Source organism: Microcoleus sp. Pol7_B2, from assembly GCF_036701035.1.
In the GTDB taxonomy this organism is placed as follows: Bacteria; Cyanobacteriota; Cyanobacteriia; order Cyanobacteriales; family Microcoleaceae; genus Microcoleus.
This window is the reverse complement of the sequence record NZ_JAUBQB010000054.1, coordinates 1-48,246: the sequence shown is the minus strand read 5'-3', so window position 1 is coordinate 48,246 and position 48,246 is coordinate 1. Positions and strand designations below refer to the sequence as shown.

Genomic DNA, 48,246 nt, shown 5'->3' with positions numbered 1-48,246 from the left:
GAACAAAAGTTAGCGCCGGCGGCAGCTTTGAGGGCGGCGCAGATGGAAATGATGCACCAAGAAAAATGGAAATCTCCTTATTATTGGGCGGCTTTTACCCTTCAGGGCGAGTGGAAATGATAGAGCGGACATAATATCACTTCTTCCTGCCTTTACACTAAGCGAGCTAGTGATTAAAATTGATAAAAATACAAAAGGGGTGGCTATGTTCGATCGCACTCAATGGTTTTTGGCTGGTATGTCGATCGCCCTTTCGGTTCAGCTAAGTCAGCCAGTGGCAGCAGCCGTGCCCGTTGGTAAGGTCGTACAAACAGCACAAACTAACAGTAGCGAGGCTGCCCAAAAAGTATATGAAGAAGCAGAGAAACTCTACGAACAAGGAACAGCGGAAGCCTTAAGAGGTTCGATAGCCAAATATGAAGAAGCATTAAAACTGTATCGATCGGCGGGCGATCGCGAGAAAGAAGCTGTCACCCTTAACAGCATCGGTTTAGTTTACTCAGAATTGGGAGAGCAACAGAAAGCGCTACAGTATTTGAACCAGTCGCTTCCCCTGAGTCAAGCAGTCGGCGATCGCTCGCAAGCAGCTATTACCCTCAGCAACATCGGCTTAGTTTACTCAAAATTGGGACAGCCACAAAAAGCGCTAGAGTATTTCAACCAATCCCTGCCCCTGGGGAGAGCCGTTGGCGATCGCAGCGGGGAAGCTACCACCCTCAGCAACATCGGCAAAGTCTACTCGGATTTGGGAGAAAAACAGACAGCTTTAGAATATTACAACCAATCCCTTCCCCCCACTCGCGCCTCGGGCGATCGCCACGGGGAAGCTATTACTCTCAACAACATCGGCAAAGTTTACTTGGATTTGGGAGAACCACAAAAAGCTTTAGAATATTACAACCGATCGCTTCCCTTGAGTCGGGAAATTGGCGCTCGCTCGCTTGAAGCTACCACCCTCAACAACATCGGGGCTGTCTGCTTAGCTTTGGGAGAGTCACAAAAAGCTTTAGACTATTACAACCAATCCCTTCCCTTAAGTCGCGTAGTCGGCGATCGTAGCGGGGAAGCTGTCACCCTCAGCAACATCGGCACAGTCTACTCAAATTTGGGAGAGAAACAGAAAGCTTTAGAATATTACAACCAATCCCTTCCCCTAAGTCATGCCTCCGGCGATCGATCGGCGCAAGCTAATATCCTCAACAGCATCGGGGCTGTCTACTCAGAATTGGGAGAGCAAGAGAAAGCTTTGGAATATTACCATCAATCCCTCCATCTAAGTCGGGAAATCGGCGATCGCAGCGCGGGATCTCTCACCTTCAACAACATTGGCAGAATCTACGACGATTCGGGAGACAAACAAAATGCTTTAGAGTATTACAACCAATCCCTTCGCCTGAGTCGGGAAGTGGGCGATCGCAGCAGGGAAGCTACCATCCTCAAAAACATTGGCTTAGTTTACTTAAAGTCGGAAGAGAAACAAAAAGCGCTACAGTATTTTAGCCAATCCCTGGTTCTGAGTAGGGCTGTCAGCAACCCCGAAATAGAAGCTGTCAACCTTTTCGGCATGGCTGCAGTCAAGCGCGAGCAAAACAATCTTACCGAAGCCCTCAACGACATTGAATCCTCTCTCAAAATCATCGAAAACCTCCGCACCAAAATAGCTAGTCCAGAACTCCGCAGCTCATACTTTGCGACAGTACAGGACTACTACGAATTCTACATCGATTTGTTAATGCAACTGCATAAAACTAATCCTAAATCCGGTTATGATACAAAAGCCTTAGAAGCCAGCGAACGTTCGAGGGCCCGCAGCCTCCTCGAACTCCTCTTTGAAAGTAATGCCAACATCCGGGAAGGCATTTCCCCCGATTTATTGCAACAAGAAAAGAGCCTGCAACAGCAACTCAATGCCATTGAAAAGCAGCGCATCGAAGCAGTCCGCCTTCCTAACCCCAACGCAACTAAAATCGCTGAAATCGACTCGGGCCGCCTCGCACTTTTGGAACAATATCAGCAACTCCAAACAAAGATTCGTACCGCCAGCCCCCGCTACGCTGCCCTCACCCACCCCCAACCTTTAACACTGACAGAAATTCAGAAACAGATTCTCGATGAAAACACTATTTTATTGCAGTATTCCCTCGGCACAAACCGCAGTTATTTGTGGGTGGTTAGCCAAAAGCAACTCACCAGCTATGAATTGCCAAAACGCGCAGATATTGAAACAGCAGCCGGGAAGTTTCGAGACGCAATAACTAGACCAATCCACAGAGAAATTCCCCAACAAGTTGCCGAAGCAAGTGCCAATCTGAGTCAATTAATTTTCCAGCCCGCAGCAGCCCTATTAGGCAATAAACGCTTATTAATTGTTCCAGACGGCGTGCTGCACTATACCCCTTTTTCGGCTTTAACTCTTGACCCAACCAGGGGACAAAATACCAATGTTCCTTTAATTGCCGAGCATCAAATTATTACCCTGCCTTCCGCCTCAAGTCTCGCCATTCTCAGGCAAAATTACCCCGATAGAAAACCGCCCGGCCAAACTTTAGCAATTTTAGCAGATCCTGTTTTCAGTCCAGACGATGAAAGAATCAAAGGAAAAATCACCCCAGCAACAACAGAAAAATTAGAAGCAAATAACCTCGGTTTAAATCGCTCGCTTCGTGCTTCCGAGATAGAATGGCCACCAAAACGCCTCGCATTTAGCCGCCAAGAAGCTCAAACAATATCTAGCTTATTCCCCTCAGCTTCTAGCCGTCAAATATTTGATTTTGATGCCAGTCGCACAACTGCTACCGACGGCAGTTTAGCTAATTATCAAATCGTGCACTTAGCCACCCACGGCATGGCCAACAACAAAAATCCCGAACTGTCAGGAATTGTGATGTCTATGGTAGATGACAAAGGCAATCTTGTCAATGGTTTCTTGCGACTCACGGATATTTTCAACTTGAAACTGGCGGCAAATTTAGTGGTTTTAAGTGCTTGTCAGACGGGAATGGGACAAAATGTTAAAGGCGAAGGAATGGTGGGATTAACTAGGGGTTTTATGTATGCGGGGGCGCAGCGGGTGGCAGTGAGTTTGTGGAGTGTGGATGATGAAGGAACTGCGGTGTTAATGCAAAAGTTTTATCAAAAAATGGTGCAACAAAAGGTAGCGCCGGCGGCAGCTTTGAGGGCGGCGCAGATGGAAATGATGCAGCAAGAAAAATGGAAGTCTCCCTATTATTGGGCTGCTTTTACCCTTCAGGGCGAGTGGAAATGATATAGCGGACATAATATCACTTCTTCCTGTCTTTACACTAAGCGAGCTAGTGAGTAAAATTGACAAAAATACAAAAAGGGTGGTTATGTTCGATCGCACTCAATGGTTTTTGGCTGGTATGTCGATCGCACTTTCGGTTCAGCTAAGTCAGCCAATTGCAGCAGCCGTGCCCGTTGGCAAAGTCGTACAAATAGCACAAACTAACAGTAACGAGGCTGCTGAAAAAGCATTAAACGAAGGACTACAACTCTACCAGCAAGGAACGGCCCAAGCTTTAAGAGGTGCGATCGTCAAATTTGAACAAGCATTAAAGCTGTATCGAGAAGCGGGCGATCACACTCGTGAAGCTCGCGCCCTCAACAACATCGGCCTAGTCTACTCAGATTTGGGAGAAAAACAGAAAGCGCTAGAGTATTACAGCCAGTCGCTTCCCCTGAGACGGGCAGTAGGCGATCGCCGTGGGGAAGCTACCACCCTCAGCAACATCGGCACTGTCTACTCCGAGTTAGGAGAAAAACAGAAAGCGCTAGAGTATTACAGCCAGTCCCTTCCCCTGTATCGAGCAGTAGGCGATCGTGGCGGGGAAGCTCTCACCCTCAACAACATCGGCAATGTCTACTCAGAATTGGGAGAAAAACAGAAAGCGCTAGAGTATTACAGCCAGTCGCTTGCCCTGGATCGGGCAATCGCCGATCGCAGTGGGGAAGCGAAGACCCTCAACAACATCGGCAGTGTCTATTCAGATTTAGGAGAAAAACAGAAAGCGCTAGAGTATTACAGCCAGTCGCTTGCCCTATTTCGGGCAATCGGCGATCGCCGTGGGGAAGCGAACACCCTCACCAACATCGGCTTAGTCTACTCAGATTTGGGAGAAAAACAGAAAGCGCTAGAGTATTACAGCCAGTCGCTTCCCGGGAGACGGGTAACCGGCGATCGCCGTGGGGAAGCTATCACCCTCACCAACATCGGCAGTGTCTACTCAGATTTGGGAGAAAAACAGAAAGCGCTAGAGTATTACAGCCAGTCGCTTCCCCTGAGTCGGGCAGTAGGCGATCGCGGCGGGGAAGCTGGCACCCTCAACAACATCGGCAATGTCTACGATGATTTGGGAGAAAAACAGAAAGCGCTAGAGTATTACAGCCAGTCGCTTCCCCTGAGTCGGGCCCTCGGCAATCGTGGCGGGGAAGCGAACACCCTCAACAACATCGGCGGTGTCTACTCCCAATTGGGAGAAAAACAGAAAGCGCTAGAGTATTACAGCCAGTCGCTTCCCCTGAGTCGGGCAGTAGGCAATCGTGGCGGGGAAGCTACCACCCTCACCCGCATCGGCCTAGTCTACTCAGATTTGGGAGAAAAACAGAAAGCGCTAGAGTATTACAGCCAGTCGCTTGCCCTGAGACGGGCAGTAAGCGATCGTGGCGGGGAAGCTGCCACCCTCCACAACATCGGCCTAGTCTACGATGATTTGGGAGAAAAACAGAAAGCGCTAGAGTATTACAGCCAGTCGCTTCCCCTGAGTCGGGCCCTCGGCAATCGTGGCGGGGAAGCTGCCACCCTCACCCGCATCGGCAGTGTCTACTCAGAATTGGGAGAAAAACAGAAAGCGCTAGAGTATTACAGCCAGTCGCTTCCCCTGAGACGGGCAGTAGGCGATCGCGGCGGCGAAGCGAACACCCTTTACAGCATAGCTTATGTCAAACGCGACCAAAACAATCTTCCCGAAGCCCTCAAAAATATTGAAGATTCTCTCAAAATCATCGAAAACCTCCGCACCAAAATTGCCAGCCCAGAACTTCGCACCTCATACTTTGCCACAGTACAAAACTACTACGAATTCTACATCGATTTGTTAATGCAACTGCATAAAACTAATCCTAAATCCGGTTACGATACAAAAGCCTTAGAAGCCAGCGAACGTTCGAGGGCCCGCAGTCTCCTCGAACTCCTCCTTGAAAGTAACGCCAACATTCGCGAAGGTATTTCCCCCGATTTACTGCAACAAGAAAAGAGCTTGCAACAGCAACTCGATGCCATTGAAAAGCAGCGCATCGAAACAATCAGCACCCCCAATCCCAACGCAACTAAAATCGCTGAGATCGACAAACAGCGCCTCGCACTTTTGCAACAATATCAGCAAATTCAAACCAAGATTCGTACCGCCAGCCCCCGCTACGCTGCCCTTACCCAACCCGAACCTTTAAGGTTGCCAGAAATTCAGAAACAGATTCTCGATGAAAACACGATTTTATTGCAGTATTCCCTCGGCAAATACCGCAGTTATTTGTGGGTTGTCACATCAACCGGACTAACCAGCTATGAATTGCCAAAACGCGCAGATATTGAAACAGCAGCCCGCAATTTCCGAGAGGCAGTAACTAGCCCAATCCAAAGAGATATTCCCCAACAAGTTGCCGAAGCGAATGCCAATCTGGGTCAATTAATTTTACAGCCCGCAGCAGCCCAATTAGGAAACAAACGCTTATTAATTGTTCCCGACGGCGTGCTGCACTATACCCCTTTTTCGGCTTTAACTATTCCCCCAACTCGGGGACAAAATACCAATGTTCCCTTAATTATCGAACATGAAATTATTACCCTGCCTTCGGCCTCAAGTCTCGCCATTCTCAGGCAAAATTACGCAGATAGAAAACCGCCGGGCCGAAATTTAGCAATTTTAGCAGATCCTGTTTTCAGTGCAGATGATGAAAGAATTAAAGGAAAAATCACCCAAGAAACAACCGAAAAATTAGAAGCGAACAACCTCGGTTTAAATCAATCGCTTCGTGCTTCTAATCGGCAATGGCCACCGGAACGCCTCGCATTTAGCCGCCAAGAAGCCCAAACAATATCCAGCTTATTTCCCTCAGCTTCTAGCAGTCAAAAGATTGATTTTGATGCCAATCGCACTACTGCCACCGACGGCAGTTTAGCTAATTATCAAATCGTTCATTTCGCCACCCACGGCCTTGCCAACAGCAAAAATCCCGAACTGTCAGGAATTCTGATGTCGATGGTAGATGACCAAGGTAATCTTGTCAATGGCTTTTTGCGGCTCACGGATATTTTCAACTTGAAACTGGCGGCAAATTTAGTGGTTTTAAGTGCTTGTCAATCGGGAATGGGACAGAATGTTAAAGGCGAAGGAATGGTGGGATTAACAAGGGGTTTTATGTATGCGGGCGCGCAGCGGGTGGCGGTGAGTTTGTGGAGTGTGGATGATGAAGGAACTGCTGTGTTAATGCAAAAGTTTTATCAGAAAATGGTGCAACAAAAGTTAGCGCCGGCGGCAGCTTTGAGGGCGGCGCAGATGGAAATGATGCAGCAAGAAAAATGGAAATCTCCCTATTATTGGGCTGCTTTTACCTTGCAAGGGGAGTGGAAATAATATACAGCACTTTTGCTGGTAAGTAAGTACATAGCCCTTGTAGGGACACGGCAATGCCCATTGGTGTCAAGTTAACGTTAAATCGGTAGTCCGACCGTCCCATAGTCCGACAATCCGATAGTCCGACAATCCGATAGTCCGACAGGGAATGAATTCCCTGTCTAATAGCTAAAGTCCTCTGAAGAGGACTAATGAGTTTAAAAATTCGGTGTTGCTGGGCGTTGCTGAATACAGGTAGGAATTCAGATTTCCCAATTGCTATAAAACAAGTATGGTCAGTTTTGTAACATCAAGCGAAAAGTTGATTCCTACCGTAAATCAGCAATGTCAAAAATTCATCTTCTCAGTCCTCTTCAGAGGACTTGAGCTATTAGACAGGGGTTTCAACCCCTGGCGGACTGGCGGACTAACGAGTGGGCGGGCTGACAGCTTAAGTTGACACCAATGGCCGAAGAGCCCGCCCATAAAAGGGTTTATCGCCCGCTAGCTAAAGCCTCCCGCAATTTGCGGCCCCGCGATTTATCCCGAAGTTCGGGAGTCGCCATCCGCAACACAAAATCCAGCAACCAAGGCGCAATTCGGTGACACCAAACTGCTAGATGACTTTGCCATCCTACCAAGATTTCCGGTGCATCTTTCTGCAATCCCGCGACAAGTGCTAGGGCAACTTTTTCGGGAGTTGTGGGCACTACCCAGCGAAATTGCTCCAAGTCTCGCACCATGTCGGTATCTGTTAGAGATGGCAGCAAAGCTGTGACTCGAACATTGTACTGAGTTAACTCGCTGCGTAAAGCTTGGGTGAATCCCAAAATCGCAAATTTGGTAGCAGAATAAGTTGCCATGGTGGGAGCGGCAATTTTTCCCATTAAGCTCGAAACATTGACGATTGTTCCTTCTTTTTGAGTCGCCATTCGCCTCGCTATCAAGCGGGTAATTGTGTAGGTTCCGAGCAGATTTAAGGCGATCTCTTCCTCGATTAATGGGAGTGGCGAACGCAAGAATGATGCTTGGTGCGCGACGCCTGCACAGTTGACTAGCAGGTGAATCGGGCCGCTATCTCGCCAAGCTTGGGCGATCGCAATATTCACCGCAACTGACTGAGTTAAATCCAAAGCTAACGGCACTACTTCTGTGCCAAAAAGATCGATTTCCTCTGCCAGTTCAATTAATTGCCTGCGGTTGCGCGCCACAATCAACAAACGTTTGACTCCTTGTCTCGCTAATTCCAGGGCGATCGATCGCCCAATTCCGCGCGAAGCCCCTGTAACAAGAGCTGTTTTTCCTTGAAGTTGCATAGATTAAACCTTTTGGTTGATGCTCACCGCGGCACGGAGTTATGAGTTGTGAGTTGTGAATTATTAGTTATGAGTTGAATGTTTTGGCGGTAACAACTCATAATTCATAATTTTGGGAAAGGCTATCTTGTTTCGATAGACCTCATTTACTTGTGGGGTTAACTCAAAACCAAAAACTGTTGAATCGCTAACGTGCGCGTGAGTTGAACTAAACTTTTGGTTTGCCAGAAATCAGTCCAATATCTGGTCTTTTAACCTCATTCCAGCAGACCAAGCTGAGATGAGAAAACCGAGTCGGAAATCATGGTCAAGCGAGCTTTATTACCGCTGTTTCTTCAGTTCGCGGAGGCGGAGTTTGCCTGTGTAGCCGCGAATAAACTCGCCTGGGATTGGTGATCCGCGAATTTGTGATTTACCGGGGTTGGAGAACCCCTCTTTCTTCACTCCGTGGAGGCGGATTTTGCCTGGGTAGCTGCGAATAAATTGGCCGGGAATATTCGCCCGGATTCGTTATTCGCCAGGGCTTAATTACCCTTCTTTTTGTAGTCCGCAGAGGCAGACGATATCCTGTGCAACCGCGACTTAAAATCGCCGGGGATTCGTGCGAATTGGCACAGGATAATTGAGCAATGCAGATTATCAATTCCACACCTCCTAGATATGAGAATTTCCTATCTACACACACCTTAACAACTTGACAGAGAAGCGGCAACAATTTTTAATAAATCTTCCGCAACACTTCTTTACAATTTTCTCATACTGCCGATTTCCAAGTGCCGTGAAAGCCCAAAGGTATGACACCGGGCAATTCTAGCGTGCAAACAGGTTCGCGGGAAAGTCCGTCGCTGTCAAATATCCAGACTTCGCTGCTGTCAGAATTGCCGTCATAAATAACTGTTACTATCCAACCTTTCTCCGACGAAATATCTGGAACGTAGATGGGCTCTGCGGGATAGCGATTTTCGCCCAAGTCGGCAATTGTGAGATTGCGGGTTTGCGTGTCCAAACGGGCGATCGCACCATAACGTTCCGGTACAATATCAACGTCAGGCCGATACATTGCCAGATAAATATATCGCGAGTCTTGCCCTATTTCTGAAGCAGGTACCGTCGGAAATTCGCAAGCTTGATCCAGCAATTCTTCGGCTGCTGTCACTTTGCCAGTTTGAGGATTGAGATGCACCCGCCACAGGGAACCCTCCGCATCGGTGAGAGTTTCGCCCGCCGCTACTTCTTTCAGCCGCTGATTAGTTTGAAAGTCAGCGAAGCGCACAAAATCAACCGCTACCGAACCATCTTCCTTGACAAAACCGTTAGCAAAATGCCACTGAAACCAAGAATCGGTTTCGCCGCGACTAACTAAAGATAGAGTTTCCGAGTCAATAACTAATATCTGCGTTCCTAACTCTGGTTTCCATTCAAAAGACTCGCTGTAACTGCTAATTCCAGCCAACACTGGTAAAGCTTTTAGTCGCATCGGTGGCACAAAAAATATGAGATACTTTCCCGCCAAGACAAAATCGTGGATCATGGGAATTCCATCTAAAGCAACACTTGCTTTTTGCACGATTTTGCCTGTAGGATCGCTTTTATACAGATTCAACTTTGTAGTCGCACCCTGTGCAATCCCAAAGTTAAAAATATTCCCAGTAATCGGGTCACGCTTGCAGTGAGCGGAATAAGCAGATCCACTCTCTAAACTGCCTAAATCGTCCGTTCCGCGAGTTTCCAAGGTTTGCAAATCGAGGCTGTGAGGCAAGCCGGCTTCCCACAAAGCTAAAAGGCGATCGGGCAAAGCTAAAACTGAAGTATTGGCAACATTTTTAACAGATTTAGTCCACCGCAACCACAGAGGCACCGGTGCTGTCATGCCATAATTACTGTAGAGAAATTTATCAGCTTTTTCCTCAGCTTGATATCCCGCTGTCTTCACGTAGCGATAGACAGCCGCAGCACCGGCATCGGTAAAATGTACTGCCAAAATTGCACCGTCGCCATCAAACCAGTGTCCCGCATTCATGCCGCCGCGTTCCAAACGTGCGGGCCCGTTGCGGTAGAGACTGCCGCGCAATCCTGCAGGAATTTTACCGCTTTTAACGGATAACTGAGTCAGCGGAAATTCCGCAGCCGGACGGGCTAAAGCTTGAGCCCAAGATTTTTTAGCTGAGATTTTAGTGTCTGTTTTCATTTGAAACTGGCAATTTTAAACTGATATTGCAGAAATTTTCCTTTACAATTATAGCAAAAATTACCTAACAGCTATGACTCTCCGCCGCCGTGCTCTGCTGACAACTTTTGGGCTGACTGCTATTGGTACTCAGCTTGTGCCGTTAGCGAAGCCCTCGAATCGGATCGCCCAAACCAACCTATCTCCCAAAAGTGCGATCGTGAAGCCGCGCCGCCTGCAAGTTGGCGATACTGTAGCTTTAATCAATCCTGCCGCTTTCAACTACAAAAAAGAAATCGAGGATTTTTTTAAAGTTATGGAAAAGCTGGGTTTAAAAGTTAAATTGGGAGAGCATTTTTACGACCGCTACGGCTATTTAGCGGGCAAGGATGCCGATCGCGCGGCCGATGTCAACGCAGCCTTTGCCGATGACTCAGTGCGAGCTATTTTTACCGGGATGGGCGGCTGGGGCTGTGCTCGGATATTGCCGCTCCTGGACTACAATGTTATCGGCAACAACCCCAAAATTATTATGGGATTCAGCGATATTACTGCGCTGTTATTGGCGATTTATGCTAAAACTAATAGAGTTACTTTTCACGGCCCTTTAGGTGCGTCAACTTGGAGTCCCTTTACAGTAAATTACGTCAAAAAAGTTTTGTTTGACGGAGGTTCTGTGACGATGCAAAACTCCAAAAGCGTGCAAGTTCAAACAATCGGGCGGGGCACAGCTAGGGGCACACTAATCGGCGGCAATTTATCAGTAATAGCAGCAATGGTGGGTTCTGCATATTTACCGCAGTGGGAAAACAGTATTTTGTTTGTTGAGGAAGTTGGCGAAGAAGTTTACCGCATCGATAGAATGTTGACGCAGCTTAAATTAGCGGGCATTCTCGATAAAATATCAGGTTTTATTTTCGGACAGTGTACAAAGTGCGAAGCTGAAAAACCGCAAGAGTCCCTAACCTTGCCTCAAGTCTTGTCCGACCACATTCGCCCTTTGAAGATTCCCGCGTGGTACGGTTCAATGGTGGGACACATCCGGGAACAGTTCACTTTGCCGATCGGTCAAGAAGTCGAAATCGACGCTGACTCTGGTACAATCAGATTATTAGAATCCGCTGTCAGCTAAATCTTAAACTATTCTCGATATTCGCTCGGCTGTTCCTCTGGTTCTGCATTACCGCGCAGAGCCTGGTAATGACAAAATTAAACATACAATTAGGACGATCGTGAAAAACCGACAATTCCTCAAACATCTAGCAGCAATTATCTTAGCAATAATTTGCATATTGCCGCTCAATGCGTGTGCAGCCGTAAGTAAAACCGCCGATGGCGACCCAATTTATCAGCAGCGGACAGTCCACAATCCTGACGGAACCGGCAAATTTTACATGGGTCGAGAAATTGCTCAAGTCATGGGATATCAAGGTGCTGGTTGGCTCGAAAGACCGTCTCGCGGCATGGAAGAAAAATCAGCTAGATTAGTCAACAATCTCGATTTAAAACCAACCGATATTGTAGCCGACATTGGAGCAGGAACGGGATATTTTAGCTTTCGCATCGCTCCCTTAGTTCCAGAAGGAAAGGTTTTGGCTGTTGACGTGCAGCCGGAAATGATTGATTTTATTAAATTGAATAAACAAGAAAAAAATATTGCTAACGTTGAGCCAGTTTTGGGCAGTATCGACAATCCAAATTTGCCGGAAAATAGCGTAGATTTAGTTGTGATGGTCGATGCTTATCACGAATTTGCATATCCTAGAGAAATGATGCAAGGAATTGTGAAAGCACTCAAACCGGGAGGCCGCACGGTATCGATCGAGTATCGGGGCGAAAATCCGCTGATTCCCATTAAAGGTTTGCACAAAATGACGCAGAAGCAGGTTAAAAAAGAAATGGCAGCCGTCGGTTTAGTATGGAAAGAGACAAAAGATATGTTACCTCAGCAGCATTTGATGGTCTTTGAGAAACCATCTCAAATTTAGCAGGCAAACAGAGCGATTATATAGCATTTTTAAGCATTTTTGTCAATGTACAAAAGACGTATTTTTTAGGTGATCGGGCGATCGGTCAAACATACTAAGCCTTAAGTAACCCTTAAGATAGACATTTTACTAAAAATACCATTTACAATTAAAAATTGATAACCCAGAGGCGCTTCCTTCATTTTTCAAGCGAAGAAGTGTCGCTATTAAGAAGTACCAGCGTGAACATTCCAAGTTCCATCCTCACCATGCTCGCCGGCATCGGAGTGACTCTGATCAGTCTCTGGTACGGGCAGAATCACGGTTTACTGCCGATCGCCGCCTCTGATGAAGCATCCGACATAGACGCACTTTTCAATACAATGATGACCATTTCCACTGGACTATTTATCATGGTCCAGGGAATTCTCATCGTTGCTGCAATTAAATATCGCCGTCGTCAAGGAGACAACACAGACGGGCCGCCTTGGCATGACAACTTTCCCTTAGAAATTCTTTGGACAGCCGTGCCGGCGGTGATTATTTTAGGAATCGGAGTCTACAGTTTTGAGATTTACAACTCAATGGGAGGCCTCGATCCGATGGGCAATCACGACCACGGCACCATGCAAGCGCACTCTAAAATGCGGGGAAGTGCGATCGCAGCCACACTCTCAGATACACCCCAAAACGCCCCTCAAATTCCATCTCAAAAACTCGTTGCTTTAGGCGTAGGCGCTTCCCCAGAAAATGAAGACAAACCAGCAGACTTAGTTGTAAATGTCACAGGTTTGCAGTACGCCTGGATTTTTAGCTATCCAGAAAGCGGCGTTAGTTCTGGCGAACTGCATATGCCAGTCAACCGCGACGTACAGCTAAATATCTCAGCTCAAGACGTGCTGCACGCATTTTGGCTGCCGGAATTTCGCCTCAAACAAGATGCAATTCCCGGCCGGCCGAGCGAACTGAGATTTACACCAACTAAAACCGGCGAATACCGGGTTGTTTGTGCTGAATTGTGCGGCGCTTATCACGGAGCGATGAAAGCTGTAGCAGTCGTTCACACGCCAGAAGAATTCGACACTTGGCTGCAAAGCCAGCAAGTTGCTAGCAGTCAAAACTTAGAGCAAGCAGTTGCAGTCAATCCTGGGGAATTGTCAGATGGAGAATTTTTGGCTCCCTACGTCAGGGAAATAAAAATTAATTCCGAAGCCCTAGAACAACTTCACCCAACTCATCACTAAAAATAGTCATTAGTTCTGGCCACTGGGTATTTTATCCTGAGCTAATAACTAATGACTAATAACTAATGACTAATAACTATGACACAAGCACAGTTCCAAGAAAGTGCAAACACTGAGGCTCGCGGAACAGCGCCCGCTGATAGACATTGGCGCGACTACTTCACTTTTAATACCGATCACAAAGTAATCGGTATTCAATACCTGGTAACAACATTTATTTTCTATCTAATCGGCGGCGTGATGGCAACTTTGGTGCGAACAGAACTCGCCACCCCCGACGCCGATTTTGTCACCCCCGAACTCTACAACAGTTTATTTACTGTTCACGCGACGGTGATGATCTTCCTGTGGATCGTACCCGCCGGAGCCGGATTTGCTAACTTTTTGATCCCCTTAATGATTGGGGCAAAAGACATGGCATTTCCCAGACTGAATGCCCTTGCCTTTTGGCTAATTCCCGTAGGCGGCGTGTTGCTGTTGAGCAGTTTTTTGGTAGGAGCTCCGCAGGCGGGTTGGACTTCCTATCCGCCTTTGAGCTTAGTTACTGCTCAAGCGGGGGAAGAAATTTGGATTCTCAGCGTCTTAATACTAGGAACTTCTTCGATTTTGGGGGCGGTGAATTTTGCCGTTACCATTTTTACCATGCGGGTTCCGAGCATGAGTCTCAATGAAATGCCTTTGTTTTGCTGGGCGATGATTGCGACTTCAGCGCTCACTTTGATTGCTACTCCAGTCTTAGCCGCAGCTTTGATTTTGCTGTCGTTTGACTTGTTAGCGGGGACGGCATTTTTTAACCCGACAGGCAACGGCGATCCCATCGTCTACCAGCATTTATTCTGGTTTTATTCGCACCCGGCAGTTTACATTATGATTATGCCCTTTTTCGGGGTGATTTCAGAAGTTTTGCCGGTGCATTCGCGCAAGCCAATTTTTGGTTATTTGGCGATCGCATATTCCAGTCTCGCGATCAGCTTTTTGGGCTTGATCGTGTGGGCGCACCATATGTTTACCAGCGGCACTCCCGGCTGGCTGCGGATGTTTTTTATGATCACGACTATGATCATCGCCGTACCAACTGGGATTAAAATATTTAGCTGGTTGGCAACTATTTGGGGAGGAAAACTCCGGCTTGTCAGCGCGATGCTATTTGGGATGGGTTTTATCTCAACATTTGTGCTCGGCGGCATCACCGGAATCATGGTGGCTTCCGTACCTTTCGACATTCACGTTCACGACACTTATTTTGTCGTCGCTCACCTACACTACGTGCTGTTTGGCGGCTCAGTGTTTGGAATTTACGCTGCTTTTTACCACTGGTTCCCCAAAATGACGGGGCGGATGATTAATGAATTTTGGGGTAGAGTTCACTTTGTTTTAACTTATGTTGGCTTTACTGTAACTTTCCTGCCGATGCACGCTTTGGGGATGCAAGGAATGCCCCGGCGGGTGGCAATGTACGACCCGAAATTTACCACAATTAATGTCATTTGTACTGTCGGTGCTTATATGCTGGCAGTGTCTACAATCCCGTTTATCATTAATGTGATTTGGAGCTGGAGGTACGGCCCGAAAGCAGGTGACAATCCTTGGCAAGCTTTGAGTTTGGAATGGATGACGACTTCGCCACCTCCGATCGAAAATTTTGAAGGAGTGCCGGTATTGGCAACGGGGCCTTACGATTACGGCATGGAAAAAATTCAGAATACCGGGGAACGTCTCAGGCTCAAGCTGAGGGAAAATGCCACCCGCAACACCCAGAAAACAGGTATCCCTATTGCGGAGGCTCAAGCTTCAACTTTCTTTGGCGGTACTGCAACTTTGGTCGCTCCTGAATCAGAGGTAAATGCTGATTCTCCTGCTGATGAAAGTCAAGATGGCGAATAGTTATTAGTCATCAGTCATTAGGCATGGTTGACTGTTGACTGTTGACTGTTAACTAATGACTGATGACTAATGCCAACTGCCAACTGCCAACTGACAACTGACTTCTTCATTACCAATTTCTTATGCAAATTCCAGCGATCGATCCGACAAAAACAGCCCTAAATTACCATCACGAGGGCGAAGTAGAAGCACACGGTGTCGAGCATCCCGACCACCGAATGTTAGGTGTAATTGTGTTCCTGTGCGCTGAAGGCATGATATTTTTCGGTATGTTTGCCGCGTATTTGATTTATCGGGCGATGGCCCCCGTGTGGCCTCCTGAAGGTACGCCGGAGCGCGAGTTATTGCTGCCGGGAATCAATACGGTAATTCTGATTGCTAGCAGTTTTGTGATTCACAATGCGGATACTGCAATTAAAAAGAATGATGCCGCCGGAATGCGGAATTGGTTGCTCGTAACTATTGCTATGGGCGCAGTTTTCTTGTTCGGTCAGGTTTACGAATACGCTCATTTAGAGTTTGGCTTGACGACTAATTTGTATGCCAGTTGTTTTTACGTTTTGACTGCTTTTCACGGCTTGCACGTTACCTTGGGAGTGCTGTTTATGGTGGCGGTGGTGTGGCGATCGCGCGCGCAAGGTCACTATTCTAGCGAGCACCACTTTGGAATAGAAGCGACTGAGATTTACTGGCACTTTGTCGATGTGATTTGGATTGTTTTGTTTTTGCTGCTGTATATTTTGTGATCCCAGAGGCTTCTCGACCTCTGCCACAAGAGATTTGTACGACCCCCAATTGGGGGTTTTTTATTGTTTGGAGAGTGCGATCGCCTTTCATTCACCTCCTCAAAGCCGATCGCGCTAAACTAAAAGTAGCAATTCTCTTATCCAGCAGCATTGAGAAAATTATGCAGTGCGAATTGTGCGATCGACAAATGGAAGCATTAACCGCCCATCACCTCACCCCCAAACAAAACACCAAGCGGAAAAACGAAGATCCCAGCCCGACAATCGACATTTGCTCAGCCTGTCACCGCCAGATTCACTCTCTATTTGACAACAAACACCTCGCCCAAGAGCTCAACACCCTGGAAAAGCTCAAAAATGACCCTGAACTCCAGAAATTTGTCTCTTGGATTAAGAAACAAAAAACCAACAAACGCATTCAAGTACGCAGCAAAAAAACTTGATCGCAGGGTCCGAACTTGGATATATAGTCCTGGCCGCAGTTACTGTCTGCCGCCCGCTTTCTTCATTAATTTTCGTTTCCTAACCCAAAAATTTATATAGAAACCCGGTTTGTTTGCGTAAATCCTAGTATAGTGATTTACTTATTTGTAACAAGCTGCCAACAATTATTATGAACCTCACCTCCCTCGAACTCGCAAAAGACCGAGCGCGTATCTACAAAAACTACCTCCAAATGGAAATAGATGCCAAAGCGAACATAAACAAACTAGCCTTTTTAGACCGGGGCATTGAAAAATCCCCTTACCAACAAGAAATTAAAAACTATCCCGATTATCTCAAACAGAAACCCGACGGCATAAAAGTAATTAGCTCTATTCCCGGACCCAATAATCCCCTCAAACTTACCCCATTTCCCAGCCTGGGAGAACTACCTCAAATTAACTCTCAAGCTTTAAGTTTCCTCCACGCAGACATCAAAGAAGCCTGCGTTTGCATTGGTACTTTTGTAGAGGGCAAAATTCAGGCGCAGTGGCTGGGAAAAAACGCACTTACCAATGCTGAGCAGTGGAGTGCCACTAAAATTATCGCACTCCTTAATATCGTCAGTCAACTAAATAGCAAATATCCCGACTGCGACATTGACAACTGCGTTGTTAGAGATGGCAACGGGCAAAAACATGATTTTTATTTTTACGAGGTAGCAAAAGACATGATTAACTATGCCTCCAATATAGGAAGTTCAAACTCCTTAGCTGCGATGTTCAAACGCTTTGATACTCGCATAGGATTAGAGCAATGGCTGAAGAGCGCTACTGGCAATAATGACCTAATTTTTCGTGGCGATTACGGCGAAAATCCTTATCTCACCAACCCAAAAATCTTCGATCTCACCAAAAAACAAGTGCTTTTAAGTGCCGCAGTAAACAGCACCAAACAAAAAAATTCCGTATCTGCTTATGACTTGACCAGGCTGATTTCCATGTTAGGATGGCACTTCCACATCGAACAGCAATCGCGCATGAAAGCATCTCAGTGGAACAGCTTAGAAAGCATTGTCAGAGCAATGGGACATGACAGCGCTCGATATGTGGACGTAGCAATTAAAACTTTGGGCATGGATAGCCTGATCACTTCTCCAGTAATTATCTCAAAATTGGGTTACGGACTCAGCTCGATCAGGGGAACCCTAGAAACAGTTTATGTGGCTTTAGTGCGGTTTGTTGACGAGCGGCCGAAGGCGGCGGGAAAGCCGGCAAAAGTCAGAACTTTAGCCATGAGTTTGCGGGCAGAAAAAGCTGTAGGCGGTTCCAGCAGTGTCGATCGCTTGGCGATCGAACAAGACGCCAGAGTCGCCGCCGAAGTCACCGAGATTCTCCGCCGGTTGTTTGCCGAAGAATTTTAAAGGCGGGCGATCGACTAATTAGAAAGTCGGTGAAACTTGCGGTAAAGCATCTTCTCTACCGGCTTTCCTCCCCGCAAATGTTGCTCAGTTATTGCCGCAACTTCTTCAGGGCAAACGCCATTGTACCAAACCTCTTCTGGCAGCACCAACACCATCGGCCCGTTGCCACACTGTCCCAAACAACTGCTAGCAACAACTTCAACTTCTGAGGGCGACAATTTCTGAAAAGCTGCCAGTACCTTTGCTGAATTTTGCTTGCGACAAGTGCGGTTTTGACAAACAAGAACTTGCCTAGAAGATTCGATAATTTTCATATTTTTTACTTGACATTCTGCTACATATATGCTATTTTTTTATCATGGAATAGGTGCGCGCATATACGCCCAGATTTTATATATGCGCAGATTTTAAGGTGCGCCGCAGCGCACCCTACGGTTAATCGGGTGACAATCCTTTGGAAGCCAACCATTGTCGATCGAACAAACGCGACTGATACCGAGCCCCCCCGTCGCAGAGTACCGTAACAATCGTATGTCCAGGCCCCATTTGCTTCGCTAAAGCCACAGCCGCCCCCACATTAATCCCCACAGAACCGCCCATAAACAGCCCTTCTTTTCTCAGCAGTTGGTAAATCACCCGGACAGCTTCAGTATCATCAATTTGAATGGCGTCGTCTACCGGGGCATTCTCCATATTTGCAGTGACGCGGGTGGTGCCAATTCCCTCAGTAATCGAACTGCCTTCAGTCTTAATTTCCCCAGTTTTGAAATAACTGTAAAGCCCGCTGCCCATCGGGTCTGCCAAGACAATTCTAACAGCAGGATTTTTTTCTTTCAAAAACATTCCTACCCCAGCAAAAGTGCCGCCAGTACCAGTAGCTGTTACCCAAGCATCAATTTTGCCGTTTGTTTGTTCCCAAATTTCCGGGCCAGTTGTCTCGTAATGAGCTCGGCGATTGGCTAAATTGTCAAACTGATTGGCCCAGACAGCATTCTCCATTTCCGAAGCCAATCTTCCCGACAATTTGACATAATTATTCGGGTCTTTGTAAGGAACAGCGGGAACAGTCCGAACTTCAGCGCCCAAGGTTTTCAAAGCATCGATTTTTTCTTGAGATTGGTTATCGGGAATCACAATCAAACATTTGTAACCTTTAGCGTTGCAAATGTGGGCCAAACCGATGCCTGTATTGCCGGCAGTGCCTTCAACAACGGTGCCGCCCGGTTTGAGCAAGCCTTTTTCTTCTGCGTCTTTGATAATGTATAAAGCGGCCCTATCTTTAACGGAACCGCCGGGATTTAGAAACTCTGCTTTGCCGAGAATTTCGCAGCCTGTTTCATCGCTGAAGCTGTTTAAGCGAATTAGTGGTGTGTTGCCGATTGTGCCTACAAAGCCGTTTTTAATATCCATATTTTTGGCGTGTGTGTATCCTATGATTAATTTTTACAATAAGTTGATATTTATTGCTAGCAGTTCTACCAAATTTTGCTCATATTGAGTATGAATCCGGGCAAAACGGGGTCGCCGCTGACGGTCGCGGGATTCTCCAAACATTCCTCTGGCAAACCAGGACGGTAAATATAAACTCTGCGATTTTTGCGGTCAATTAACCAGCCTAACTGCACTCCGGGTTCTCTCATATATTCTTGCATTTTTTCTTGCAATGGTTTGAGATTGTCAGAAGCCGACCTCAGTTCTACTACAAAATCCGGGCAAATCGGGGCAAACTTTTGCTTTTGTTCTGGTGACAAAGCATTCCACCGTTCCAGTTTGATCCAAGCAGCATCCGGCGACTTTTCTGCACAAGTTGACAGAGTAAATCCTGTACTCGAAGTAAACGCTAAACCAGTACCATTTTGTTCTGCCCAAACCCACAGTGGCCCAAATATATTACCTTCTCGGTTTCCAGTCTCCGAACCAGTAGGGGGCATAATTAGCAATTCTCCCGATTTGTTGCGTTCAATGCGTAATTCACTATTGATTTGACAGAACTCGAAAAACTCGTCGTCTGTCATTTGCAATTTGGGTGGTATTCGCAACACAATTGTTGATGACAGCATTTTGCCTTTCCTCAAATCTAAAGTGTTTACACAAGATTGCACAATTTCTTTGTTTGTAGTGAGGACTCAACTCCTCAAAAATCAGGATTAAGGACTCAAGTCCTCACTACAAGCTGGTTTTACGCGCGAATTATAGAGGTAAGGTGTGCAGTGCACACCTTACAGAATTAGGTTATGCGTCCAGGAATGTTAAACCTATTTATTCGGCTGAGGAGTCATCCGCAAATAAGGCTTAATCGGCGTATAACCTTTAGGAAATTTCTCTTCCAACTCTTTCGGGTCGGTAATCGAAGGTACGATTACGCAATCGTCGCCGTCTTTCCAATCAACCGGAGTCGCAACGCTGTATTTGTCCGTAAGTTGCAAGGAATCAATTACTCGCAAAATTTCATTAAAATTCCGACCCGTGCTCGCCGGATAAGTAATGCTCAAACGCAATTTCTTTTCCGGGTCAATCACAAAAACTGTGCGGATTGTTAAGTTGTTCAGCGAGTTTGGATGGATCATGTCGTAAATGTCGGAGACTTTACGATCACCATCTGCTAAAATCGGATAATTGAGGGTGACGTTTTGAGTTTCCTCAATATCTTTAATCCAGCCCATGTGAGAATCCACATCATCGACGCTGAGGGCAATGGTTTTGACGCCCCGTTTTTCAAATTCAGACTTTAGACGGGCCACTGCACCGAGTTCTGTGGTGCAAACTGGAGTATAGTCTTTCGGGTGAGAAAACAACACGACCCAGCTATCCCCAGCCCAGTCGTAGAAATTGATTTCGCCTTCAGACGAAGCTTGGGTAAAGTTGGGAACTGTATCGCCTAATCGCAGAGTCATAACGGATTTCCTCTAATTTTATTTAAGGACTGTTCCTTATCATGCCATAATTGCCCGGTTTCTCGATCGAGCTGTAAAGGATTCTAAACTTTTTGGTCGATCGATCGGCAATTCCACTACTGTAATGTATGTGTGGCTTATACCGCTAAATTTTCTTCCTATGCTTTACTTTCTGCTGAAGGCAATACAGCCTATTTTAGTCCCGCTGTGTTTTGTGTCCGCCTGGGGTTTAGTTTTTTTGCTGTGTTTGAGTGTCGGGCGTACTGTCACCGACTCGCTGCGTCGAGCTCAGCGGATGCACCAAATCCCTTGTGCTAACTGCGTATTTTTCACCGGCGACTACCACCTCAAGTGTCCCGTTCAGCCTACTATAGCTTTATCTGAAGATGCGATCGACTGTCCTGATTATCGAGGGCATTCGGGAATTTACGGTTAAAAAATCCGGCCGCCGCTTGACATATTTCTTAACATCTCTGGCTCTTTCAATTAAACTTAAGTTGTGGTAAAGAGATTTTCAGGAGAGGGGAAAGAATGCTAATTCAAAAGCTAAATGCCTGCGATGAGTTTATTGCTGGCGACGGTACTCAACTGCGAGAATTATTGCATCCAGACAAACAAGCTGTGGATTTGCGTTACAGTTTAGCCCACGCCGTTTTGCCACCGCGACAAACTTCTGCGCTGCACTCCCTGACAACTTCTGAAGTTTATTACATCCTCAGCGGCGTTGGAGAAATGCACATCGACGACGAAAATCAATTCGTGGAAGCCGGAGATGCAGTTTACATTCCGCCAAACGCCAAGCAGTTTATTTACAACTGTGGCACAGAGCCGCTAATATTTATTTGTATCGTCGATCCCGCGTGGCGAAAGGAAGACGAGACAATTTTCCAGTAATTTTCTAGTTTTTCTCATTTTAGGCTCGTTACCCGGCTCTGCCCGGTAACGCCTATCTAAAAGCTCTGCCTCTACTGAAAAAAACATCACAAGCCGAAAATCTCTTTTAACAACAACAGCACCCAGCCATATGTACCGAGTGATTTCCTCTTTTTCAACTTCGATGTGGAGTTGCAATAATCCTCGGATTCAGTTGCATTGCTCCCCTCTAATTAGTTGAGGAAGTGTCAGCTTTGTTGGTGGGTGCTGCTATTGGTTTTTGATGAGACAGATGTGAGATTAAACAGCGTTTTTACTCCTTAGATTCTATTGTGAACTTCGCTGTGGTATCTAGAGGTTGTATCTGTCAGAGAAGCTTTTTGTTCGCTTCATATTATTAATTTAGCACCTTCTTCTAGAAGCGCAAGTACCTGCAACTAAACTTTACATTTTTAGAAGTAACCACGGATAATTATGAACTTAAATTAAGCATTGAGCTTTCTAGCTGCTCAGCTAAAATAGTAGAGTTCGGCTGTGCTTGCTGCTGCGAGAAACGGCATAATATCTGTATGAAAACAACCAAACTCATCAAACTATGCGCCTTATCGCTGAGTATCTTTCTGCTGTGCAGGAGTGTAGTGACAGCGCAAACGACGGCGAACCCTCAAGCTGGGCAGACTTACACTAACCAAGAGATTCTGCAACAGTTGGTAAAGGCAAAAGTCGTGTACCTGGGAGAAACCCACGATAGCGCGGAAGACCATCAAGCTCAACAGGCGATTATCCGAGAAATGCAGCGGCAAAATCGGAAAATTGCGATCGCGATGGAAATGTTTGAGCGTCCCTTTCAAAGCGCGATCGACAACTACTTAGCAGGTAAACTGACTGAACAGCAATTAGTCGAGCAAACAGAGTACGATCGCAGATGGCGCTTTCCCTGGGAATCTTACGCCCCCATTTTGCGGTTTGCTAAAGAAAATCAACTACCCGTCCTCGCCTTAAATACACCATCCGAAGTAACGAGAAAAGTTGCCCGTCAAGGTTTAGAAAGCCTCACAGCAGAGGAAAAAAAGCACATTCCGCCAATATCCGAAATTCGCACCGACAACGCCGAATATCGGCAACTGCTGCTAGAAGTTTACCAGCAACACCAAAAGGCTGAACAGGGAAATAGTACCGGTTTTGAAAGATTCTTGCAAGCCCAAGTTTTGTGGGACGAAACTATGGCGGAAAAAATAGCTGAATTTGTCAAAGCAAACCCCGACTATCAAGTTGTGGTGTTGGCGGGTAAAGGACACATTATTTACGGTTACGGCATTCCCAGTCGCGTCGAGAGGCGTTTGGGGGCCGGGAATGTAAAAGTGCGATCGGTTTTATTAAATTCCAATGACAATCCTGTTTTGTCGGCAGATAGACCCATTGCTGACTTTGTTTGGAATCACTCGGAATAGTACAATTATACGCGGAAGCAATAATCAGGAAAAAATCAATGACAAACAGACCAAAAATACTTGCATTTGCCGGGAGTACCCGCGAAGCATCCTATAACAAACTGCTGGTAAAAGTGGCGGCTGCTGGTGCTACGGCGGCGGGTGCAGAAGTTACTTATGTAGATTTGCGCGATTTGCCGATGCCGCTATTTGACGAAGATTTGGAAGCAAAAGAGGGAATGCCAGAAAATGCCCGCCACTTGAAGGAATTGATGGTAGCGCATGACGGGTTTTTGATAGCTTCCCCTGAGTATAACAGTTCAATTACGCCTGTGTTGAAAAATGCGATCGATTGGGTATCGCGCCCAGCACCGGGTGAACCGGGATTGGTGGCATTTACTGGCAAAGTAGCGGTAATTATGAGTGCTTCCCCAGGTGGAATTGGGGGTTTGCGGGGATTGGTTCATTTGCGATCGATCCTGGGGAATATTAACGTATTGGTACTCCCGGATCAGAAAGCAATTCCCCAAGCTTTTGAAGCATTTAATGCTGACGGTACGATGAAAGATCCCAAACAGCAGGACTCTGTTGAGAATCTCGGTGCTAAGTTGTCTAATGTGCTGTCGAAATTAATCGCCTGAAGCAATAAATTCATTTTGCAGTAGGGACACAGCAATGTTGTGTCCCTAATCCTAGTATCTGTTATCTTGCTGGCTGTATCAAGTGCGATCGCAAACCGCAGACTTTTCCGAGTTTCTTCCAAAGTTTATTTTTGTATCTTCCCACAGGCTAACTCTTCGACCTAGCCAATATACCACTCATCTACTTTTTCGCACACCTCAGTAAATCTATTTACCCTTGTGCCTCTACTTAAAAACGGGTAGAATTTTATTTACGAGAGATAATAAATCGTGGAAAACTTACCACAAATTCTACCAGCACCACATCACCCGATCGACGTAAAACAAAACCACCCGATCGCAGATTGGCAGAAATAGACAAGAGTAGGCATACTTGAACCATCGGTCATCGGTCGGTATATTTCTTCCAAACAGCACGGCAGGCGTGGGAGACTCCTCCGTCACGCCTGCCCTGCCGTTTTATTTAATAATTGTTCGATTTCCTACGGGATAGCTTCGCTGCACCTAAATTACCCCATTTTTCTCTTCTTCCAAGCCTCCACAAACGGCAAAAATACCGACACCAACTCCTGCCGATTCATCACCAAAGTTGGATAACAAATCCTCCCGTAATTCTTCCCCACTTCCAGCGGAAAAATCGCCTGGGATTCCAGCGGTAGCCAAACCGCACCAGCAGCCTTCACAATTACCCAACTCCCCGCAATATCCCAAATTTTCGGAGTCGCTTCCACCCCTCCCATAGCCACACCCGAAGCCACAGTCAAAAAATTGTAACTAGCCATGCCCAACATCCGAATTTTACTCGGAAGATGAGGCCCGATTCCCACACTCCGGGAACACAAATTAAAAATATGATTTCCGCTCATTTTATCAGCAGTGGGACAAATCGGCCGATTGTTCAAAAACGCACCTTGAGGCATATTTGCCAATACATTGTCGCCCGCCAAATCCCCTGCATAAAAACCGTGAAAAGATTGATTCACCGGCGGCAAATGCACGCAGCCAAAAACCGGAGTTCCGCGATACAATAAACCCAAAGAAATCCCCCAAATCGGAACTCCCCGAGCAAAATTAGTCGTAGCATCCAGAGGATCGACAACCCAACACCATTCCGTATCTGGGAAAACGTGTTCTCCTTCCTCGCTCAAAATTCCGTGACTGGGAAAAGTAGATGCGATCGCACTTCTAATCTCCGCATCCGCCCAATTATCAGACTGCGTAACCAAACTCCCATCATCCTTCTCATCTGCTTGTGCAGAACCAAAATCTTTCAAAAACTGCTGGCCGACTGTCTTGACAGTAGTCTGAGAAAAACTTAAAATAGAATCCCAAAAATCTTTCATTTGCAGTTTTTTTGTATTAAGGACAAAAGCCCTTGATTAACAAGAGAATGAGGACTAAAGCTCTCACTACAAACCTTAGTCTAGTTCATTTTCAAGAATAGTGGCGATCGCACTTTTAGCATTATCCTGAAACTCCCCAACATCCACCCTACCCAACAGCCAAACAGCCAGAATCATACCCACCGCCGGCACAGCAAAAACCAACCCGTAAGCTAACATCGGCACCCCAAACAAACTTCTGCCCAAATCCAAAATAGCACCGCCACTAATCGTCGCCACACCACGCGCCATCGCCTGCGACAAACCCCAAGCGCCAATAAAAGTCCCAGCAGTTTCCGCAGCAGTCAAATCCAACATCAAACTCAGCGCACCCGTCGTCGTAATTCCCGAAGCAAAACCAAACAACATTAAAGCCGACTTAAACACAATTGGATTTCCTGTGAATCCAGATAAAATAATCAAGCCAAAACAAGCAGCCACCGACAAACAGCCCAACCTAATCGTATTTTGCTTGCCAATGCGCGGCACAATTAAAAAACCAGTTGCGCTCAAACCGATCAGAGTACCAGTACCATAAATAGCATTCAACTGCGTAGTTTGCGAAATCGACATCTTAAAAATTTCCCCGCCGTAAGGTTCCAAAACCGCATCCTGCATAAACAAGCAAATTGTCATAATCAGCAGGAAAGTAAAAAACAAACCGGTTTGGCGGCTAGCAGTCAAAATCCGCAGCGCACTTCCCAGAGTAATTTTATCTTCTCGATTCACTGCAGACGATCGCACCCCGTACCGCGAATACTTTTTCTCAACCCCAAATGTAGCAATCCCCACCAACAGCAAAACAAGCGCCGGCACCTTCACAAACAAACCGTTAATCGAAGCCTGCAACACTTCCCGCGGCACATCCCCATCAATTTGCTTCAGCAAACCGCTGCTAATAATCGCCCCGATAATAATACCAACCATCAGCATCGACCACACCACACCCACCAACTTTGATCGATCCTCCTCATCCGAAACATCCACCAACAAAGCAGCAAAAGGAGTCGAACTCGAACAAATAGCAATACCGTAAAGCGCAAAAATCAAACCCAACAAACCCACCCAACCGTAAGTAGCAGTCGTCCACCCCACAGTCTCCAAACTGCTGCCCAAGCCCCACATCACCTGTACCGCCAAAAAAGCGGAAATCACAAACAAAACGCTTCCTACCCACACATAACCCGTGCGGTGATGACCAAACAAAGGCTTAGCATCAGACATTTGCCCGAACCACACCCTAGCCGGTGCGACAAACTGGTGCATCGCTAGCGTACCAGCCACCACAGTAGCCGGAATCGCCAACTCTTTAATCATCACGCGATTGAGCACCCCCAGCGTCAAAATAGACATCATGCCCAATCCCATCTGAAACAAACCCAACCGGAACATAGTCAGGAGGGTAACTCTCTTGATAGCAGCAGTCGCGGAATCTGTTAATCTTGAATCTGGTAAACGGTCGATCGACATAACTATTCAAATAAACACAGCATTTGAATTTATAGTAACTGAGATATCGCAACCCGCCGCCTTTCCTCCCCCGGCTAGAAGCTCGATCGCGATTATTCGTATAAATTCATATAAAAATAAAGAGAATCAATAACTGTGGATTTACCAACCGTGACAACCATTACCCTAGGACAAAATGGCCCAGCCGTCCTTCCCCTGTGCGTCGGAACTTGGGCTTGGGGCGACAAACTATTTTGGAACTACGGCAGCAACTACGGCGCCGCCGAAGTCGAAGCAGCATTCAAAACATCCTTAGAAAGCGGAGTCAACTTCTTCGACACAGCCGAAGTCTACGGTAACGGCTTGTCAGAAGAATTGCTGGGGCAGTTTCTCAAAAAAACCACCCAGCCCGTTCAAATAGCCACCAAATTTGGCCCCGTACCTTGGCGGATTACAGGAAAATCAGTTTCCGAAGCCTTGAGTGCCAGCTTAAAACGCTTGCAAGTAGAACAAATAACCCTCTACCAAGTGCACTGGCCTTTCACTTTTTTACTCAGTCAAGAAACCCTGATGAACGCCTTAGCCGATGAAGTAAAACAAGGCAGAATTCAAGCAGTAGGAGTCAGCAACTATTCAGCAGAACAGATGCGCCAAGCCCACAAAATACTAGCAGCAAGAGGCGTTCCCCTAGCAACAAATCAAGTCCGTTACTCCTTGCTGTCGCGGCAAGTAGAAAAACAAGGAATTGTGAGTGCAGCCCGCGAATTGGGCGTCACAATTTTAGCTTACAGCCCCTTAGCCCAAGGATTGCTTACCGACAAATACACAGCCCAAGAACCACCTACAGGAGCCCGCAAAATGGACTCCCGCTTCAGCAAAAGCGGCCTCGAAAAAATTGAATTAGTCATGTCCACCCTGCGAAAAATGGGCAGAAAGCGCGATCGCACGCCCGCCCAAGTTGCCCTAAACTGGTTGATCTGCCAAAACGGAGTCATCCCTATTCCCGGCGCCAAAACCGCCAAACAAGCCCAAGAAAATGCAGGCGCTTTAGGTTGGAATTTGAGCCAAGATGAAGTTAATCAATTAGAATTAATGACACGTCCTTGGCGAGAATAAATTTGTTAATTGTTGACTGTTGACTGTTCGCCGTAGGTTGGGTTTTACTTCACTCTATCCAACCTACAGTTCACTTTCTTCTCCCCTCTTCCCTCTTCCTTCTCTCTCCTTCTCTCTTCCCTCTTCCTTCTTCCTCTTACTATGAAAATTTTAACATACTGGGGTTTCACGCGCGAAGGCTGGCGCAATAACAGCCGCGGCGAATATTTAGTCCTGCTTCAAGGAGGATTGCTCACAGGATTTGTAATCTTACCAGTTTATCCACTACCAGGATTAAAAATTCAATCCACTCCATTGCTTGCTCTTACCTGGATTGTAGCAAGTATTCTCGGCTTAAGCGCTTTAGTTTTAATCATCAAAGCATTGATAGACTTAGGAAAAAACCTCACACCTTTACCGTATCCCATAGAAAACGGAGAATTAGTCCAAACAGGAATTTACAGAATAGTGCGGCATCCATTGTACAGTGGTTTAATTTTAGCCGCTCTCGGCTGGACACTTTTTCAAATGAGCATATCCCACTTAATAGCCAGCGCCATATTAATAATATTTTTCGACATCAAAGCCAGCCGCGAAGAAGCCTGGTTAACCGCAAAATATCCAGACTATTCAGAATACAGCCAGCGAGTCAAAAAACTAATTCCCGGAATCTATTAACAGATCCCCTCTGCATCTGCGTTAATCTGCTTCAATCGGCGGTTAAAAAAATGAATTATAACAAAAACCTACAACTTAAACTGCTAGCATTAACACTATTTTTATGCTTATCACAGCAATTAACGGCGTGCAGCTTTCTCACCAAACCCTTTCAACTTCCCGCCTCAGCCAAACAAGAACCCTGGCCAATTCAAACAGGCCTCCGAGCAGCCATTGTCCGCGACAACATACCAACAGTCAACCGCGTTGTTTTAGTACCCGACGAAGCCACATTCTTAGCAGCAATCCAAAAATGGAATCTCAAAGGAAACTGGCCTATTCTCATCGAAGACAAAAAATATACGCCCATGTTTGTGCAGCGCTTTCAACCCGAAGAAATAGTCCGTTTGCCAAGCATCAAACAGCAACTGCCAAAAAATCAAAAACTCCAGCAATTAATGCTGAACGCCGCAGCAGGAGCCTGGAATGCCACGGATACTCAAACCTTAAAAGCAAAATGGACGCAACTCGGCTGGGAACCCCCAGGAGTAGTAATCACATCAGAAAATGACCCCGCACGCTCAGCAGCAGTTGCCTTAGCAGCCGCTCACGGCCAACCTTTAGTATTTCTAGAAGGCAACTTTGGAAAACCCAACGACACCCTTAATAACACACAGTGGAAAACTCTGCAAACAGCAGTTACAAAAGCCGTCGAATCAACCGGATATTTTTACTCTCAGCTCGGAGACCCGATCGACACAATAACGATTGTACGCCAACTAGCAGTCAAATATCAATCTCCTGAAAAACCCGACGAACAACTAGCCGTTACCGACGGTTTGGGACGACACCCCAACGGCGAACGCTGGGCGGCTGCAGGCTGGATTTACGGTTCCGAGGTACGATCGATCTATCAAGCCATGTGTGCCATATTTCTAGACAGCCAAACAGCCATGCTTTATGACAGTTACCCCAAGGAAGGAAATTGGGGAAAATATGAAATGGAGGAAGCAGCTAGCGGACTAAAAACCATAGGTTTGAATGTTGAATTAGTGCAGAAACCAGAATCGAGCCTGGAAAAGTGGCGGAGTTTAGCCTCAAAACCGTGGACATTTGACTTAATATTAATGAATTCCAAAGGCTATCCAAAATCATTCCAAGTCGGCAACGGCGACGCTTCAGTTGAAGACCTACCAAAACTTCAATTTCCTGCAGCAATCCACATGATCCACAGTTGGTCAGCAGCAGCGCCAGATGACAAAAACACCGTGGCCGGGAGGTGGCTAGAAAATGGTGCTTACGCATATATTGGCAGCGTGAACGAACCTTTTTTATCGGCATTTATCCCACCTAAATTAATGGTCGATCGCCTGAAGCGAGGAGCACCCTTTTTAATCGCAGTACGCCAGCTAGAATCCCCTCCCTGGAAAGTCGCCACCATCGGCGATCCGCTAATGTCGATCGCCAAACCCCGACCAAGAATCCTGCCCAGTCAACAACCGATGTGATAGTATGCGCGAGTAAGGGATTTAAAATTGGAGATTTGAGATTTGTGGTTCGAGATTTGTGGTTGTAAGGTAAAATCTCCAATAGCCAATTCTTTAATTTGAAAGTTGTTTTTTACTGATCTATATGATATTGCGAGTTCACTGATCCGATCGGCCTAACCACCCCCACGGTAAATATAGTTAATTAGCATTATCGCCAGAGTATATCTAAGTTTGAATGTAACTGAGCATACAATCACGCCAAATCCGCCGCTCCTCAGAATCAGTCATTCCACCCCAGCAGCCAGCCCCAAAAATTTACCCTAAATTACGCCTTAATTAAGTTGTCAATTCCCCTAAAATCACTCAAAATGAAAATAAGAAATAAATTGTAATATTATATAACTTCTCACCGAAGAATTAACCGCTAAATGAGAGCCATCCCTCCTGTGGATCTGCCGCCACCCGGGCCAACCGCAGCAACTCCCCAAGCCTCCCGACTAAGTCCGCTATTCAACCGCCTGCACCCGAGCCCAGAAACCCTCCTGCTCATCCTCTCCCTAGTCATCGGGGGAGTTACGGGTGCAGGCGTCGTCACCTTTCACTACCTAATCCACTTCATCCACAGCTTGATGCTGGAAGACTTCATGGGGGCGATCGCGTCGAAAGGCTCTTGGACGCTAGCCTGCATTCCCACCCTCGGCGGAGTCATCATCGGGCTGATGCGGTGGCGATTTCGCGACTTTGGCCCGAATATGTCTTCCTTAATTGCAGCCACCCGCGGCCTGCAAGAACTCTCCCCCCTCAAACCCATCACCAAAATGGTGGCAGCCTCAGTTTCCCTCGGCACCGGCGCCTCCCTTGGCCCGGAAGCCCCCAGCGTCGAAATCGGCGCCAACTTCGGAATGCTGCTGGCTCAAGTTTTACAGCTATCCCCAGAACGGCAGCGCTTGCTCCTCGGCGCGGGAGCAGCAGCAGGTTTATCTGCCGGGTTCAACTCTCCCATCGCCGGAGTCTTCTTTGCTTTAGAAGTCGTGCTCGGCAGCACCTTCGCTACTTCGTCAGTCAGCGTAGTCTTGCTCTCCGCCGTAGTTTCCGCGCTCATCGCTCAAATCTGCTTGGGAGCTCAGCCTGCCTTTTCTTTGCCCGTCTACGATGTCCGCAGCCCCCTAGAATTGCCTCTGTACATGGGATTGGGACTTTTAGCGAGCGGAGTGTCTCTAGCCTACACAGAAGCAATTCAATTGGCCGATCGCTGTTTTCAAGGAAAAGTCCGAGGATTTGCTTGGCTCGGACGACTGCCCCGGCCGCTTCACCCGATCATCGGCGGGGCCGGAGTCGGCTTAGTCGCCCTGCAATTGCCTCAAATTTTGGGTGTCGGCTACGAAACAGTCCAAGCAATGCTTCAAGATGTTAAATTTTCCTTGCCTTTGCTGCTGCTACTGCTGTTTGTCAAACTGGCGATGACCGCAATCAGCCTCGGCAGCGGTTTAGTGGGCGGCATCTTCGCTCCGGCGATGTTTTTGGGAGCTTCCCTGGGTTCGGCTTACGGCCTCTTTTTGGAAATGCTGCCGGCAATGAGCGATCGAGTCGCCGGTCCTGCCGCCTACGCAATGGTGGGAATGGCCGCCGTCCTCGCCGGCAGCGCCAGAGCACCGCTGACAGCCATCCTGTTGATGTTTGAATTAACCCGCGATTATCGAATTGTCTTGCCTTTGATGGCAGCAGTCGGATTGAGCGTTTGGCTGGTGGAGTGGGTCAACCGCCGATCGACAGCCCACAGCCTCAACCTTCAGCAAATGGGCGTAGACGTGGCTCTCAATACACCGATCAAAGCCAGAGAACAGTTGCAGGATTGGGAAGATGTTCTGGGCGATCGCATCGTCACAGAACTGATTTCTTGCCAAATTCCCATTGAGGGCGAACACAGTATCGATCGACCAGCACCCACCGACGCCCCAGTGCTAGCCCTAGCCAACTCACAATCCTCGGAAAAAGTCAACCCCAATAAAGAATAAAAAACCGCGTGACAGCAGAAACAGACGAAGAACGGGAGAATTTAGAATTCTTCCCTCCTCCCTCTGCGTTCTCTGCGCCCTCTGCGGTTAATTCCTCTTCCTTCAGATTTCAGCTAAAATAACCAAATATTATTAACAATAGGCAGAGAGGGGCTTCGGTGGCAGGAAACGAGGCAACTGCAAAAAACAAAAGTCAAAAAATACCCGGAAAAACCCCCTTGGGCTCCACTCATTACGGCTTGTTAGGGCTGCATCCTTCCGCATCGCCGATCGAAATTCGGCGATCGTACCGGGAACTGAGCAAACTCTACCATCCCGATACCACCGAGCTGCCACCTGCCGTCGCCACCGCCAAATTTCAGCAGCTCAACAACGCCTACGCCACCCTCAGCAACCCAGAACGTCGCCTCGCCTACGACCTCAAAATAGGCTATTCTCGCGTGAACGTGATTGGGCCGCCGCCCAGTTTCAATACTCCGGTTTCGGGATCGGGCAAAAAAACTTCCAACTCCGCTTACCTAGACCCCACGGATCGACCTCTTTCCCCCGGAGAAATGTTCGCCCTGTTTATCATGGGAGCTAGCTTAATCGGATGTTTGTTACTGGCGATCGCGATCGGCTTAATTCGTGGCAATTAAAGCCTCAAATCCCAAATCTCCAATCTAAAATCGGAAATCCTCAATCCGAAATCCCCAATCTAAAATCTAAAATCTAAAATCTAAAACCGTATGACTCTTCCTTCCGCTGACACTCCTTTGTACAACCATCCACTCCCGGAAATCGAGCAGTGGCTAAAAAGCCGCGGCTGCCAGCAAGATCGGCGAGAACTCCACTGCTGGCAGATCGAGCAACTTACATGGAAAGCAGAACTCTCCCTCGATATCGACCAACTCACCGTCCGCTACATCGATGCTGGAGCCGACGGCCAAGACATTCAGCGAGCATTCAAATACTCCCTCTCACGTCAGGACATTGAAGCGGCCGTTTTCTCCGGCCCCTAATTAGATTTTAGATTTTAGATTTTAGATTTTAGATTGGAGGACAAATCTAAAATCTAAAATCGTTATGTTGAGCAGGAGATGAGTGAAATTGGTATGAGATTTTAGATGGGGAATCCAGGTAAGAAGCATCAACCGTGCAAGCATTTACATGAGATTGCGATCGTTCCGCTCGCTGTATTGTGCTGTGCAGGACGATCGCACGTGGCGTAAAAACGTTTTTTACTTTCATGGAGATGCTCGGTCACAATCGACACCTACTTGGAAACTGAAAAATCAACCAAAAAATCTAAAATCTAAAATCCAAAATCCAAAATCGTTAGACTTTGCCAAATCGGCGACTGCGCTTCTGATAATCAGACAAAGCGCGGTGAAACTCCGATCGATCAAAATCCGGCCACAGCGTCTCAGTAATGTAAATTTCTGAATAAGCCATTTGCCATAGTAGAAAATTGCTCAACCGCATTTCCCCACTCGTCCGGATCAGCAAATCCGGGTCACAAACATCAGCAGTATACAAATAGCGTTTAAATAAAACCTCATCAATCTCCTCCGGCTGCAACTTGCCCTCTTTCACCTGAGTGGCGATCGCCCGACAAGCTTGTACAATCTCCTGACGCCCCCCGTAATTCGTCGCCACCGTAAACAAAATCCCCTGATTGTGCTGAGTGGCCGTCACAGAACGCTCGATTTCCGCCTGCAAAGACTTCGGCAAAGCCTGCAAATTCCCCATAAATTGAATTTGCACGTCCTCGTCCACCATCTCCCGCAATTCTTGCCGCAGCTTACCCTCAAACAAACTCATTAAAAAATCCACCTCTCCAGCCGGCCGCCCCCAATTCTCCGTCGAAAAAGCATAGGCAGTTAAAGCTGGAATCCCCCAATCTTTGCAGCAGCGCAGCAGTTCCTTCAGAGTGCTAGCTCCTCGGCGGTGTCCCGCAATCCGCGGCAACCCCTTCTTCTTAGCCCAGCGCCCGTTCCCATCCATAATCACTGCTATGTGCTTAGGCAGTAGTTCTTGTTGCAGATCCTCCGGCAACTTTTCCAAGCAAATTCCTTGACTCATGGTTTCTCCCGATTACCCGACTAACGGCGCAGTATCCGTTTTAATAGCGTCACTCCCTTCAATCCTATCTGGCGTCCGAGATTGCCGATCGGAATTGGAGGCACAGCTCTTTCTCCCTCCGACGGAAACAGCTTTGCTTCCAGCAATTCCTTAAGTTTGTTGCTAGTCAAAGGTCGATTTAAACTTCCCATCTGGGCTAAAGAAATAGAACCCGTTTCCTCGGACACCACCACGCACACGCAAGCTTGCACCCGTTCCGTAATCCCCATTGCCGCCCGATGGCGGGTTCCCAACTGCCGCGACGCAGTGCGATCGGACAAAGGCAAAATTACCCCCGCCGACACGATCCGCGAACCTCGAATCAAAACAGCTCCGTCATGCAGCAAAGTTTGCGGCTGAAAGATTGTCTGCAACAATTCTTTAGAAACTTCAGCATTTAGCTTTAGTCCCGGCACCGAAAAATCTCGATCGTCGATCGGAGAATCTGTTTCTATAATTAGTAAAGCGCCCGTGCGGTTTTGCGAAAGTTCTTTTACTGCGTCCACAATTTCATCTATTACGCTGTCCGGTTCGGGTTTTTGTCGGCGATCGCGTCCAAACAATTGCCGAAATTCCCCCCGACCCAATTGTTCCAGAAATCGGCGAAACTCCGACTGCAATATTACCGCCATTGCCACAGCAGAACCCGTCACCAAGCTGTTGAGGGCAACGTGCAACAGCCTCAATCCAGCCCAGTTGCTCACCGCCGCCGCCAGCATCAAAATAATAAATCCCCGTACCATCCACAGCGTTCTGCGCTCGCCAACAATGACGAGCACCAAATACGCAAGGGCAAAAACCAGTCCAATATCGATCCCTTGAATCAATAAGGACTGAACGAGGGCCAAGTCAAAGCCAGATTGTTGATTGTTCATGGTTCATCGAACGCTACCGCCTGTGAACCGCGAACCGTGATGCACTCGAACCCATGAACCATGAACAGTTGTTATAAGGAATATGCTGAAAATCCCCGTGTTTTTAGACCGGGGAGTGTCAATCCAATCGCGTGACTGAACAAGGCAAAAGTTAAAAGTGAAAAGGCAATCATCACTAAGTAAACATGGATTGTCTTTCTTTTAACTTTTAACTTTTAACTTCTAAGTTTTTACTTTTGAGCTCCGAGTCGTTCAGGAAGGCGGTCAAGCCTCAGCAAATCCTGGTAAGTTTCCCGCTGTATAATCGTGTTAACTTCCCCATTTCTAACTAAAACCGCTGCCGGTCGGGGCACTCGGTTGTAGTTAGAAGCCATGCTGTAATTGTATGCCCCTGTAGCCGGAACGGCGAGGACATCTCCTGCCTGACACTCTGGCAATTTGGCATCTTTAATCAGAACATCGCCTGATTCGCAGTGTTTCCCAGCAATTGTCACTGTTTCCGTTAAGGGAGCAGACATTTTGCCGGCTGCGAGGACTCGATAAACTGATTGATAGGTAATAGGACGCGGATTGTCCGACATCCCGCCATCGACAGCTATATACGTCCGCATTTCCGGAATGACTTTTTTAGAGCCAACGGTGTAAGCTGTAACGCAAGCTGTACCGACGAGCGATCGACCCGGTTCGCAAAGCAATTTAGGCAAGGGCAATTGCTGCCGCTCGCAAGCTGCTACAACTGCGGAGCAAATTGTACGAGCCCAATCTTCAATGCTAGGAGGATCGTCCGCTTCAGTATAGCGAATGCCCAACCCACCGCCAATATTAATTTCTGTTGCTGGCAAACCATAACTTTGTGCTTTAGTCAAGGCCTGAATTATGACTTCAGCTAAATCGTCATGGGGTTGCAGTTCAAAAATCTGAGAGCCGATGTGAGCGTGCACTCCCACGCAAAATAACGACGGCTGTTGGCTGATGAAGGTAAATACTCGATCGAGCGAGTTGGGATCGAAGCCAAATTTACTGTCGATTTGACCCGTCTGAATGTACTCGTGGGTGTGACACTCAATTCCAGGAGTAAACCGCACCATAACTCGTGTCGGTCCACCTGTGAGGCTGCTGACACCCAATTTTCCCAACTCTGCTAAAGTCTCTAAATCCCGCCAATTGTCGGCTACGGTAATGCAGCCGTTTTCGACAGCTAGCTGTAGTTCCTCGCGAGACTTGTTGTTACCGTGGAAGTAGATTTTGTCGGGGTTGACGCCGGCTTGCAGTGCAGTTTGGATTTCTCCGGCGGATACGACATCTATGCCTAAGCCTTCGGAAGCTGCGATCGCGCAAATTGCCAAACAACTCCAAGCTTTAGAAGCATAAAGCACTTGGGATTCGCCCGGATAGTAACGCTCGAAAGCATCCCGGTACTGGGTGCAAGCCGCCCGCAGCGTTTCTTCGTCTAAAATATACAACGGCGAGCCAAATTGCTCGACCAAAGCTGTCACCTCGCAGCCTCCGATTTCCAACCGATCGCTGCTGTTAACACTGGCTGTCAGCGGTAACAGTTCTTGATTGGGCGATCGATTTTGCAGGGCTTGTTGAGACTCAGATAGATACTTAAGTCCCGATTCGACCCCAAAAGATTGAGTTGATACCATCGCGCAATAACTATCCTAGGTTATTAGTCAGCAGTCATTAATCAGCAGTCAGCAGTCGGCAGTCATTAATCAGCAGTCATTGGTCGTTGGCAGTAGACTAATGTCTGGAGACTTGTGAGTCATGACTCAAAACTAGCAACAAACAGCTAATCGCTACTGTGTTTTCCAGTGTACAATTTACAGCCGTGCGTTTTCTACAAATTAAACATCTCACCACCGAAGACCTCAACAGTGCAGTTGAACTTGATCGGCTCTGTTTTGGCGGACTGTGGACAATCGAAGGCTATGGGCGCGAGTTAGGCAGTCCTAACAGCGATTTACTGGGTTTGTGGGCATCGGAAACCGAGGTCGGCGCATCAGAAGGATTCGAGAGCGAACTCAAGTCGATCAAGCCTAACAGCATTCTCAACTCAAAATCGCTCAGTATTGAGAGTTCCTCGCCAGCAACTCCCAACTCAAAACTTACCCCAACCCTGATCGGTTTGGGTTGCCTGTGGGCAATTTTAGAAGAAGCTCATATTACAATTTTGGCAATTCATCCTCGCTTTCAAGGTCAGGGTTTAGGACAAGCTCTGCTTTGGGATTTACTAAAAAAGGCTCACTATAGACAATTAGAACGGGCAACCTTAGAAGTGCGGGAATCTAATTTAGCCGCAGTTTCTCTTTACCAAAAATTTGGGTTTAAAGAGGCAGGACGGCGGAAACGGTACTACGAAGACACCGGAGAAGATGCTCTGGTAATGTGGCGCAGCGGCATAGAGAAACCAGAATTTCTGCAATATTTAGCGGTTGAGAAAGTGCAGATGTGCGATCGGCTGCATCAGAAAAACTGGCATTTGGCGATCGATTGTTTTGAGTTTTGAATGTAATTTGTTGTGCATTTAACTGGCATTGATAAATAATTGGTTACTCCATATCAATTTAGTTCAAAATCCTCATAGGGAATCAACCTCAGTATTGGACTAAACATCTGCCTGCCCGGCCATATTTACGGCTTTGCTTCGCGCTTCGATAATTTGACCTATCTCGCGCCCCAAACTGGGTTGACGTTCAATCATCGTATTTACAGCATCCGAGTAGATAACAAGAACTTGCAAATCGTCAACGGCGACGATCGATACCGGACTTGGTTCTCCACTAAACAGTCCCATCTAGCCAAAAAACTCACCGCGCCAGATAGTCATTACCTCACTAATTGATGCAGGAGCGATCGCACAACAGACAACATGAAGAACACCCAAATCTTCAAAGTATCTGAGACAAAATTTTAGATAAAAAAAGCCCAGCTCGCTCTTTCCCTCGTACACGAAAAGATTCTTGAGATCGACAACAGCTTAAGAGCGAGTTTAGGGGATTGCTTGTGCATCTAACTAATAAGTTTTGTGCAAAAACCGGCCTGTACTTCGAGAATTATCACTTGTGCACCTGCATAACAGCCAAAAAGATTGTGCTAGAATCCATCAATAAGTAGTCGTAGGTTGGGCACAGACCGAGAAGAGCAATCTTCTTGCAGTCTAGGGGAGGTTGTAGGTCAGCCACCATTTGGGTCTTCCCAGTTGAAAGCCACCCTGCAACATGAGCCTGGAATCTGCAACCGCAGCCGAGTGCGGCAGATCGGTTGGGAGTGTCGCGCTAGAATAAGCAGTACGAGTAGGGATACGGCATTGCCGTGTCGCTACAAGAACACAAACGCTCCTTAAGTGCGAGCGTGACCTCGAAACGGGCACATAGCAGCAGGTGATGGGAATAAATCATGTTTGAACGCTTCACAGAAAAAGCAATAAAAGTAATCATGTTGGCCCAGGAAGAAGCTCGCCGCCTGGGTCACAACTTCGTAGGGACAGAACAGATCCTCCTGGGTCTGATCGGAGAAGGAACCGGGGTTGCAGCGAAAGTCCTCAAATCAATGGGCGTCAACCTGAAAGACGCTCGGATTGAAGTGGAAAAAATCATCGGGCGCGGTTCCGGCTTCGTAGCAGTCGAAATTCCGTTCACCCCGCGCGCCAAGCGGGTTCTAGAACTATCCCTAGAAGAAGCTCGCCAACTCGGACACAACTACATCGGCACCGAACACCTGCTGCTGGGCCTGATCCGCGAAGGTGAAGGAGTAGCGGCTAGAGTATTAGAAAATCTGGGAGTAGACTTGTCGAAAGTCCGTACCCAAGTGATTCGGATGCTGGGAGAAACCGCAGAAGTCGCAGCCACTGGCGGCGGCGCTCGCACCAAGACCCCAACCCTCGACGAATTTGGAGCCAACCTCACTCAAATGGCGGTCGATGGCAAACTAGACCCAGTAGTCGGACGCCAAAAAGAAATTGAACGGGTAATTCAAATCCTCGGTCGCCGCACCAAAAATAACCCGGTGCTTATCGGGGAACCCGGAGTCGGCAAAACCGCGATCGCCGAAGGTCTCGCCCAACGCATCGCTAACAACGACATCCCAGATATCCTTGAAGAAAAGCGCGTCGTTACCCTCGACATCGGCTTGCTGGTTGCCGGGACGAAATACCGGGGCGAATTTGAAGAACGCCTCAAAAAAATCATGGACGAAATCCGCACGGCGGGTAACGTGATTTTGGTGATTGACGAAGTGCACACTTTGATCGGTGCAGGTGCTGCTGAAGGGGCGATCGACGCAGCGAACATTCTCAAGCCGGCTTTGGCTAGAGGCGAGCTCCAGTGTATCGGTGCTACGACCCTCGACGAGTACCGCAAGCACATCGAGCGCGATGCAGCCCTAGAACGGCGCTTCCAGCCCGTCATGGTCGGCGAACCCACCGTTGACGAGACGATCGAGATTCTCTTCGGCTTGCGAGAACGCTACGAACAGCACCACAAGCTGAAAATCTTGGATACAGCCCTCGAAGCTGCAGCAAAACTCTCGCATCGGTACATATCCGATCGCTTCCTCCCAGACAAAGCAATTGACTTGGTAGACGAAGCTGGTTCTAGAGTCCGCTTGATCAACTCCCAACTGCCCCCCGCAGCCAAAGAACTTGACAAAGAACTCCGCCAAGTCCTCAAAGATAAAGACGAAGCGGTGCGTTCTCAAGACTTTGACAAAGCCGGCGAATTGCGCGATCGAGAAATGACGATCAAAGCCGAAATTCGCGCTATTTCCCAAGCCAAAAAAACCGACTCGGCCCGCACCGGCGAAACAGACCCATCGCCAGTAGTCACCGAAGAAGATATCGCTCAAATCGTGGCAAGCTGGACGGGAGTCCCAGTAAACAAACTGACCGAATCCGAATCCGAAAAGCTGCTGCACATGGAAGATACCTTGCACCAGCGCTTGATCGGCCAGGAAGAAGCAGTGAAAGCCGTTTCCCGCGCCATCCGTCGCGCTCGCGTTGGCTTGAAAAATCCCAATCGCCCGATCGCCAGTTTCATCTTCTCCGGGCCCACCGGCGTCGGCAAAACCGAACTCACCAAAGCCCTAGCCGGCTACTTCTTCGGTTCCGAAGACGCGATGATTCGGTTGGATATGTCCGAATACATGGAACGTCACACCGTCTCCAAACTCATCGGTTCTCCTCCAGGCTACGTCGGCTACAACGAAGGCGGCCAACTCACAGAAGCAGTCCGCCGCCGTCCTTACACCGTCGTGCTGTTCGACGAAATCGAAAAAGCCCACCCCGATGTCTTCAATATGCTCCTGCAAATATTGGAAGACGGCCGCTTAACCGATGCCAAAGGTCGCACCGTAGACTTCAAAAATACGCTGCTGATTATGACCTCAAACATCGGTTCTAAGGTGATTGAAAAAGGCGGCGGCGGTCTCGGTTTCGAGTTCAGCGACAACCAAGCCGATGCTAATTACAACCGCATTCGTTCTTTGGTTAACGAAGAACTCAAAAACTACTTCCGCCCCGAATTCCTCAACCGACTCGACGAAATTATCGTCTTCCGCCAGTTGAACAAGGAAGAAGTCAAGGAAATCGCGGTCATCATGCTCAAAGAAGTGTTCGGTCGTTTGACAGAACAGGGAATCACCCTGGAAGTGACCGAAAAATTCAAAGAACGGCTGGTAGAAGAAGGCTACAACCCTAGCTACGGAGCCCGACCCCTGCGCCGCGCCATCATGCGCTTGCTGGAAGACAGCTTGGCTGAGGAAATCCTTTCTGGCCGCATCAAAGACGGTGACACCGCTGTTGTGGATGTGGGCGAGGACGGAATTGTTAAGGTGCTGCAAGGACAAAAGCGGGAATTGCTGCCCCAAGGCGCTGAGTAAGTTTGAGTAAGTGCGATCGCGAGTTAAGTTGGGAAATAACCAATCTCGTAATCGCAAACAACTCAAAATCCTCACATAAAAAAGGTAGAGAATTTAAATTCTCTGCCTTTTTTATGAGTTAATATCAAGATGAGAGTTATGGCATAAATCTTTGATTGATAGGGAAACCGCCGATGCAACGCAGATGCTTTTCAAGATTGTTTGCGAATGCCTGCACTTCACGTCTAGTAATTAACAGCGACATACTTCAATGGTAAGCTGGACAGCATTTAAATTGTATATTTTGAGCGGGTTCGCGTGCCCAGCTCGCTCATGGTTGGATTATTTCTTGAGATGCAATTTAAATGCTGAGCGAGCTTAATCACATAATTAGTGGCAACTATATAGCGAGGACTTTCATGACATCTGAAAAAAAGAATTTGGGTACAGAAGTAGTAGAAAATCCGCGGGAAAGCTGGTGGCAAAAAGCGTGGAAGTCGCAGCGAGAAAATCTTCAGATAGTGATTATTGCTTTGAGTTTAGCAATAGTGATTCGAGCCTTGGTCGCCGAACCGCGCTACATACCCTCAGATTCTATGGTACCAACTTTGCACGTGGGCGATCGCGTCGTAGTGGAAAAAATCTCCTACTACCTCGAACCTCCCAAAACTGGCGACATCGTAGTGTTTGCCCCGCCCGAAAAGTTGCAAGAACAAGGCTTTACCCAAGACCAAGCATTCATCAAGCGGGTAATTGGCTTACCGGGTCAAACCGTCGCCGTTAAAAAAGGTTTAGTTTATCTCAACGACAAACCCCTCGTCGAAAAATATATTGCCGAACCTCCTAAATACCAGTGGGGGCCTTATCGCGTCCCAGAAAATGAATACTTTGTGATGGGAGACAACCGCAACAACAGCAACGACTCCAGCAGGTGGGGATTTTTACCTAAGCAGAATATCATCGGCCGCGCTGTAGTGCGGTTTTGGCCTCTAGAACGCCTCGGGGAAGTTTAAAGTCAGTTGACTGTTGACAGTTGACTGTTGACAGTTGACTGTTGTCATCGCAAGCCCAATGCCCAATGCCCCATTCCCATGCCTTATGCTGTACGGAAATTTCTACTTATTGTTGCGCCTTAAGGGGTAGGGACTTCCTCCGGCAACTGATAAAATAGTAGAAAAAGCAGCGGGATTTCTCGCCTAGATCAAAATTAGTAGAATATTAAAAAATTAGGAAAGCTATGGGATTTTTTGATTCAGAAATTGTTCAGCAAGAAGCCAAGCTGTTGTTTGAAGACTATCAATCTCTCATCAAACTAGGTGGCAATTACGGCAAATTCGATCGCGAAGGCAAGAAAATGTTCATCGCTCAGATGGAATCAATGATGGAGCGCTACCGTATTTTTATGAAGCGCTTCGAGCTGTCTGAGGACTTCATGGCTCAGATGACTGTAGAGCAGTTAAAAACACAGCTCAATCAATTTGGCATCACGCCCCAGCAGATGTTCGATCAAATGAACTCAACGCTGGAGCGGATGAAATCTGAGCTGGAAAAACAGTCTTAGTGTCAGAAGGAAGAAGGAAGAAGGAAGAAAAAGAAAGTATTCCCAATGCCCAATGCCCAATGCCCAATGACAAATGACTGATAATTAAGGCCGCTCAAAAGATGAAGCAGGTTTGAAACTTTCTGCGGGAACGCCTTCCAAAGCTTGGCTCATAAAATCACGCCAAACAGGGGCGACAATAGTACCACCAGTAGCACCGTAGCTCATCGGTCTATAATTGTCGTTGCCCATCCAAACAGCCACCGACAACTGCGGCACGTAACCCACAAACCAGATATCCCGTTCTGAGGAAGTTGTACCAGTTTTCCCCGCAGCCGGCCGCCCAAGTTGAGCCGCCCTTGCCGTTCCGCTGCTAATTACCCCTTGTAGAGCGCTATTGACAGATGCCGCCGCCCAGGAATTGAGAACTAATTTGGGTTTGGGCGTATTGTCGAGCAAGACATTGCCGCTGCTGTCAGTAACTTGCACGATAAACGTGGTGTCAGAATGCCAGCCGTTGTTCGCGAAGGTAGCAAAAGCTCCGGCCATTTCTAAAGGAGTGAGGTCAACGGCACCCAATGGCAAAGAAATCACCGGTTCCATCGGACTTCGGATGCCGAGCACGCGGCAAATCTCAATCACTTTATTCAATCCGACTTCTTGGCCAAGCTTGACGGCGGGAATGTTTAGAGATACTTCTAAAGCTCTGCGGATGCTGACGGCACCGGAAAAGCCGCCACCGTAGTTTTGAGGGTAGTAGTAGCCGTCGCCGTCGCGGTAGCCGACAGGGGAGTCGTAGACAACTGAATCCGGGCCGTATTTGCCGCTAGCAAAGGCAGCGTAGTAGATAAAAGGCTTAAAAGAAGATCCGGGCTGGCGGCGTGCTTGAATGGCGCGGTTGAACTGACTCTTTTCATAATCGACGCCGCCAACCATTGCTTTGACGAAGTGGGTGCGGGGATCGACGGCGGCTAGGGCAATTTGACCTTCCTCGCGATCGTAAAACAGCCCTTGGTAGTAAAGGCGATTGTGCCACGCTTTGACGGTTTCTTCGGCTATGCGCTGCATTTTGAGGTCGATCGTGGTTTGAACCCGCATTCCTCCCTTAACCACGGCATCTCGCCCGAAACGCCTTGTTAGTTCCTGGACTACGGCTTGTGTTACGTAAGGAACTTGAGATCCCCCAAAAGAGGTAATTTTGCCTAGCTTAATTTTTTCCTGGCGGGCAGCAGTCTCTTGGGCCGGCGTAATCCATTTAAGATCCTTCATGCGGCCTAAAACGAGGGTTTGCCGCTCTTTTGCCAACTTGTAATTGACGAAAGGACTGTATTCTTCGGGGGCAGAAATTAAGCCTGCCAGCATCGCTGCTTCCGAAAGAGTCAAATTACTTGCTGATTTGTTGAAATAGCTTCGAGAGGCTGTCTCTACGCCGTACAAGTTGTGCCCTAAGTAGATTTGATTCAGGTATAGTTGCAGAATTTGGTCTTTGTTGAGAATTTGCTCCAAGCGGATAGACATTACCGCTTCAGCTACCTTGCGACTAAATTTTGACTGGGGAGATAGAAACAGGTTCTTGACTAGCTGCATAGTCATAGTCGAGCCGCCTTCAACGGTTCTACCTTTCTCTAGGTTGACTATGAGAGCTCGGGCTATCCCGCCGGGGTTGATGCCTTTGTGGGTGAAGAAGTTGCTATCTTCGATCGCCAGAACAGCTCGTTTCAGGTTCGGGGAGATTTGGTCAAGGGGTACGACATCCCGGTTGGCTTCGTCGTGGATGCTGGCTAGCGGCTTGCCGTTGATGTCGTAAATGTGGGTAGTTTCTGTGGGAGAGTAGGTTTGCAAGATCCGAACATCTGGCAAATTGCGGAAGCTGATCGCTAAGCCAACCAGTCCGCCAGCGACTACGGAACTGGCAAGCATTGTCATGCTGAGTATGGTTCCGGCGGTCACTTTACTGACTGACTGAACAAACTCGAATACGGGGGCTGAGTTTTCCGTGTTATTGCGGACTGCGTTGGTTGACACGTGGATTTCACTTCCTCACTCGATTTGGGGTTTAAGACTTTTAATTTTAGATGCGAACCCTAGAGACTGTCAGCTAAGGAAAGCCGGTCAGCTTTGGGATTATAGTAGCTTGATAGTTATGTTTTTATGCGTCAACCAGTGAGTGTAACTAATTCTGCTGCACTTTGGCAAAATAATATGATGGACGATCGCTCCCCGATGATAACTCCTAACCTTTCAGCGCTTTACCGCGGCGTCAGTGAGATTTTTCCAGATCGACCTGATTCTAGCAACCCTGACGAAAATTTAGCCCAACTGCTGGCAAAAGCCGATCGACCTTTGCGCGTCAAACTCGGAATTGACGCCACAGGGGCGGACATTCACTTGGGACACAGCATTTGCTTCCGCAAGCTGCGGGCTTTTCAAGATGCTGGTCACACAGCGGTACTGGTCATCGGAGATTTTACCGCCAGAATTGGCGATCCGACAGGTAAGTCGGAGATGCGTAGCCAGTTGACGGCAGAACAAGTGGCGGAAAATGCCAAGACTTATTTAGACCAAGTGCGTCCGATTCTAGATTTTGACACACCAGGACGTTTGGAAATTCGCTACAACTCCGAGTGGTTGTCGAAATTGGATTTGGCGAAGATTTTGGAACTGCTGAGGACGATGACGGTGCAGCAGATGCTTGCTAAAGAGGGATTTGATAATCGGATGCAGCAGGAAAATGCGATTTATCTGCATGAGTTTCTGTATCCACTAATGCAGGGTTACGACTCGGTGGCTTTGGAAGCAGATTTGGAGTTGGGGGGAACCGACCAAAAGTTTAATATTGCGGTGGGGAGAGATTTGCAGCGGCATTTTGGGATGAAACCGCAGTTTGGTTTGCTGATGCCGATTTTGATCGGGACTGACGGGGTGCAGAAGATGTCGAAGTCTTTGAACAATTATGTGGGTTTGTCGGAAGACCCGCTGACGATGTATTCTAAGTTGGAGAAAATTGCTGATAGTTCGATCGCCCAATATTTTGAACTATTGACAGATTTGCCACTTGATGAATTGCCAGAAAATCCGCGAGAAAAACAGAAACTTTTGGCTTTGGATGTGGTACGCCAGTATCGGGGGAAGGAAGCGGCGGAACGCGCACAACAAGATGCAATTGCGCTGGTTAAAGGTGCTGCTGGACAAGCTGATGCAGTGCCCGAGTTTTCTTTGGCAAACGTCCAGTTTCCGGCTAAGTTGTTTTATATTCTGAGTGCTAGCGGGCTGTGTAAAAGCAGCGGTGATGCGCGGAAGTTGATGCAGGGCGGCGGGGTGAAGTTGGAGGGCGATCGGGTTTCTGATGTGAATCTTACTTTTGAATCACCGGCTGATTTATGCGGTAAGGTTTTGCAGGTTGGGAAGAATAAGTTTGTGCGATTGGTGTCTTGAATCTCTTTTTTAACCGCAGATGAATACTGAAGATGAACGCTGATGAACGCTGATAATCGAATTATTGTTGCTTTGGATGTTTCGAGTCAAGAAGAGGCGATCGCACTTCTGGACAAACTGCCGGAAGTATCTTTCTGGAAAGTCGGTTTGGAACTGTTTGTGAGTTCCGGTCCGGGGATTTTGGAAATTTTAAAACAGCGGGAAAAGCGGATTTTTCTCGATTTGAAGTTTCACGATATCCCGAATACTGTGGCTGGTGCTTGTCGGGCTGCTGCTAAGTATAAGGTGGATTTATTGACGATCCATTCTACTTGTGGTAAAGATGCTTTGAAAGCGGCACAGTTGGCTTTGACTGAAGGGGCGGCGGCTGTTGATCAACCGACTCCTAAGTTGATTGCAATTACTCTATTGACGAGTTTGAATTCGCGACAGTTGGCTTTTGAGTTGAAAATACCTTTGGAGTTGCCGGAATATGCTTTGCACATGGCATTGTTGGCTAAGGAAACGGGTTTAGCTGGTGCTGTTTGTTCTCCGCAAGAAGTGGAACAGTTAAGAATGAGTTGCGGGGATGATTTTCTGTTAGTTTGTCCGGGGGTGCGTCCGAAATGGGCTGATGGAGGCGATCAAAAGCGATCGATGACTCCGAAGGCTGCTTTGAAAGCTGGTGCGGATTATCTGGTGATTGGGCGGCCAATTACTGCTGCGCCCGATCCAGTGGCGGCTTTTACCCGTATTTGTGAAGAGTTGGAGTAACAATAGAAATGTTGTTTTTTACCGCAGATAAAAGCCGATGAACGCCAATAAAATTTTATCTGCGTTTATCTGTGTTTATCTGCTGATATCTGCGGTTGCAACTCCGACTTTGGCAGTTAATTTTATGACAAATCATACTAACAGTATCAATGCAAGTCGGTATGGTTTGTTAGTGCGATCGCCCTGTCCCGCTGAGTTAGAAACTTTGGTCGATCGCCTGTTGCAAGATTTGCCAAGTTATGCTAATCGCGTAATTGTGCGATCGCACTTTTCTCATAACACTAACACACCGCCCGGTTACGCGCTGCCGCAAATAATTTTAGCCGGCCGGCCGGAGTTTGAACCGTTACCTTTAAATTTTGAAGATGCACTTCCTGAAAATGCCAGTCAAGTTTTTATTACTACTTTGGAACGGCAGTATCGCGGGGGAGAAGGAGTCGAAATTCAGCAATATCATTGGCTGTTTTTAACTAAAACTGAGAAGGGATGGGAATTAGTAAAAATTGTTTCTCGGTTTGGTACTGCGGCGAATATTCGTCCTTTATTAAGTCAAGATAGTGCCAGCGAAATTGGTGAGGCTATTCGTTTGTGGTTGCGCGATTGTCATGCAAAAAATAAGTTGTCTCGCAACTAAATTGTATTTTTTGGGCGGGCGAGACGCCCACCCCACATGAAATAATTTTTATTGTGGAACAGGCATCTTGCCTGTTCCGGACAGAAAATAATTTTATTGTGGAACAGGCATCTTGCGGTTGGTTGTGGGTTGGGGTCTAATTAACAGTCTGGATTGGAGCGGCTTCATGTCTTTTGTTAGTTCTAACCCTTGGGTTGGAGTGCCGATGGTTGTAGGACTTATACCTGTGTCATTACTTGTACCTCTTTTTTTAATAACACCTTTTTTTATAATATCTAGTATAATGTCCGCTGTTAATAAATCACGAGGTGGAAATAGATAAGTTGGAAATTCCGAAGATGTTTGACCTTCTAAATTAGGAAATACTCAATTCTAAATCAAAGGATAACCCGTCAAAAGTACATTGTGACCTAAAAATTTATCTTCATGGTGCTCAGTATTTCAGCGTTTCCTTGACTCCGAGTTTGCTTGGCTCAAAGAGAGAGACCATTCGACAGAATTTATGGAATACTGTGTAATACTCTTCCCCACTATCAAGATCGTGCCAAAATCTTTGGTTGTGCAGTGCTTCTCTTGCATAATAGCCAAATGTGTACAGTGCAATTTCCTTTTTCATTATACCAGACATAATCATAAAGTAAATCTCTTCCAAAAAGCAGATAAATACCTCTTTTTCCTGTTTTGTGACTGATATGCTGCTAGAGCTATCTTGCAAAAGCTCACAGACTTTCTGGATTGACTCGTTCTCATCGAATCTTTTGCTCATCTCATGAAACTTCTCATATCTACGTATCCTATTGAGATCTACGAACTCAAGAATGCCTTTCACAAAAGCTAGGATTCCTATTAGTCCACCAATAGCTTCAATAAAGTTGTTCATGATTATATATCAAATGGGAAGAGATGATAATTATTCCCTATTATACTGCAATACTCCGGACAGTTTTTGGAACGATACTACAAGCTTTACAGGGTAAGGATCATAAAAAAGTCGAATTAAATGTAAGTCAGGCGTGGAGCTGACATTGATTTAATTATCTACAGTGGCTCAAAGTCAAGCGAGCATAAGCCATTGGGCCATATAAAAACTGTCCCGACTATTGATACTGATGATCGGCAAAAAAGTCATGGTGGGGTTCACCAGTATTTATACTCATCGCAAAAATGACACGCTCCCCATCTTGCGGGCGGGCGAGACGCCCACCCCACATGAAATACAGCAAATTCCATGTAAATGTGGTACAGTACATTCAGTACATCAGCAGAAAAAATGAAAGCTTATTCGCTCGAGTTTCGTAAAAAAATAATTAAAGCCTATGAAC

42 protein-coding genes are annotated in these 48,246 nt (G+C 47.2%); 27 read left to right on the top strand and 15 right to left on the bottom strand.

The genetic code is table 11. The annotated features are described in order from the left end of the window. The 3 genes from QUA57_RS28740 to QUA57_RS19475 form a co-directional block, all read left to right on the top strand. A partial coding sequence (locus QUA57_RS28740; RefSeq protein WP_445304491.1) for a CHAT domain-containing protein occupies positions 1–120 on the top strand: 120 nt, incomplete at its 5' end. A gap of 85 nt (positions 121–205) precedes the next feature. Further along, positions 206–3,265 carry a CHAT domain-containing protein gene (locus tag QUA57_RS19480; RefSeq protein WP_445304490.1) on the top strand — a complete coding sequence of 1,020 codons (3,060 nt, stop codon included), beginning with the start codon at positions 206–208 and terminating at the stop codon, positions 3,263–3,265. Between the two features lie 85 nt (positions 3,266–3,350). After that, positions 3,351–6,650: a CHAT domain-containing tetratricopeptide repeat protein gene (locus QUA57_RS19475; RefSeq protein WP_333062953.1), complete on the top strand. Its 3,300-nt coding sequence runs from the start codon at positions 3,351–3,353 to the stop codon at positions 6,648–6,650. A 473-nt stretch (positions 6,651–7,123) separates the two neighbouring features. Here the strand turns inward: QUA57_RS19475 and QUA57_RS19470 are convergent, their stop codons facing one another. Further along, positions 7,124–7,945: an SDR family NAD(P)-dependent oxidoreductase gene (locus tag QUA57_RS19470; protein ID WP_333062942.1), complete on the bottom strand. Its 822-nt coding sequence runs from the start codon at positions 7,943–7,945 to the stop codon at positions 7,124–7,126. Between the two features lie 754 nt (positions 7,946–8,699). Beyond that, on the bottom strand, positions 8,700–10,133 hold the full coding sequence (locus tag QUA57_RS19465) for a carotenoid oxygenase family protein (protein ID WP_333062941.1): 1,434 nt from the start codon (positions 10,131–10,133) through the stop codon (positions 8,700–8,702). A 73-nt stretch (positions 10,134–10,206) separates the two neighbouring features. Here QUA57_RS19465 and QUA57_RS19460 point away from each other — a divergent pair, with 73 nt between their 5' ends. The 7 genes from QUA57_RS19460 (at position 10,207) to QUA57_RS19430 (ending at position 17,799) form a co-directional block, all read left to right on the top strand. Then, positions 10,207–11,244 carry an LD-carboxypeptidase gene (locus QUA57_RS19460; protein WP_333062939.1) on the top strand — a complete coding sequence of 346 codons (1,038 nt, stop codon included), beginning with the start codon at positions 10,207–10,209 and terminating at the stop codon, positions 11,242–11,244. Positions 11,245–11,341: 97 nt separating this feature from the next. Then, complete coding sequence (locus tag QUA57_RS19455) at positions 11,342–12,100, top strand: methyltransferase domain-containing protein (RefSeq protein ID WP_333062952.1); 759 nt, start codon at positions 11,342–11,344, stop codon at positions 12,098–12,100. Between the two features lie 221 nt (positions 12,101–12,321). Continuing rightward, positions 12,322–13,323: a cytochrome c oxidase subunit II gene (locus QUA57_RS19450; protein WP_333062937.1), complete on the top strand. Its 1,002-nt coding sequence runs from the start codon at positions 12,322–12,324 to the stop codon at positions 13,321–13,323. 78 nt (positions 13,324–13,401) lie between these two features. After that, positions 13,402–15,207: a cytochrome c oxidase subunit I gene (gene ctaD / locus QUA57_RS19445; RefSeq protein ID WP_333062936.1), complete on the top strand. Its 1,806-nt coding sequence runs from the start codon at positions 13,402–13,404 to the stop codon at positions 15,205–15,207. Between the two features lie 122 nt (positions 15,208–15,329). Next, a complete protein-coding gene (locus tag QUA57_RS19440; protein ID WP_333062934.1) occupies positions 15,330–15,953 on the top strand; it encodes a heme-copper oxidase subunit III in 624 nt (207 codons plus the stop codon). Continuing rightward, on the top strand, positions 15,950–16,396 hold the full coding sequence (locus tag QUA57_RS19435) for a hypothetical protein (RefSeq protein ID WP_333062932.1): 447 nt from the start codon (positions 15,950–15,952) through the stop codon (positions 16,394–16,396). The genes QUA57_RS19440 and QUA57_RS19435 overlap by 4 nt, the downstream gene beginning before the upstream one ends. Before the next feature lie 170 nt (positions 16,397–16,566). After that, positions 16,567–17,799, top strand: a complete 1,233-nt coding sequence (locus QUA57_RS19430; protein ID WP_333062930.1) for a hypothetical protein — start codon at positions 16,567–16,569, stop codon at positions 17,797–17,799. Positions 17,800–17,813: 14 nt separating this feature from the next. Here the strand turns inward: QUA57_RS19430 and QUA57_RS19425 are convergent, their stop codons facing one another. The 4 genes from QUA57_RS19425 to QUA57_RS19410 form a co-directional block, all read right to left on the bottom strand. Continuing rightward, on the bottom strand, positions 17,814–18,113 hold the full coding sequence (locus QUA57_RS19425; RefSeq protein ID WP_333062928.1) for a (2Fe-2S) ferredoxin domain-containing protein: 300 nt from the start codon (positions 18,111–18,113) through the stop codon (positions 17,814–17,816). Positions 18,114–18,234: 121 nt separating this feature from the next. Beyond that, complete coding sequence (locus QUA57_RS19420; RefSeq protein WP_333039694.1) at positions 18,235–19,209, bottom strand: cysteine synthase A; 975 nt, start codon at positions 19,207–19,209, stop codon at positions 18,235–18,237. A 65-nt stretch (positions 19,210–19,274) separates the two neighbouring features. Continuing rightward, entirely contained in the window at positions 19,275–19,859 is a 585-nt protein-coding gene (locus QUA57_RS19415) for a Uma2 family endonuclease (protein ID WP_333062927.1), read from the bottom strand. Between the two features lie 195 nt (positions 19,860–20,054). Further along, the gene (locus QUA57_RS19410; RefSeq protein WP_006632618.1) at positions 20,055–20,693 is read right to left on the bottom strand and encodes a peroxiredoxin; all 639 of its coding nucleotides are present in this window, start codon (positions 20,691–20,693) and stop codon (positions 20,055–20,057) included. A 160-nt stretch (positions 20,694–20,853) separates the two neighbouring features. Between QUA57_RS19410 and QUA57_RS19405 the strand changes: the two genes are divergently transcribed. The 4 genes from QUA57_RS19405 to QUA57_RS19390 all read left to right on the top strand — a co-directional run bounded on the left by QUA57_RS19405 (position 20,854) and on the right by QUA57_RS19390 (position 23,637). Then, on the top strand, positions 20,854–21,129 hold the full coding sequence (locus QUA57_RS19405) for a hypothetical protein (RefSeq protein WP_333062925.1): 276 nt from the start codon (positions 20,854–20,856) through the stop codon (positions 21,127–21,129). A 95-nt stretch (positions 21,130–21,224) separates the two neighbouring features. After that, positions 21,225–21,587 carry a cupin domain-containing protein gene (locus QUA57_RS19400; RefSeq protein WP_333062924.1) on the top strand — a complete coding sequence of 121 codons (363 nt, stop codon included), beginning with the start codon at positions 21,225–21,227 and terminating at the stop codon, positions 21,585–21,587. Between the two features lie 548 nt (positions 21,588–22,135). After that, positions 22,136–23,017 carry a ChaN family lipoprotein gene (locus QUA57_RS19395; protein WP_333062921.1) on the top strand — a complete coding sequence of 294 codons (882 nt, stop codon included), beginning with the start codon at positions 22,136–22,138 and terminating at the stop codon, positions 23,015–23,017. Positions 23,018–23,055: 38 nt separating this feature from the next. Then, on the top strand, positions 23,056–23,637 hold the full coding sequence (locus tag QUA57_RS19390; RefSeq protein ID WP_333062920.1) for an NAD(P)H-dependent oxidoreductase: 582 nt from the start codon (positions 23,056–23,058) through the stop codon (positions 23,635–23,637). 509 nt (positions 23,638–24,146) lie between these two features. Here the strand turns inward: QUA57_RS19390 and QUA57_RS19385 are convergent. Both QUA57_RS19385 and QUA57_RS19380 read right to left on the bottom strand, forming a co-directional pair. Then, positions 24,147–24,980 carry an inositol monophosphatase family protein gene (locus QUA57_RS19385; RefSeq protein ID WP_333039709.1) on the bottom strand — a complete coding sequence of 278 codons (834 nt, stop codon included), beginning with the start codon at positions 24,978–24,980 and terminating at the stop codon, positions 24,147–24,149. A gap of 75 nt (positions 24,981–25,055) precedes the next feature. Beyond that, complete coding sequence (locus QUA57_RS19380) at positions 25,056–26,489, bottom strand: BCD family MFS transporter (protein ID WP_333062919.1); 1,434 nt, start codon at positions 26,487–26,489, stop codon at positions 25,056–25,058. A gap of 150 nt (positions 26,490–26,639) precedes the next feature. Between QUA57_RS19380 and QUA57_RS19375 the strand changes: the two genes are divergently transcribed. The 6 genes from QUA57_RS19375 to QUA57_RS19350 all read left to right on the top strand — a co-directional run bounded on the left by QUA57_RS19375 (position 26,640) and on the right by QUA57_RS19350 (position 32,726). Beyond that, positions 26,640–27,584, top strand: coding sequence for an aldo/keto reductase (locus QUA57_RS19375; protein ID WP_333062950.1), 945 nt, complete (start codon positions 26,640–26,642; stop codon positions 27,582–27,584). Positions 27,585–27,725: 141 nt separating this feature from the next. Then, on the top strand, positions 27,726–28,241 hold the full coding sequence (locus QUA57_RS19370; protein WP_333062917.1) for an isoprenylcysteine carboxylmethyltransferase family protein: 516 nt from the start codon (positions 27,726–27,728) through the stop codon (positions 28,239–28,241). A 50-nt stretch (positions 28,242–28,291) separates the two neighbouring features. Next, positions 28,292–29,728 carry a hypothetical protein gene (locus QUA57_RS19365; RefSeq protein WP_333062916.1) on the top strand — a complete coding sequence of 479 codons (1,437 nt, stop codon included), beginning with the start codon at positions 28,292–28,294 and terminating at the stop codon, positions 29,726–29,728. A gap of 410 nt (positions 29,729–30,138) precedes the next feature. Then, entirely contained in the window at positions 30,139–31,725 is a 1,587-nt protein-coding gene (locus tag QUA57_RS19360) for a chloride channel protein (RefSeq protein WP_333039714.1), read from the top strand. A 158-nt stretch (positions 31,726–31,883) separates the two neighbouring features. Continuing rightward, positions 31,884–32,363 carry a J domain-containing protein gene (locus tag QUA57_RS19355; RefSeq protein ID WP_333062914.1) on the top strand — a complete coding sequence of 160 codons (480 nt, stop codon included), beginning with the start codon at positions 31,884–31,886 and terminating at the stop codon, positions 32,361–32,363. A 90-nt stretch (positions 32,364–32,453) separates the two neighbouring features. Then, a complete protein-coding gene (locus QUA57_RS19350) occupies positions 32,454–32,726 on the top strand; it encodes a DUF3143 domain-containing protein (protein ID WP_333039717.1) in 273 nt (90 codons plus the stop codon). Positions 32,727–32,772: 46 nt separating this feature from the next. Here the strand turns inward: QUA57_RS19350 and QUA57_RS19345 are convergent, their stop codons facing one another. The 4 genes from QUA57_RS19345 to lysA all read right to left on the bottom strand — a co-directional run bounded on the left by QUA57_RS19345 (position 32,773) and on the right by lysA (position 36,352). Next, positions 32,773–32,955, bottom strand: coding sequence for a hypothetical protein (locus tag QUA57_RS19345; protein WP_333062912.1), 183 nt, complete (start codon positions 32,953–32,955; stop codon positions 32,773–32,775). A gap of 87 nt (positions 32,956–33,042) precedes the next feature. Then, a complete protein-coding gene (locus QUA57_RS19340) occupies positions 33,043–33,789 on the bottom strand; it encodes an isoprenyl transferase (protein WP_015176364.1) in 747 nt (248 codons plus the stop codon). Positions 33,790–33,809: 20 nt separating this feature from the next. Further along, positions 33,810–34,703 carry a diadenylate cyclase CdaA gene (gene cdaA / locus QUA57_RS19335; protein WP_333062910.1) on the bottom strand — a complete coding sequence of 298 codons (894 nt, stop codon included), beginning with the start codon at positions 34,701–34,703 and terminating at the stop codon, positions 33,810–33,812. A gap of 230 nt (positions 34,704–34,933) precedes the next feature. Beyond that, positions 34,934–36,352 carry a diaminopimelate decarboxylase gene (gene lysA, locus QUA57_RS19330; RefSeq protein ID WP_333062909.1) on the bottom strand — a complete coding sequence of 473 codons (1,419 nt, stop codon included), beginning with the start codon at positions 36,350–36,352 and terminating at the stop codon, positions 34,934–34,936. 185 nt (positions 36,353–36,537) lie between these two features. Between lysA and rimI the strand changes: the two genes are divergently transcribed. After that, on the top strand, positions 36,538–37,215 hold the full coding sequence (gene rimI / locus QUA57_RS19325) for a ribosomal protein S18-alanine N-acetyltransferase (protein ID WP_333062906.1): 678 nt from the start codon (positions 36,538–36,540) through the stop codon (positions 37,213–37,215). 99 nt (positions 37,216–37,314) lie between these two features. Here the strand turns inward: rimI and QUA57_RS19320 are convergent, their stop codons facing one another. Next, a complete protein-coding gene (locus tag QUA57_RS19320; protein WP_333062905.1) occupies positions 37,315–37,503 on the bottom strand; it encodes a hypothetical protein in 189 nt (62 codons plus the stop codon). A gap of 602 nt (positions 37,504–38,105) precedes the next feature. Here QUA57_RS19320 and QUA57_RS19315 point away from each other — a divergent pair. The 3 genes from QUA57_RS19315 to QUA57_RS19305 all read left to right on the top strand — a co-directional run bounded on the left by QUA57_RS19315 (position 38,106) and on the right by QUA57_RS19305 (position 42,123). Next, entirely contained in the window at positions 38,106–40,583 is a 2,478-nt protein-coding gene (locus tag QUA57_RS19315; protein ID WP_006632591.1) for an ATP-dependent Clp protease ATP-binding subunit, read from the top strand. 398 nt (positions 40,584–40,981) lie between these two features. Further along, positions 40,982–41,575 (top strand): signal peptidase I, encoded by a 594-nt coding sequence (gene lepB / locus QUA57_RS19310; RefSeq protein ID WP_333062904.1) that lies wholly within the window; start codon positions 40,982–40,984, stop codon positions 41,573–41,575. Positions 41,576–41,799: 224 nt separating this feature from the next. Beyond that, positions 41,800–42,123 carry a DUF1825 family protein gene (locus QUA57_RS19305; RefSeq protein ID WP_190661255.1) on the top strand — a complete coding sequence of 108 codons (324 nt, stop codon included), beginning with the start codon at positions 41,800–41,802 and terminating at the stop codon, positions 42,121–42,123. Between the two features lie 84 nt (positions 42,124–42,207). On the opposite strand, the gene QUA57_RS19300 is transcribed toward QUA57_RS19305, so the two are convergent. Further along, the gene (locus QUA57_RS19300; protein ID WP_333039726.1) at positions 42,208–44,127 is read right to left on the bottom strand and encodes a transglycosylase domain-containing protein; all 1,920 of its coding nucleotides are present in this window, start codon (positions 44,125–44,127) and stop codon (positions 42,208–42,210) included. A gap of 177 nt (positions 44,128–44,304) precedes the next feature. Here QUA57_RS19300 and tyrS point away from each other — a divergent pair, with 177 nt between their 5' ends. The 3 genes from tyrS to QUA57_RS19285 are packed head-to-tail and all read left to right on the top strand — an operon-like array spanning position 44,305 to position 46,924. Then, complete coding sequence (gene tyrS, locus QUA57_RS19295; RefSeq protein ID WP_333062949.1) at positions 44,305–45,537, top strand: tyrosine--tRNA ligase; 1,233 nt, start codon at positions 44,305–44,307, stop codon at positions 45,535–45,537. 42 nt (positions 45,538–45,579) lie between these two features. Then, entirely contained in the window at positions 45,580–46,290 is a 711-nt protein-coding gene (gene pyrF / locus QUA57_RS19290; RefSeq protein ID WP_333062902.1) for an orotidine-5'-phosphate decarboxylase, read from the top strand. Between the two features lie 37 nt (positions 46,291–46,327). Continuing rightward, on the top strand, positions 46,328–46,924 hold the full coding sequence (locus tag QUA57_RS19285; protein ID WP_333062899.1) for a hypothetical protein: 597 nt from the start codon (positions 46,328–46,330) through the stop codon (positions 46,922–46,924). A 433-nt stretch (positions 46,925–47,357) separates the two neighbouring features. Here QUA57_RS19285 and QUA57_RS19280 read toward each other — a convergent pair whose 3' ends face one another. Next, complete coding sequence (locus QUA57_RS19280) at positions 47,358–47,804, bottom strand: hypothetical protein (RefSeq protein WP_333062898.1); 447 nt, start codon at positions 47,802–47,804, stop codon at positions 47,358–47,360. Between the last annotated feature and the right edge of the window lie 442 nt (positions 47,805–48,246).

Excerpts from the sequence above, each read along its gene's own strand:
- QUA57_RS19480 (WP_445304490.1), top strand. The coding sequence starts at position 206 with ATGTTCGATCGCACTCAATGGTTTTTGGCTGGTATGTCGATCGCCCTT.
- QUA57_RS19475 (WP_333062953.1), top strand. The coding sequence starts at position 3,351 with ATGTTCGATCGCACTCAATGGTTTTTGGCTGGTATGTCGATCGCACTT.
- QUA57_RS19470 (WP_333062942.1), bottom strand. The coding sequence starts at position 7,945 with ATGCAACTTCAAGGAAAAACAGCTCTTGTTACAGGGGCTTCGCGCGGA.
- QUA57_RS19465 (WP_333062941.1), bottom strand. The coding sequence starts at position 10,133 with ATGAAAACAGACACTAAAATCTCAGCTAAAAAATCTTGGGCTCAAGCT.
- QUA57_RS19460 (WP_333062939.1), top strand. The coding sequence starts at position 10,207 with ATGACTCTCCGCCGCCGTGCTCTGCTGACAACTTTTGGGCTGACTGCT.
- ctaD (WP_333062936.1), top strand. The coding sequence starts at position 13,402 with ATGACACAAGCACAGTTCCAAGAAAGTGCAAACACTGAGGCTCGCGGA.
- QUA57_RS19440 (WP_333062934.1), top strand. The coding sequence starts at position 15,330 with ATGCAAATTCCAGCGATCGATCCGACAAAAACAGCCCTAAATTACCAT.
- QUA57_RS19430 (WP_333062930.1), top strand. The coding sequence starts at position 16,567 with ATGAACCTCACCTCCCTCGAACTCGCAAAAGACCGAGCGCGTATCTAC.
- QUA57_RS19425 (WP_333062928.1), bottom strand. The coding sequence starts at position 18,113 with ATGAAAATTATCGAATCTTCTAGGCAAGTTCTTGTTTGTCAAAACCGC.
- QUA57_RS19420 (WP_333039694.1), bottom strand. The coding sequence starts at position 19,209 with ATGGATATTAAAAACGGCTTTGTAGGCACAATCGGCAACACACCACTA.
- QUA57_RS19415 (WP_333062927.1), bottom strand. The coding sequence starts at position 19,859 with ATGCTGTCATCAACAATTGTGTTGCGAATACCACCCAAATTGCAAATG.
- QUA57_RS19410 (WP_006632618.1), bottom strand. The coding sequence starts at position 20,693 with ATGACTCTGCGATTAGGCGATACAGTTCCCAACTTTACCCAAGCTTCG.
- QUA57_RS19405 (WP_333062925.1), top strand. The coding sequence starts at position 20,854 with ATGCTTTACTTTCTGCTGAAGGCAATACAGCCTATTTTAGTCCCGCTG.
- QUA57_RS19400 (WP_333062924.1), top strand. The coding sequence starts at position 21,225 with ATGCTAATTCAAAAGCTAAATGCCTGCGATGAGTTTATTGCTGGCGAC.
- QUA57_RS19395 (WP_333062921.1), top strand. The coding sequence starts at position 22,136 with ATGAAAACAACCAAACTCATCAAACTATGCGCCTTATCGCTGAGTATC.
- QUA57_RS19390 (WP_333062920.1), top strand. The coding sequence starts at position 23,056 with ATGACAAACAGACCAAAAATACTTGCATTTGCCGGGAGTACCCGCGAA.
- QUA57_RS19385 (WP_333039709.1), bottom strand. The coding sequence starts at position 24,980 with ATGAAAGATTTTTGGGATTCTATTTTAAGTTTTTCTCAGACTACTGTC.
- QUA57_RS19380 (WP_333062919.1), bottom strand. The coding sequence starts at position 26,489 with ATGTCGATCGACCGTTTACCAGATTCAAGATTAACAGATTCCGCGACT.
- QUA57_RS19370 (WP_333062917.1), top strand. The coding sequence starts at position 27,726 with ATGAAAATTTTAACATACTGGGGTTTCACGCGCGAAGGCTGGCGCAAT.
- QUA57_RS19365 (WP_333062916.1), top strand. The coding sequence starts at position 28,292 with ATGAATTATAACAAAAACCTACAACTTAAACTGCTAGCATTAACACTA.
- QUA57_RS19360 (WP_333039714.1), top strand. The coding sequence starts at position 30,139 with ATGAGAGCCATCCCTCCTGTGGATCTGCCGCCACCCGGGCCAACCGCA.
- QUA57_RS19350 (WP_333039717.1), top strand. The coding sequence starts at position 32,454 with ATGACTCTTCCTTCCGCTGACACTCCTTTGTACAACCATCCACTCCCG.
- QUA57_RS19345 (WP_333062912.1), bottom strand. The coding sequence starts at position 32,955 with ATGAAAGTAAAAAACGTTTTTACGCCACGTGCGATCGTCCTGCACAGC.
- QUA57_RS19340 (WP_015176364.1), bottom strand. The coding sequence starts at position 33,789 with ATGAGTCAAGGAATTTGCTTGGAAAAGTTGCCGGAGGATCTGCAACAA.
- cdaA (WP_333062910.1), bottom strand. The coding sequence starts at position 34,703 with ATGAACAATCAACAATCTGGCTTTGACTTGGCCCTCGTTCAGTCCTTA.
- lysA (WP_333062909.1), bottom strand. The coding sequence starts at position 36,352 with ATGGTATCAACTCAATCTTTTGGGGTCGAATCGGGACTTAAGTATCTA.
- QUA57_RS19320 (WP_333062905.1), bottom strand. The coding sequence starts at position 37,503 with ATGGGACTGTTTAGTGGAGAACCAAGTCCGGTATCGATCGTCGCCGTT.
- QUA57_RS19315 (WP_006632591.1), top strand. The coding sequence starts at position 38,106 with ATGTTTGAACGCTTCACAGAAAAAGCAATAAAAGTAATCATGTTGGCC.
- lepB (WP_333062904.1), top strand. The coding sequence starts at position 40,982 with ATGACATCTGAAAAAAAGAATTTGGGTACAGAAGTAGTAGAAAATCCG.
- QUA57_RS19305 (WP_190661255.1), top strand. The coding sequence starts at position 41,800 with ATGGGATTTTTTGATTCAGAAATTGTTCAGCAAGAAGCCAAGCTGTTG.
- tyrS (WP_333062949.1), top strand. The coding sequence starts at position 44,305 with ATGATGGACGATCGCTCCCCGATGATAACTCCTAACCTTTCAGCGCTT.
- pyrF (WP_333062902.1), top strand. The coding sequence starts at position 45,580 with ATGAACGCTGATAATCGAATTATTGTTGCTTTGGATGTTTCGAGTCAA.
- QUA57_RS19285 (WP_333062899.1), top strand. The coding sequence starts at position 46,328 with ATGAACGCCAATAAAATTTTATCTGCGTTTATCTGTGTTTATCTGCTG.
- QUA57_RS19280 (WP_333062898.1), bottom strand. The coding sequence starts at position 47,804 with ATGAACAACTTTATTGAAGCTATTGGTGGACTAATAGGAATCCTAGCT.